Here is a 55390-nt window from a genome sequence, read left to right as displayed (position 1 = left end):
CCGGAGCCGGCTGTCGCCGAGGAGCCCAGCGCCACGATGGTCAGGCGGCCGGTTTCCTGCAGCGCCTTGCGTGCGGCCGGCAAGCTCGGCTGAAAAGCGGCTTTCGCGGCCTCCGCACGGCAGCGCACATCGAGCGGCGGCGGCAGCGGCGCGGCACTCGATCCGGAATTCAGCGCGAAGAGAAGGAAGGCCGCGGCGACGGCGCGCCACGGGCCTGGGTAGACTCGGCGCCTGCGCCGCGTTTCGTGATCGAACGGTACCACGACAGGAAAATCCCTAACCCTGTCAGAATTGTAGCGCCACCGGCGCATATCAGCAACTGAACGCCCAGATCGAAGGATGTTTCCGCCAGCACGATCTGCCCGATGATCGAGAGCACGACACCCGCGCAGAAGACATGCAGAGAGTTCTGCCCGGCATTGGCGAGCATGCGGCCGGGTGCGGCCTTCGCCAGCCCCATGCCCGACGGCAGCCAGCGGATCGCCAGCCAGGCCAGCGCGCCGATATGCAGGATGCGCGTCCAGGCGAGATTGGTCTTGTCCGAGCCGAGCTGCACGGAATCGAACCAGTCGTTCAGCGCCGCGATCCCGGTCGGATTGCCGCTCGACGTCTTCACCACCCAGGCGAAGACGATGAAGGCGACCGCCGCGACGTCGAGCCACGCCAGGCGCGGCGCATGGATGCCGAGCTGCGCCGCCCGGCCGATGATGATGCCGAGCGTGAACACGACCTGCCAGGCGAAGGGGTTGAAGAACCAGACACCGGCATTGCCATTGGGCAGATTGAGCTCGAAGGCGAGCGCCATCTGCCAGATCGCCAGCGAGCAGGCGAGCGTCAGCAGCGGGCTCAGCCGCGCCGCGTAATAGATTACCGGGAACAGCGCCAGCAGCACGATATAGAGGGGCAGGATATCGAGATAGGACGGCTGATAGGTCAGCGTCAGCGCGCCGATCAGCGCCTCGACCGTGTCGCGGAAGAAGGGCTGGATATTGATCGCCTCGATATAGAGCGGGTTCTGCGTCCGCGTCACCGCCGTGGCGACGACGCCGCAGACGATGATGAACACCGCGAGATGGGCGATATAGAGCGTCCAGAGCCGCGCGCCGAGCTTCAGCCCGGCGACCGCGAAGCCGCGCTGCTCGATCAGCCCGCCATAGGCCAGGGTAGCCGAGACGCCGGCCAGCAGAACGAAGATGTCGGCCGCGTCCGAGAAGCCGAAATTATGCGGCATATAGGCCGAGACCACGTTCCCCGGCATGTGGTTGATGAAGATGATCAGCAGGGCTAGCCCGCGGATCACGTCGATCCGCGCATCCCGCCCCGGCGTGGCCAGCACCGCGTCCACGGCCGGTCGGCCGAGAAGCAGGAAGCGCCTGAAGGAAGAATGGGAGGACACGGGACAGTAGTCCTTCAGCAGGCCGGAAAATCCAGGATCGAAACGCCGACGGCCGATGCATGTTCCCGGCTCGCCGCTCTCAAGATGAACGCTCGTTGTCGAACTCGTTCATCTGCCGTTCATATAACTCCTGAGGATTCGCGTCACGCGGCGTGTTGTCACAAGCGCGTGTGGCGGATCATCAGCGGCTTTGCGGCAGGGTTGAGACGGGGCGAGGATGACACGGCAATGTGATGCCGGGTGCCTCTCAGAGCCCACTGAGGTTCAGGGAAAATACGCGAGTCATCCCGGGCTTGACCCGGAATCCATGCCGGAGCGTTTCCGGTTGAGATTCAGGAATGGATCCCGGATCTCCGCTTCGCTCCGTCCGGGATGACTCGCGTTTTTAAGAGACCGCAGCGCCTTAATGCGAACGGCCAATGCGCCTCAATACGGCGGTTCGGCGTAGACCGGCTTGCCGTCGATCAGCAGGCGCTTGATCGCCGCCTCTCCCGAGGGCGATACGGCGGCCACGACCTCGATCCGGGCCTTGTCGGTAGTCTCGATCGCCTTGCCCTCGCCTTGCGGCACGAAATAGCTCTCGAGCCCATAGGCGATGCGCAGGCGGTTGCGCTGGCCGCTGCAATCGAAGGCACCATCCGCATTGGTGGCACAGGCCGAGGTCGCGGTGACGCGCCCAGCGATCACGACGATACCATCGCCGGCCTTGGACCAGTCCCGCGAAACGCCGGTCGCCTTGGCAAAACCCTGCTCGTCCCGGCCGAGGCTGACATAGACCTGCTCGCCGCGCTGGAAGCCCGGCTGGCCGGGAGCACCGGTCTCGACCGTGCTGATCGGATAGCTCAGCACGACATAATCGCCGCGGAAGAGGTCGCGCGGATCGACCGGCACGCTCCGCAGCCGGATCTCGGTGCCGCCGCGCAGGATGCGCGCCCGCTGCTCGACGAGCGCCAGCAGGACGAGCCCCAGCAGCAGCGCGGTTGCCAGCGCGCGCCAGACCAAAGGCACCTTGGCGATGAGGCTATCGGCCGAAAGCGCGCGCATCAGGCGGCTTCCTTCTCAGGCGGGTTGAGCCGGGCGAAGAGCCGCCGGGCTCCGGAGGCGATCGCCAGCAGGGCCGCGCCCGCGACGAGGAAGAACAGCGACTGGTCGAGCAGCGTGCCGATCGTCTGCCAGAGCAGGATCAGGATCGCGACGCCGAACAGCACCGAACCGGCCAGCACCAATCGCCGGATGCCGCCGACGGACCCGGCCACCACCAGCGCCGTCGCAGCCAGCAGGACAAGGCTCGCGACGATGATCTTGCCGGCCATCGCGGTGACGATGCCGGTCCAGAACACGACCGGCACCAGCAAGGCGAAAGCAAGCCCCGCCGCCAGGGGCCAGGCGAAACGCCGCTCACGGGCGAGCCCCGCCAGGGCGGCCACGACGGGAATGGCAACGGCATAGGCCATGAAAACGAAGCGGAAGGCGTGGCCTGCCCGTGCCTCGTCCCGGTCGAGGATGCGGATCAGCTCCGTGTTCAGCACCAGCACCAGCCCGAGCAGTCCCCAGGGCAGGCAGGCGGTCAGCACCGAAGGCAAGCCCCGGTCGAGTGCCAATGCGCCCAGCGCCACATAGAACACGGCGAGCGCCAGCCCATAGGCCAGGAGCCCGTAATCGAAACGGTCGAACAAGCCATAACCCGGCGCCATCGCGAGCCAGGCGGCAGCCGCCAGCACGACGAGGTGATGCACCAGCCGATTGTCGCGCGACAGCGAGAGCCACAGGGCCGGCAGATAGAGGATGAAGAAGCCGAGATGGGCACCGCTGCGCGCCTCCTCCCAGCGCCCGCCGCTCCAGGCGCAGATCGCGATCAGTGCGATCGCCAGCGCGCCGTTCGAGCGCATCAGGACGGCGGCGATCAGGCCACCGAGCGCCACCAGCAAGGCCCCGCCCGGCCAGTCGGCGGGCAGGTGGTACATCTGGCCGACCAGCGCGAGTCCGGCACCGAAGATCAGCACGCCGCAGGTCACGGCCGCATCGGCGCCGCGCGGCGAGCCCTGCCGCTCCAGCCGGAAGGCGTAGGCGATGCAGATCGCGATGGCCGCGAGGATCATACCAAGCTTGACGAGGCGCGGGATATCCTCCCAGCCCGCTGCGACGAAGGCGGCGACGCTCGCCGCGATCAAGAGGCCGCCGAGCAGGCCGAGCACGGCCGGCAGGCGGATGCCACCCTGCTCGCGCGCGACCGAGCGCCGGATCGCGCCGGCATTCTCGGCGCTGAGCCAGCCTTCAGCGACCCAGCGGGGAAGATCGGCCTCGAGCCGCTTGCGATAGGAGCCTGTCAGCATCGCCGGCAATCTGGCATGGCGAGGGCTGGATTCGCTAGGGGCGCCAGATTGTACCAGAAACGCTCCGTCATCCCGGGCTTGACCCGGGACCCATCGTAAGGCTCCGGAGCTCTAAGATGGATCCCGGATCGGCGCTGCTACGCAGCTTGTCCGGGATGACGGTGAGGTTCCGTCAGAAATCAGCAATCCCAGCCGCTCGCCGTCATTCTCGGGCGAAGCAAGGCTTCGACCCGAGAATCTCAGGCAGATCAGGCTGGTTTCCGAGATGGCCGGGTCGAGCCCGGCCATGACGGCAAGTCGTCAGCCCGCCTTCACGGCCTTCCGGCGCGCCAGATCAGGCGCCAGCGCCTCCTGGCCCAGCGCCGCGAGCGCCTCGTCGAGCGTCATCACGGTCTGCGCCTGGCTGCCGAGGCGGCGGACCGTCACGGTCTTCTCCTCGGCCTCGCGCTTGCCGACGGCGAGGATGACCGGGACCTTGGCCAGCGAGTGCTCGCGGACCTTGTACGAGATCTTCTCGTTGCGCAGATCGGCGCGGGCGCGCAGGCCAGCGCCCATCAGGACCATCGTCACCTCCTCGGCATAGGCATCGGCCTCCGAGGTGATCGGGCAGACGACGATCTGCTCGGGCGCCAGCCAGAGCGGGAAATGCCCGGCATGGTGCTCGATCAGGATGCCGGTGAAGCGCTCCAGCGAGCCGCAGATGGCACGGTGGACCATGACCGGCTGCTTCTTCTCGCCATCGGCGCCGATATAGAAGGCGCCGAACCGCTCCGGCAGGTTGAAGTCGACCTGCGTCGTGCCGCACTGCCAGTCGCGGCCGATGGCATCGCGCAGGACATACTCGAATTTCGGCCCGTAGAAGGCGCCCTCGCCCGGATTGATCTCGGTCTTGATCCGGTTGCCGGACTGCTTGGCGATCCGCTCCAGCACGCCGGTCATCACCTGCTCGGCATGGTCCCAGACCGCGTCGGAGCCGACGCGCTTCTCGGGCCGCGTCGAGAGCTTGATGACCAGCTCCTCTGTGAAGCCGAAATCCTCGTAGACCGACAGGATCAGGTCATTGATCTTCAGGCACTCGGCCGCGAGCTGCTCTTCCGTGCAGAAGATATGCGCGTCGTCCTGCGTGAAGCCGCGCACGCGCATCAGCCCATGCAGCGCGCCGGACGGCTCGTAGCGATGGACATTGCCGAATTCGGCAAGCCGGATCGGCAGATCGCGATAGCTCTTCAGGCCGTGCTTGAAGATCTGGACATGGCCCGGGCAGTTCATCGGCTTCAGCGCGAAGACGCGATGGTCGCGCTCGGCATCGGCCGGGTTCTCGAAGGCCGAGGCAGACTTCACCGCGAACATGTTGTCCTGGTACCAGCCCCAGTGGCCCGAGGTTTCCCAGAGCGACTTGTCGAGGATCTGCGGCGCGTTCACCTCCTCGTAGTCGGCGGCGAGGCGCCGGCGCATATAGGCGATGATCTCCTGGAACAGGCGCCAGCCCTTGGAGTGCCAGAACACGACGCCCGGCCCCTCCTCCTGGAAATGGAACAGGTCCATCTCCCGGCCGAGCTTGCGGTGGTCGCGCTTCTCCGCCTCCTCGAGCTGCTTGAGATAGGCGTCGAGCTCTTCCTGCTTCGCGAAGGCGGTGCCGTAGATGCGGGTCAGCATCGCGTTGTTCGAGTCACCGCGCCAATAGGCGCCGGCCGTCTTCATCAGCTTGAAGGCGTTGCCGACCTTGCCGACCGAGGTCATGTGCGGGCCGCGGCAGAGGTCGATCCAGTCGCCCTGCGCATACATCTTCAGCGTCTGGTCGGCGGGGATCGCATCGACCAGCTCGACCTTGTAGGCCTCGCCCTTCGCGGCAAAGAAATCCTTGGCCTTGTCGCGGCTCCAGACCTCCTTGGTGAAGGGTTTGTCGCGCGCGATGATCTCGCGCATCTTCTTCTCGATCGCCGGGAAGTCTTCGGGCGTGAAGGGCTCGTTGCGGGCGAAATCGTAGAAGAACCCGTTCTCGATCACGGGACCTATCGTCACCTGCGTGCCGGGGAACAGCTCCTGTACGGCCTCGGCGAGGACGTGGGCGGTGTCATGCCGGATCAGTTCCAGCGCCCGCGGGTCTTCCCGGTTCAGCAGCTCGATCTTGGCGTCAGTGGTGATCGGGTCGGAGAGATCGACGACGGTGCCGTCGAGCGCCATCGCGACGGTGCGCTTCAGCAGGGAGGGAGAGATGCCCTTGGCGATCTCGGCTCCGGTGATGCCGGAGGGGAATTCGCGCTTGGCGCCATCGGGAAATGTCAGGGAGATCGTCATGGATCGCTATCCTGCTCACTCGGGGATACAAGCCCCGTAAGACTAGGCCGGCTACGGATGTGAGGATTGCGCTCCGTCGCCCGTGGCCGGTTCGGCGTCGGAATCGAAAGCCGCCGGCACATTCGTCCCGCGCCAGCGGCCATAGGCCCACGGCCTATACCACCTCGCATCGGGCGGCAATGCCTCGCAGACGATGTCGACGCCGCTCGTGCCCCACGGATTGCAGCGGCAGATTCGGGCAAAGCCAGCCCAGCCGCCGCGCCACAGCCCGAAGCGCAGGATCGCCTCGTCGGTATAGGCAGAACAGCTCGGCCAGTGCCGGCAATGCCGCCCGACGAGCATGGAAAGGCTCAGCTGATAGCCGCGAATGGCGAAATGTGCGGCTTTTCGGGGGAAAAGCGCGACGCTTCGCAGCAGCGAAAATCTTTGCTTAACAAAGAGACGCTGGAATAGATCGTCTGCTTCGTTTCGTTCAGCCACAACCAGAACCGCTTCCCTTGCTCGATACCGGAAACATGATGCGCGCCGCTCGCTTTCGCCAAGCCCTCGTTCGCAAGGCTTCCGTCAGGACCGCCCTCCTCGGCGCCGGCCTCGCGCTTGGCCTCGGCCTCGCCATGCCGGCATCGGCCCAGCAGCGGCCATACCTGCTCTGGCTCGACGGTGCCAAGCTCGACATCGCGCATATCATCGGGCTGCCGCCGGCGCAGAACAGCCCCGAGGGCAAGGCCGAGTTCGAGCAGGTCCAGCAGATCAGCGCGAACCGCACGCCCGAGCGCGAGAAGGCCGCCATCGCCGACCAGCGTCTCGCGCTGGTCAATTTCCTGAACGGCATGGATACCGGCTATGTCGACAACACCCATCGCGAGGTCAGGCTGCTCTTCCGCGAGGCGCAGGTCGAGCTCGGCATCCTCCTGAAGAGCGTCCACCGCCTGACCAGCCGCCAGCGCCCGTTCCAGCTCTGGGCGAAGGTTCGCGTCAAGCCCTGCCCCGGCGCCCGCCCGGAAGGCACCTCCTTCCCGTCAGGTCACGCGGCAACGGCGGCGCTCTATGCCGAATTGCTGAAGGCCGCGGCGCCCGAACTTTCGGACAAGCTGGAAGCGCGGGTGAAGAGCTATGGCGAAAGCCGCCTGATCTGCGGCTTCCACTATCCGAGCGATCTCGTCGCCGGCGACAAGGTCGGCCGCGCCGTTGCCAAGGCCCTGCTCGCCGACCGCGCCTTCAAGGCGCGCTTCGACGAGACCGTGCCGGAAATCCGCGTTGCCTTCGGCGTGAAGTGATATCCCGCTAGGCCGCAGCCTCGCGCCGCTTCGCCTCGATCTGGTCGATCGCATCGACCACCGCATCGAAGGTCAGCATCGTCGAGGCGTGGCGCGCCTTGAAGTCGCGCACCGGCACGAGCACCGCGAGATCAGCCCATTTGCCCTCGGGCGGCGCGGCATTCTCCTTCAGGATAGCGCGGGCCTGCTCGCGCACCTCCCGCAATTCATCGGCCGTGGCGCCGACGACATGGCGCGCCATGATCGAGGACGAAGCCTGCCCGAGCGCGCAGGCCTTCACCTCGTGGCCGAAGCCGGTGACGACATCGCCCGCCATGGTGACATCGACTGTCACGGTCGAGCCGCATAGTTTCGAATGCGCGCGCGCCGTGGCATCGGGCGAAGGCAGGCGCTGCAGCAGGGGGATGTTGGCGGCAAGCGAGAGGATGCGCTTGTTGTAGACGTCGTCCAGCATGGTTCGATCTCTCGCCGGTCTGGAATGACCGGCACGCAGATCCAATATAGGGTCGATCGTCGTATGATGGGAGAGCCTGAATGCCTCTCCCGCCGCGAGGTATCAGACTTGTCGTTCCGGCCTTGGGAGTTGCAGCCTTTGAGGGGCATCTCGCGAGGCTTCATCGTCCCAACGGGAGGCACCACATGATCCCTGTGGTTAAGTCCTTGTCCGTCGAGGGGGCCATCGGCCCCTCCGCCGACAAGTTTCTGGTCCGCACGCCGACGCAGGAAGAGGCGGAGGCCGCTGTCCGCACGCTCTTGCTCTGGGCGGGCGACGACCCGTCGCGTGAAGGCCTGGCCGACACGCCGCGTCGCGTCGCGAAGGCCTACAAGGAATTCTACAAAGGCTATGCCGAGGATCCGCACCATATCCTCGACCGTGTCTTCGAGGAGGTCGAGGGCTATCGCGACATGGTCCTCGTCCGCGACATCCCGTTCTATTCGCATTGCGAGCACCACATGGTGCCCTTCGTCGGGAAGGCCCATATCGGCTATTACCCGGCGAAGGGCGTCGTCGGCCTCTCGAAGCTTGCCCGCATCGTCGATGTCTATGCTCGCCGCCTGCAGACGCAGGAGACGATGACGGCCCAGATCGCCGACGTGATCGAGGAGGTGCTGGAGCCGCGCGGCATCGCCATCCTCGTCGAGGCCGAGCACATGTGCATGTCGATGCGCGGCGTGCAGAAGCAGGGTTCCTCGACGATGACCACGCAGTATCGCGGCATCTTCCGGGACGACCCGGCCGAGCAGGTGCGCTTCTTCACGATGGTGAAGTCGCCGGGGCTGTAGCATCTCGGGTTGGCCGCCACCTTGGACAAGCCGTCATGCTCGGGCTTGACCCGAGCATCTCAGAACGAGAAAGCGCCTTTTCCTGCTGGAGATTCTCGGGTCTGCGCTTCGCTCCGCCCGAGAATGACGGCAGGACCACGCAGCAGATCGCCCTTCCCTGGAGCCTCCATGCCCCCCTTCCCCGCCGCGCCCGACAAGCACGCCCTCGAGGAGGGAGCCGTGCTGAGCCCGCGCTTCGATGCGAACGGCCTCGTCACGGTGGTCGCGACCGAGGCCGATAGCGGCGCAGTGCTGATGGTTGCCCATATGAATGCCGAGGCGCTCCAACGCTCGATCGAGACCGGCGAGGCCTGGTACTGGTCGCGCTCGCGCCAGGAGCTCTGGCACAAGGGCGCGACCTCCGGCCAGATCCAGACCATCGTCGAGATGCGGATCGACTGCGACCAGGATGCGCTCTGGATCAGGGTGAAGGTCGCCGGCGACGGCGGCTGCTGCCACACCGGGCGCTGCTCCTGCTTCTACCGGGCCCAGCCGCTGCGGAACGAAGCCGGCAAGCCGCTGATCGTTTGCGACTGACAGGCTCTGAAGCAGGCGCACATCGCTGATGCCGCCGGCACGCCTTCACCAATCCGTCAAATACAGGCGATAATCGCCGAAGGCTGAGCCGTTCATCTTTCGCTCATCGGCTTCTGAGACCCTCTCATTCTACGGAGGGACGAGCCCATGCGGTGGGATGGTGTCGCGCGGCGAGCCTTTGGTCTCGGCGGAGGTGGTGCCGCAATGAACGATATGCGTCCGGTCGAGGGACAGCCGGCCCTGATCAGGCCGAAGATCGGCCTCGCGCTCGGCGGCGGCGCGGCACGCGGCTGGGCCCATATCGGTGCGCTCGAAGTGCTGATCGAAGCCGGCTTCGCCCCCGATGTCATCGCCGGAACCTCGATCGGCGCGGTGGTCGGTGGCTGCCTCGCCGCCGGCAAGCTGCCCGAACTCTCCGAATTCGCCACCAGCATGACCAAGCGCCGCATCGTCGGCCTGATGGATTTTCATATCGGCGGCGCCGGCCTGATTTCCGGCGGACGCCTGAAGCGCCTGCTCGAACAGCATCTCGACGGCATCCGGATCGAGGACCTGAACCACCGCTTCGTCGCGGTCGCGACCGAGCTCGGCTTCGGTCACGAGATCTGGCTGACCCATGGCCCGCTGGTCGAGGCCCTCACCGCCTCCTACGCCCTGCCCGGCATCTTCGATCCCGTGAAGCTCGGTGGCCGCTGGCTGATGGACGGCGCGCTGGTCAATCCGGTTCCGGTCACGGCGGCGCGCGCGCTCGGCGCCGATGTCGTGATTTGCGTGAACCTCAACAGCGACCTCACCGGCCGCGGCACGACGATCCAGGACCAGAGCTCCGATCCCGATCCGCTCGTGCCGGAATTGCAGATCCAACCGGAGCCGCGCTGGTATGACGGCATCAGCGGCGCGGCCAAGCGCGTCCGCAACATCGTCGGGCGGCCGGCGGAGAACCGCCCCGGGCTGGCCGGCGTGATGATCGACGCCTTCAACATCACGCAGGACCGGATTTCGCGCTCGCGGCTGGCGGGCGATCCGCCCGACGTGATGATCGGCCCGAAGCTCGGCCGCATCGGCCTGTTCGATTTCCACCGCGCCGGCGAGACGATCGAACTCGGGCGTCAGGCCGCGCGCCGGTCCCTGGACGATATCGCCGCCTTGGTGGCCGCAAACCATATCGTGCCGGAGAGCTGACGCTCCCCGGCCGTTACGCGCTCCCTTCAGGCCATCGCGATGTAATCGCGCATCGCCTGGCTCTCGGCCTCGATCGCAGCCACGCGATGCTTCACCACGTCGCCGATCGAGACGAGACCGGTGACACGACCGTTCTCGACCACCGGAACATGGCGGAAGCGACCGGTCGTCATGATCTCCATAAGTTCGTCGACGCTGGTCTGCGGCCGGCAGGTCACGACCTTCGACGTCATCGAGCGCGAGACCGCGCTCTCCAGCGCGCCGGCTCCCAGTTCGCCAAGCGCCCGGATGATGTCGCGCTCGGACAGGATGCCCACCAGCGCCCCGTCCGCTCCCATGACGACGACGGCGCCGATGCGCTTCTCGCTCAGCGTGCGGATCGCCTCGGACAGTGTCCGATGCGGCTGCACCGAGATCACATCGTGCCCCTTGCCGCTCAGCAACTGCTCGACATTCATGGCCAGTCCCTCCTCGCAGGCGCGCCGTTGCCGGCGCGCGGTTTCGCTGGAACTTCGCGAGGGCCGGCAAAACTCCTCATGCCGGGCCGGCTCGGGAAGTGCTTCGCAATGAGGCGAGTGTGGGCGAAGACCTTGGCGCAGGCAAGGTTTCCGAAACGGTTCTAAAGAGCCTTGCGGGCAGGGCCGCCGGCCGCGTCAGCGCCGCTGCTGTCCCCGGTCGAGCAGCGGAAACAGCAGGAGCCCGACGACGAAGCCGCCGATATGGGCCTCCCAGGCGATGCTGGTGTCCTCGCCGAAGATCGGCACCAATCCGGCCCCGAACAGGATGTTCGTCACGAACCAGATCGCGATGAACAGCAGGGCGCGCGAGTTGCGCCAGAGCTGCCCGAGCGGCTCGGCCGGAATCGCCTGAACGACCGCGTCATTGCCGAGTTCGCCGAAGCGCAGGCCGGGCGCGAAGACGAAGCGGATCGCGGCCGCCGTCGCGCCCGAGATGCCGGCGGAGGCGCCGACCAGCGGCAGCACGTCGAGATCGCGCGACCACCAGTGCAGCAGCGCGCCGCCGATCGTCGCCAGGCCCATGAGGTTGAGGAAGCGCCCCGGCCCGAGCCGCCGCGCGACCGGGCTGCCGAAGGCCGCAAGCCAGACCGCGTTGGAGACCAGATGCAGCCAGGAGCCATGCAGCAGGCCATAGGTCAGGATGGTCCAGAGCCTGACCCCGCCATCGGCCAGCAACAGCCGGACGAGCTGGAGCCGCTCGACCACGTCCTGCCCGGCCGTGACCTGCGCCATCGCGCCGACGACATCGTCGATCCGCCCGGGCGAGAGCCAGAGCGTCAGGCGCGCCGGCACGAAGGCGAGCCAGGACATCAGCACGTAATCGTCATAGTCCGACAGCAGCGAGCGCCCGGCCTGGATCAGGACCAGTACCGCCAACAGCCAGACCACGGCGGAAGGCAGGTTGAAGACGGGCTCGCGCCCTGGCGGGGAAGGATTATGGGAAGCCATGCGGCGGTCACACTTGCCGAAGCGCCCGCAGGGCGCAAGCCGCGAGCCCTGCACGAGACACGAAAAAGGGGATCGGCTCGCGCCGTCCCCTTTTTCGCCGGCTGTGACGCCGCCCGGTCATGCCGGGCGGCCGGCTCACGCCCCCTCCACCTCGTCTTGCGGGCGCCATCGGCAACCGCGAATCTCGAGGCTGATTCATGCGCATTTTAACGATCATCCACAATCGTAAGACTTGATTAACCCTAACGCCCCTGCCGCCTCCCCCGACTCAGCGCGGGGTGGCAAGACGGCACGGCGAATGCGTCAGCGCTCTTCCGAGAGATTGATTCGTCCTCCTTTCGAACGGTTCCGCGTCATCATTGGACGCCGGCCCGCTCCAGGGAGAGACAGACGGCGAATATGGGCACAGGATGAAGAACGCGAGCACTAAGCTGGTTTTCGACTATTGGGACGCGCTGCGCGGCGACCGCGCTGCGCCGGAGCGCGGCGAGATCGAGCCCGGCGCCTTGCGGCATGCCCTTGCCGATACCTTCGTGCTCGAGAACGAGCCGATCGGCCCGGTCTTTCGCCTGGCGGGCACGCGGCTCTGCGCCCTGATCGGTAGGGAATTGCGCGGGCGCGCCTTCACCGCGCTCTGGCCTGATGTCGAGGCCCAGGGCGACATGCGCCGCCTCGTCCAGACCGTGATGGACGAGAGTGCCGGCGCGGTCGCCGGGCTCTCCGGCAAGTCGGTCACCGGCACGCCGATCTATCTTGAATTGCTGCTGCTGCCGCTGCGCTATCGCGGCCGCACCCATGCCCGCGTGCTGGGTTCGCTGTCCCCTGCCCTGTCGCCGGGCTGGCTCGGCCTCGACACCATCGAATCGATGCGAATGATCTCGCTTCGGATGCTCTGGCCCGCAGCTGCCGCGCGCCCCCCCGTCGCGTCGCGCCGTGCCGAACCGCCCCGTCTCGTGGTATTACCGGGCGGGCGGGCCTGATCGGAACGATACGTTAACCGAAACCCGCCTAGGATTATCGAGGAATCTAGGTCGGTTATTGATGTTGAGCGCGCTCAAAACGCCCCGTGCGGCTGCCTTCCCTGCCGAGCGCAGGCGGCATTTCCGTATGAAGGTCGTGCTGCTGGGCCGCTACATGCTGCCGAACCGCATGGAATACCCATGCCAGACGATCGACATCTCGCCCGGCGGCGTCCATTTGGCGGCGCCCGCCAAGGCGAGGCCCGGCGAGCGCGTCATCGTCTATCTCGAGCATCTCGGCCGGATCGAGGGCAACTGCGTCCGCACCACGGCCGAAGGCTTCGCGATGACCATCACCGCGACCAGCCGCAAGCGTGAGAAATTCACGGCTCAATTGACTTGGCTCGCCAATCGCGAGGAGCTCGGCCTGCCCGAGGATCGCCGCCACGAGCGTATCGTGCCGCGCAATCCGCGCTCGACGCTGGTGATGGAGGATGGCGCCGAACATATCGTGCGCGTCATCGACATCTCGCTCTCCGGCGCCGCTTTCTCCAGCGATCTCGACCTGCCGCTCAACACCCCGGTTCGGCTCGGCACCACGCCGGCCCGTGTCGTGCGTCGCTTCGACGGTGGCTATGCCGCCGAATTCCGCTTCCCGCTCTCGGCCGACCTGCTCGACGAGAACCTGGAGCTCTGAAGCCCGCCTCGCGGGCTTTCAGCTTCCTTCATAACGTCAGTTCGCGGAGCGCCGCTTGGCGTCAGCCGCCTCGAAGAGCGCGATCTGCTCGGCCTGCGCCTTCCTGAAGGCTGGGCGACCGGTGACGCGGGCGACATAAGCCTCGCTCGCCGGCCGGTCGCCGAACGCACGGACCTTCTCGACCCGCAGCACATCCGCCATCAGCAGATCCGCGACGGTGAAGCGGCCGGCCGCGAGCCATTCCCGTTCGCTCAGGACCTGTTCGAGCTGGCCGAGGCGCAGGCGCATCCAGTCCGTGAGCTTATTATCCGCAGCGCCCGTCACGGTCAGGAACCACCAGGGCACGGACACCATCTCGATCGAGTTGAGCGCAGCCAGCGTCCATTGCAGCGTTTCAGCCTCTCCCACCGGATCGATCGGCATCAGCTTCTCGCTCTTCCGCGCCAGATGCAGCAGCCCTGCTCCACTCTCGAACAGCTTCACCGCGCCATCGTCCAGGAACGGTATCTGGCCGAAGGGCTGGCGCGCGAGATGGTTGGTCTCGCGCCCGTCGAAGGGAACGGTGCGGACGTCATAGGCGAGGCCCGCCTCCTCGCAGGCCCATCGGAGCCTGAGGTCGCGCACGAAGCCGCGCGGCCCTTCCGGGACCCAGTCATAGCTCCAGATCGTCAGCTCGCTCATCGCAGCAGGCCTTTCCGACACGCACTGATCACGAACAATTCCTGATCGAGGCCGGGCGTTCCACCCACGAGCGGTCGTTCGAGCTGCAATGCCCCCGTCAAACGGCCGGAGAACAGGCTCCCGATGCCAGCTGACAGACACGGCTCCCGCGTTAACGGCTGCGTAGGTTAATCACTCCTTTCAGCATAACCAACAATTAATAGTTAACAATCGGTTTTACGATCGATGCAAAACGTTACTTCCGGCTTTGAACAAGGTTGATCCTGATTTTTACTTGGCTGCCACGCAGCTCGAATACATAAATTTGTACGTTTCCATTTCAGCTCGAATCCATCCGCCGCCGCGCATCGTCTCCCCGGGACAGAAAGGGGACGACATGCTCTCACTCCATCGCAATCTGATTGGCACCGCTCTCGCCGCCATGGTCATGATGACCGGCGCAGGCACGGCTCAGGCTCAGGGCTCCGCTGGCATTCCCGTCGCGAGCCTCCCGGCCGAGGCCTCCGGCGACGCCCGCGCACCCTATGCCTGGGTCGATTTCTGCAAGCGCACGCCAGCCGAATGCCGCGTCGATACCCGCGAGGCAGAACGGATCGAGCTGAACGCCAAGACCTGGAAGACGATCGTCGGCGTCAACAACAACACCAACCGCGAGATCGAGGCGATCACCGACCAGGACCACTGGGGCGTCGTCGACCGCTGGGACATCCCGACGGACGGCAAGGGTGACTGCGAGGACTATGTGCTGCTGAAGCGCAAGCGTCTGGCCGAAGCCGGCCTGCCGCGCCGCGCCATGCTCGTCACCGTCGTGATCGACGAGGAGAATGCCGGCCATGCCGTGCTGATGATCCGCACCGATCGCGGCGACTTCGTCCTCGATAACAAGCGCAACGCGATCCTGCCCTGGAGCCAGACCGGCTACGTCTACGTCAAGCGCGAGTCCCAGTATCGCACGGGCTGGACCTCGCTCGGCGGCGCGCAGACCCCGACCGTCGCTTCGGTGCAGCGTTGATGAAGACCGCCGCAGCCACAAGCCGGCTGCGGGCATAAGGACGGCGAGGCTCGGTCACGTCCCCACCCACCCGTCCCCAAGGATCGGGTTTCGCCAAGGGCCGGCTTTCCCCAGCGGGAAGCCGGCCCGCTTCTTTTGGAGCATTTTCGAGCGAAGTGGGCACCGGTTCGCGTGAAGAAAATGCTGTAGATGAAAGACTTGCAACAATTCCGCGTTTCGAAGAATTGCGGAATTGTTGCAGAGCGTCAGTCGAGCCGTTCGAGCCCGGCCGCGAACTGCCTCCAGCGCTGGACATAGGCCTTCGCCGAAGCGGTGATCCCCGCTGCCGCCTTGTCGTCGAGGGTCCGGATCGCACGGGCAGGCGAGCCGACGATCAGTGAGTTGTCGGGGAATTCCTTGCCTTCCGTCACCAGCGCATTGGCGCCGACGAGGCTGTTGCGGCCGATCTTCGCGCCGTTGAGCACCGTGGCGCCCATCCCGACGAGGCTGTTCTCGCCAATCGTGCAGCCATGAAGGATGGCGCGATGGCCGATCGTGCAATTGGCGCCGACCGTCAGCGGGTAGCCCATGTCGGTGTGCAGGACGCAGCCTTCCTGAAGATTGCTGCCCTCGCCGATGGTGATCCACTCGTTGTCGCCGCGCAGCACCGCGCCGAACCAGATTCCCACTCCGGCCGCCAGCCTAACCCGGCCGATGACATGCGCGTCGGGCGCCAGCCACCACTCTCCGGCCTTCGCGGTTTCGGGCCTTGTTCCATCGAGCGCATAGAGTGGCATCGGCTTGTCCTGACGGTTCGAGCCCTCAGGATTGCAGGCGGGCAGCGCCTGCCGTCAAGCGCCGAGGAGATGCAGCAGGTCGAGCACGACGCGGCCCGAGACCAGACTCCAGATGCCGGCCGTCAAACCGGCGAGCATGAGAAAGGAGAACGGCCGCCCGTCGCCCTGCCGGCCCTGCATCATGTTGCGCAGGATCAGGAAGGGCGCGCTGAACACCACCACCGGGACGCTGGCGATGGCGGCAAGTCCGCCGGCCTGGAGCAGCTTGAAATCGGCACGCCGCTCCGTGAACAGCTCGAACGCGCTCGCCAGAAGCCCGGCAAAGGCAAAGCCGAGGAACAGGGATTGCAGCGCCTCGACGGCAGAAGGCTGGAGGGTCACGGACGCAAACTCTCGACCAGAGCGACGCCCGAACCTGCCGCATCGTCCCCGGCCTGTGAAGGACAGAGTTTACCGATGGTTAACCGTACCGGCCCGGTTATGGTTTACGCGGCATTAAGCCGGCGATGATTCAGTGGTTGCCACTTGAGTACAAGGCACCGGAATGACCGCATCGCTGCCCTATCATCGGCCCGGCCACCAGGCCGCCCATCTGACCTCGATGGTGCGCATGCGCCTGCAGCAGAAGGCCGCCCCGCTGCCCCGGGCAGATTGGGCGCTGCTGAAGGCGATGCTGCTGATCCTGACGGCTGGCGCACTGGCGACGGCGCTCGCCGTCTACCTCACTCATCGCCGCGACGAGCCAGTGACGGCGCCTCAACCGGCGCGCGTCGGCGATGTCGCGCTGATGATCCCGAAGGATCTCACCGGCATCGAGGATGATGGCGAGACGAGCCGGCTGGTGGGCATGGTGCGCCTGCGCCTGGATTGGCCGAGCCTCGGCCCGGCCCAAACGGACAATCGCCGGCGGCTCTTGATCACGCTGAGCCCGCCTGACCGGGTCAACGAACCGGCCCGGCAGCTCGCGACCTATGCCCGCTTCCTGACCCCGACCGTCTGGTCGAATCCCGGCGGCCTCGTGGTGCGCGGCTTCCGCAAGGGCTCGCCCTTCGAGAACGACGAGTTCTACGTCTCCGTCCCCGACGGCAAGGGCTTCGCCGCGCGCTGCCCGATCGACACCGGCACGGGCCTTGAGGAGCCCTGCCGCATCACCTTCCAGCATCGCGGCATGGATGTGAACATCCGCTTCCCCCGCACCATCATCGCCGATTGGGCGCTGATGCTGGGAGGCGTCAGGCGGACGCTCGATGGGCTGATCCGGTAGGATCAAGCGTCATTCTCGGGCCTGACCCGAGAATCTCCGGCATAAGCAAGCGCAGGAGCCTCACCTTCACGAGATGCTCGGGTCGAGCCCGAGCATGACGGCTTTGGCGCCTCAGTCCTCGAGATCGACGTCGAGGATCGCCATGGTGAAGTTGAACGAGCGGTCACCGTCCTCGTCGTCGACATGGATGATGCCGATGAACTCCTCGCCCAGATAGACCTCGGCCGAGTCGGTCTTCTTCATCCGGGCGCGCACGCTGATCGCATGGTTGTTGAAGGTGCGGCGCAGATAGGTTTCGAGCTTGGCGAGTTCTGTCTTGTCCACGGTCCTGGGTCCTTTCGAATTGGCCGGGAGCGATGCCACGGCAGGCCACGAAGGGCAAGCGAAAGCAGCCGCTGCCGGCATGGCAGGCCCCATCCATCCGGTGGTTGTGGATGCCCTGCGGAATCGTGCCATGTTCGCGAACCTCCGGAACCTTGACGGACCTTGAGACCATGAAGCCGTGGCTTGCTCCCGCCCTCGATTATGTCGCGTCCTGGCTCGATTTCCAGCGCAGCCACCATGAGCAGCCGGGCTGCGCCATCGCGATCGCCGATGGCGAGGAGATCGTGCTGGAAGCGGCCTTCGGCAGCGCCAATCTCGCGACCGGCGAGGCGCTGACGCCGCGCCACGGCTTCCGCATCGCCTCGCATTCCAAGAGCTTCACCTCGGCCGGCATCCTGCGCCTCGTCGACGAAGGCCGCCTGCGGCTCGACGACGAGGTCGGCAGCCTGATCGACGGCCTGCACCCGGAGGTCGCCAGGGTCACCGTCGGCCAGGTCCTCTCCAACAGCGCCGGCCTGACCCGCGACGGCCCCGATGCCGGCCAGTTTCTCGACCGCAAGCCCTTCTGCAGCAAGGCGGAACTGCTCGCCGATCTCGCCAAGCCGCCGGTCCTGCCCAGCTCGCAGCGCTTCAAATACTCGAACCACGGCTTCGCCCTGCTCGGCCTCATCATCGAGGCCGTGACCGGCCAGAGCTACAATGAATGGATCACCGACGAGGTCGTCGCCAGGGCCGGCCTCGCCGAGACCAAGCCCGATATCGGGCTCTGGGGCCCTCGGCCGATGGCGAAAGGCCATACCGGCAGGCAATTGCTCGGCCGGCGCATGGTCATCCCGGCTGACAATCACTGCCATGCCATGGCGTCCGCCACCGGCTTCGTCGGCACCGCTGCGGATGTCGCGCGCTATTTCGCGCAGCTCTCGCCCCATGCCGAGCGCAGCATCCTCTCCGCGAAGAGCCGCCGCGAGATGGTCCGCCGGCTCTGGCCCGACGACGAATCCAGCCTCGGCCGCCATTACGGGCTCGGCACGATTTCCGGTGGCGAGGGCGACTGGCGCTGGGTCGGCCATTCCGGCGGCTTCCAGGGCTTCATCACCCGCACCGCGATCATCCCGAAGCAGGGCCTGACGGTCTCCGTCCTGACCAACGCCATCGACGGCCTCGCCCATCCCTGGCTCGACGGCGTCGCACATATCCTGAAGGTCTTCGCCGAGCGGGGCGGCCCGTCTGCGCAGACGCGGGATTGGACCGGACGCTGGTGGACGCTCTGGAGCGCGACCGATCTCGTGCCCGTCGCCGACCGCGTGCTCTGCGCCGCCCCGGCCCTGCTGACGCCGTTCCTCGACGCCGCCGAGATCGCGATCGAAGCGCCCGACAGCGGCCGCATCGTTCGCGCGTCGGGCTTCCACAGTCCGGGCGAGACCGTCGCGCTGGAGCGCGAGGGCGGCAAGGTCCGCTCGGTCAGGTTGGCCGGCTCGCGCCTGCTCGACGCCGACGCGATGCGCGCCGAGATGGAAGAACGCTACGGCGAGGCAACGAGCTGAAGGCGGGTCGGCTTTTCCAGGAAACACGGGTCATCCCGGACGGAGCGAAACGGAGACCAGAGAATCTCGTGACGGAAGAGGCTCGGGAGCCTCCCTGGGCAAGAGATGCTCGGGTCGAGCCCGAGCATGACGGAGCGGATACTCCGCCACGCATTCGCCGCCTTCCGGTCGCAGCCTTCGTCTCGAGGGCTGGCCGATGCGTGTTCTTGCCTCGATGATCGCCGCTGTCCTGATCGCGGGAGCGACGGTCGCGCGCGCCCATCAGGCGCCGAGCGGCTGGGACTATCCGTTCTATTGCTGCCTCGATTCCGACTGCGCCCAGATCGAAGCGGAAGCCGTCCGGGAAGTCACCGGCGGCTTCGTCGTCACGATCGCCCCCGGCAAGCACCCGATGTGGTCGAGCGAACGCAAGAAGCCGCTGACGCTCGAGATTCCACAGGACAAGGCCAAGCAATCACCGGATGGTCGCTGGCATCTCTGCATAGACGATTCCGGCGAATTGCTCTGCTTCTTCGCGCCGGGGAACGATTCCTAACGCATGAAATGCAGGTCTCGGAACCGCCCGCGGAAGGCCGTCACGTCCTTCGCAACCGCCTCGGCCGGACGGGAACCGCTGAGCCCCTCTGCGATATGGCCGGCTAGTTCCGGCATATCCGCCACCGTCATGCCGAAGCGGACGATCTCCGGCGTGCCCAACCTAAGGCCGTTCACATCGCCCTCGACAGCCGGCAGCGGCAGCCCGATGCCGCAGGACAGGATGTTGACCGCGCGCAGCGTCTTCGCCGCCGCCTGCCCGCCGCCATAGGCCGCGGCCTCGATCGCGAACTGATGCGAGGTCGTCATGCCCCGGTCGCGGGCGAAGACCGGCACCTGCCGCTCGCTGAGGGCTTCGGCCAGCGCCTTCGCGGTCTTCGCCATCTCCTGCGCATAGGCGCGACCATGCGCCTTCCAGTCGAGCAGCGAGACGGCGAGCGAGGCCGATTTCGCCGCGTCGAAATTGGCGGTGAGACCGGGATAGGCGATGGCGTCGAGCTTCCTGGCGATCTCGGCGTCGTTGGTCACGATCAGTCCCGATGGCGGCCCGCCCAGGCTCTTGTAGGTGCTCATCGTCATCAGATGAGCACCCTCTTCCAAAGGTTGCTGCCAGCCATGGCCGGCGATCATGCCGGACATATGCGCCGCATCGAACAGCACGAGCGCGCCGATCTCGTCGGCGATGGCCCGGATCTCGCGGATCGGATGCGGAAAGAGATTGAGGCTGCCGCCGATCGAGATCAGCTTCGGCTTCAGGCGCAGCGCGTCCGCCCGCAATTTCTCGACATCGACGGTATAGCGCACCGGATCGATCGGCGCGGGATGGGTGACGATGCCGTAGAGTCCGGCCGCGCCCGCACCGTGATGGGTGACGTGGCCGCCGATTTCGCCGGGCGGCGCGATGATGCAGTCGCCGGCCTTGGCCGCGATCATGAAGGCGTAGAGATTGGCGATAGCGCCCGAGGGCACCCGGATTTCGGCATATGTCGCGCCGAACACCTCGGCCGCGAGCTCGGCAGCGATGATCTCGATCTGCTCGATCGCCTCCAACCCCATCTCGTATTTGTCGCCGGGATAGCCGAGCGAGGGTCGCGCCCCGATCCCCGCCGAGAGCAGCGCCTCGGCCTTCGGGTTCATGACATTGGTGGCCGGGTTGAGATTGACGCAGTCGCGCTCATGGATCGCCCGGTTCTCGGTCGCGAGCGCATCGATCCGCGCTGCGATCGCATCGAGCGGCTGGCTCGCCGTCTCGCCCGCGACCTTGAGCACATAATCCTCGCTCGCTTGGGGAACCCAGTCGCGCCTGCCCAGTGCCGTCATCTCGCTCGTCTCCCGAACCGCCAAATCCCTCGTTGGCGTCATAACAGCGGTTTGCCGGCCCGCGCGCAAACGAGTATTCATCGCTCGCAGACTGAGGAATTCTCAGCCTCGATCTGGAGTCTCGCCTTGCCGGTCAAGCCGCCGCGTCCGCGCCTGCCTTCGCTCAACGCCTTGCGCGCCTTCGAGGCCGCGGCGCGATTGGAGAGCTTCAGCAAGGCAGCCGACGAGATCGGCGTCACGGCCGGCGCCGTCACCCAGCAGATCCGGCAGCTCGAAGCGACCTTGGGTTTCGCGGTCTTCCGTCGCCTGCCGCAAGGCGTCGCCCTGACCGATGCGGCGCGCGAAGCCCTGCCGCGCCTGACGCGCGGCTTCGACATGCTCGGACAGGCAGTGCAGGCCCTGCGCGAGGCGCAGCCAAACCGACCGCTCGCCATCGCCGCCCTGCCCTGCATCGCCCAGCTCTGGCTCTCGCCGCGTCTGCCGGCGTTGCAGGCGGCGTTTCCGGACTTGCAGGTCTCGATCTCGGCGATGGAAGAGCCGCCGGATCCGCAGCGCGATCCCTATGATCTCTCGCTGTTCTATCGCGAAAGCCCGCCGGCCAGCAGCGGACCGCAACTCGAAGCCGACGCGATCCTGCCGGTCTGCGCGCCCGCTCTCGCCGCAAGGCTCGCGACAGCGGCCGATCTGTCCGCGCAAACGCTACTACACGATGCGGTCTGGCGCAGCGACTGGGCGCGCTGGCTTGCCTTCGCCGCGCCCGGCACCAAGGTCGATCCAGGCCGGGGCCCGGCCTTCTCGCTTTACAGCCTGGCGCTGGATGCCTGCCTGTCGGGTTCCGGCGTGCTGATGGGGCGCATGAGCCTCGTCGGCCCTCATCTCGCGACGGGCAGGCTCATCGCGCCCTTCCCGCAGGCGATGCCGACGCCGGACCGCCTGACGCTCGCGACAGCGACGGCAACCGGCGCGCATCCGCGCCGGGCCGAGATCATGGACTGGCTCGCCGGCTCGGCCGGCTGAGCGCGTCAGATATAGGCGCCACAATCGCCGGCGAGCGTCTGGTCCATCGAGCGCGAGGGCTCGGCACAGCCCGCCTCCCCGACCACCTTCGCCGGCACGCCCGCCACGGTCTTGTTGCGCGGCACGGGCTGGAGCACGACCGAGCCGGCCGCGATGCGGCTGCACTGGCCGACCTCGATATTGCCGAGGATCTTGGCGCCGGCGCCGATCAGCACGCCCTTGCGGATCTTCGGATGGCGGTCGCCACCCTGCTTGCCGGTGCCGCCCAGCGTGACGCTGTGCAGCATCGAGACGTCGTCCTCGATGACGGCGGTTTCGCCGACGACGAGCCCCGTCGCATGGTCGAGGAAGATGCCCTTGCCGATCCGCGCCGCCGGGTTGATGTCGGTCTGGAAGACCTCCGACGAGCGCGCCTGCAGGTAGAGCGCGAAATCGCGCCGATCCTGCTTCCACAGCCAATGCGCCAGGCGGTGGCATTGCAGGGCGTGGAAGCCCTTGAAAAACAGCACCGGCTCCAGCACCCGGTAGCAGGCGGGGTCGCGGTCCAGCACGGCCATCACGTCGGCGCGCATGCCGGCGCCGATCGTCTCGTCGCTGGCCATCGCCTCGGCAAAGCCCTGCTCGATCAGGTCGGCGGTCACGGCGGGGTGCCCGAGCCGTGCCGCGACGCGATGAGCGACGGCAGCCTCGAAGCTCGGCTGGTTGAGGACGGAAGCGACGATGAGCGTACCGAGCGCCGGCTCGGCGGCGACAGCCGTTTCCGCTTCAGTGCGCAAGCGGGTCCAGACGGGATCGACCCGGTCGAGCCCGGTTGCGAAGTCGCGTGCTTCCACGACGGAGCGCCCTGACGGCATGGTCATTCTCCGGAAAGGGTGGTTCGGCGGAAGGACAGCCTAGCGCAAGGCAGGTGTCCGCATCAAAAGCTCAGGCCGAACCGAAGTTGAATCGAAAAGCGAGGCAGCGGAATCAGATTTTCAGGGAAGATCGACAACACATTGGCGTCGCCCGCTTTTCCGGATTGCCTCCAGTCATCGCCGAGGTTCTCACAAACGCGCGAGGAAGTCGAGGACGGCCTGCTTGTGGCTCTTGTCGCCGACCGCGAGGTTGTGGTCGCGCCCGACGATGTCGAAGGCTTCGGCACCGGGAATGAGCTTCGCCAGCTCCGGGCCGGAGCCGGAGACATCATCCTTGGTGCCGACGCTGATCAGGGTTGGCACGGCGATCTGCCCGACCTGCTCGGCCGTCAGCGTCTGGCGCGAACCGCGGATGCAGGCGGCGAGCGCCTTGAGATCGCTCTTGGTCTGCTCGGCGAAGGCGCGAAACATGCGCTGCATCGGATCGGTGAGGACGTCGAGCGAGGGCGCTTCCATCGCGTCCGCAATGCCGAGCGGCAGTCCGACGCCCTCGACCAAATGGATGCCGAGCCCGCCGAGCAGCAAGGCCTCCAGCCGACGCGGATGCGCCAGCGCCAGATGGGCCGAGATGCGCGCGCCCATCGAATAGCCCATCACCGCCGCCCGCGGGATGTCGAGATGGTCCATCAATCGGCGCACATCCTCGGCCATGACCTGCGAGGAATAGGCGGCGGGATCGTAGAGCTTCTCGCTCTGGCCATGGCCGCGATCGTCGAGCGCGACGACGCGGTAGCCGGCATGGGTCAGGGTCTTCGTCCACTGGGTGTTGACCCAGTTGATCATGTGCGAGGAGGCGAAGCCGTGGACCAGCACGACGGTGCGGTGCTTCGGCTCGTCAGCGGTCGGCGCCATGTCGATGAAGGCGATCTTCACGCCGTCGGAAGAAAAGCTCTGCATGCGGGTCTCGGATCGCAAGATCGGAACGGTCGCCCTTCCCTGCCATGACCGGGCGGCTTTGGGTACCCGCCATGGCGCCGCTTGCTTATGAGCGCCCGCCATGATGAACGATGGCCGCATGACCCAGCCCGCCCCTCGCGAATCGTCACGCCTCGCCATCGTCGACATCGCCCGCGGCGTCGCGCTCATGGCGATGTTCGTCTACCATTTCGCCTACGACCTCTCAATGTTCCGGCTGATCGAGACCGATATCGTCACCGAGCCGGGCTGGCGCCTGTTCGCGCGCGGGATCGCCGGCACCTTCCTGACGATCGTCGGCTTCAGCCTCGTGCTCGCGACGCGCAAGGGCCTCGACCTCAAGGCCTATCTCAAGCGCCTCGCCATGGTCGCGGGCGCGGCCGCCCTGGTCACGCTCGGCACCTGGCGGTTCATGCCGGGCGACTTCATCTTCTTCGGCATCCTGCACCATGTCGCGGTCGCGAGCGTGCTCGCCCTGCCCTTCCTGCGCCTGCCGGTCATCGCCATCGCCTTGGCCACCGTGCTCGCCTTCGCTTTGCCCTCCTTCGTCACCCATCCATTGCTCGACCAGCCCTGGGCGGCCTGGCTCGGCTTCTCGCAGGCGCCGATCCACACGGCCGATTTCGTACCCCTCTTCCCATGGTTCGGCTGCGTGCTGAGCGGCATCGTGCTGGCCCGCCTCATCCTGCCGCGCCTCGCCGGTACAACGCTCGCCGGCTGGCGGCCCGGCAACAAGGCGACCCGAATCGTCGCTTGGGGCGGGCGCCACAGCCTGCTGGTCTACCTCGTCCACCAGCCGCTCTTCATCGGCACGCTGATGCTGGCGACCCAGATTATCGCTCCGACCTCGCCGGAGGAACGCGCCTTCCGGAACGAATGCCAGCGCAGCTGCTCCGGCCCCAACGTGCCCCAGGATATGTGCCGGATGGTCTGCGCCTGCACCGTCGATGGTCTCAAGCGCGAGCAGCTCTGGCAGAAGGCACTCGACAACCTGCTCTCGCCGCAGGAAAGCGCCCGGATGACCGAGCTTGCGCGCGGCTGCCTGCGCGACGGGCGCTGATGCAAAAGAGCGCACTGGCGCCCGACGGGCGCACGCGATAGGTTGCGGCCGCATTCCAGACCTTCGAAGAGCGACGACCATGGCCGCGACCGGCATCCCGCATTTCCACAATGACCTCGGCGTCCCCGTCATCAAGGTCGGCGCGCATGAGTTCATGTGCATCGGCGCCAAGCCGCCCTTCGACCATCCGCATGTCTTCCTCGACATGGGCGCGGACCATGAGATCATCTGCCCCTATTGCTCGACGCTGTTCACATACGAGCCGTCGCTGAAGGACGCCGCCTGCATCCCGCCGGAATGCGCCTATACCGATCCGGCCAAGGCGGCCTGAGGCTCGCCCACTGCATCCGGCGCGCGGGTTCTGAGGGGCACCCGCGCCTCGTCTTCCAGCACCATCATCGAAGGCGTCCGATCACGTGTCCGCTCCTCATTTCGTCATCGCCGGCGCCGGTATCGGCGGCCTGACCATGGCCCTGTCGCTGGCGCGGCGCGGCATCGCCGCGACCGTCGTCGAGAAGCGCACCGGATTCGGCGAGACCGGGGCCGGCCTGCAGGTCACCTCCAATTCCGGCCGGGTGCTCGATGCGCTCGACCTCGCCTTGCCGCTGAAGCGCATCAGCGTGACCTCGCACGGGCTGATGATCCGGCGCTGGGCCGATGGCTCGCAGGTGCTGGAGATGCCCTCCAGCCCCGAGCGCATGCCGACGCCGTTCCGCATGATGAAGCGCAACGACCTGCATACCGTGCTGCTCGACGCCGCCCGCGCCATGCCGAATATCCGCCTGATGGTCGGACGCAGCGTGGACGAAGTCAGCCAGAATGCCGATGGCGTAACGGTTGGCCTCACCGCGCGCGACGGTGTCGGCGGGACGCTCTCCGCCCTCGGCCTGATCGGTGCCGACGGCCTGTGGTCGCGCGTGCGCGATCTCACCGGCGACGCCTCCCCGCCCGTCTTCACCGGCTACGAGGCCTGGCGCGCGATCGTGCCGGCCCGCGCCGGCGACAAGCCGCGCGTGACGCTGCATATGGGCTCCGGCCGCCATGCCGTGCATTACCCCGTCGCAGGCGGTCGCGAGATCAACATCGTCGTCGTTCGTCAGGCCAAGGAAGCCCGCGAGGGCTGGTCGCGCGACGGCGACCTCAATGTCGTCACCGAGCATCTCGCCGGCGCCTCCCCGGCCCTGCGCGAGCTCACCGGCGCGGCCGAAAGCTGGCAGGTCTGGTCGCTGTTCGACCGCAAGCCCGCCGCCATGGCCAAGAGCCGGGTCGCTCTGCTCGGCGATGCCGCTCACCCGATCCTGCCCTTCCTCGCGCAGGGCGCCTCGCTCGCCATCGAGGATGCCGCGGTGCTCGCCCGCCTGCTGGCCGAGACGCTCGGCCGCGAGGGCGCTGCCGGCGTGCCCATGGCCTTCGCCGCTTATGCCGCCGCCCGCGCCCAGCGCGTCGCCCGCGTGCAGGAGGAAAGCCGGGGCAACGGCCGCAACTACCATATGGGCTGGCCGCTCAGCATCGCCCGCGATTTCGCGCTGAAGCGGCTGGGACCGGATGGCCTGCGCAGCCGCTATGGCTGGCTCTACGACTGGCAGGATGCGGCCTGATCTCGTCAAAGCCGCAATCGCTCCCTATCTTTGTGCCGGAGGAAGGGACCGACACCAGATGATCCGCGTCAATCTCTACGAGCAGCTCAACGGCCGCACCCGCGCCATGCCGCGCTGGCAGGCTTGGCTCGCCATGGCGGCGAGCCTCACTGTCGGCGTCGCACTTTTCGTGCTGGCCGCGAGCCTCGCGCTCATCCTGATCCCGGTCGTGCTGGTCGTCGGCGCGATCGCGGTCTGGCGCATCAAGGCCAAGCTGAAGGCGGCGGGCATCGACCCGGCCAATCCCTTCGCCAACCAGCCGCGCCAGCCGGACCGCGTCGAGGTCATCGACGCCGAGTACCGCATCATCGAGCCGGACGAGCCACGCCGCTAAGGCTCAGAATCCGCCTTTGAGCAGGACGCCGGCGACCGCGCAGGCGGCCAGAACCGGCACCATGCCGAGCTTGAAGCGCAGCAGCGCGATGGCCGCACCAGCCGCCAGCAGAGCCGCGCGCCAGTCGAGCGAAGTCAGGACCGGCACCTCCGGATTCATCCCGAGGACAGACAGGCTGGAAACCTCGCGGAAGAGGACATGCAGCCCGAACCAGAGCGCGAGGTTGGCGATGACGCCGACCACGGCGGCGGTGATCGCACCGAGCGCGGCCGAAAGCCCTTTGTTTCCCTTAAGCGCCTCGACATAGGGCGCCCCGAGGAAGATCCAGAGGAAGCACGGCGCGAAGGTCACCCAGACCGTCAGAAGCGCCCCGAGCCCGCCCGCCACGAGCGGTGGCAGGTTGCCCGGCGCCCGGAAGGCGGCGAGGAAGCCGACGAATTCGAGCACGAGGATGAGCGGCCCCGGCGTCGTCTCGGCCAGCCCCAGCCCATCCAGCATCTCGCCGGCCGTCAGCCAGCCGAAGCCGTCGACCGCCGCCTGCGCGACATAAGCCAGGACTGCATAGGCCCCGCCGAAGGTCACCATCGCCATCAGGCTGAAGAAGCTGCCTATCTGCGTCCAGACGCTCGCCGGACCGGTGACAAGCCAGAGCATAGCGACCGGCGCAAGCCAGAGCGGCAGCCAGAATGCGAGCACGCGCGCGGCCTTCCCGGCCGAGGGCCGGACATGCGCAAGCGCCCCTTCCAACAGCAAACGATCGACCAGGCCGACGACCGGTGGCCCGGCCGCGCCATGCCGGCCGGCCGCGCCGAACCAGTCCGGCCGGATACGATTGCCGAGCCAGCCGACGAGCCCCGCAGCCAGGACGATGGCCGGAAACGGCGCCTTGAACAGGAAGATCGCGATAAAGGCAGCAACAGCGACGCCGACCATCGCCCCGTTCTTGAGCGCCCGCCGGCTGATCCTGAGCCCCGCCTCGATCACGATGGCGAGCACCGCCGCCTTCACGCCGAAGAAGATGCCGTCGACCAATGGCACATGGCGCCAGGTGACATAGAGGATGCTGAGGCCCAGCATCACCAGCGCGCCGGGCAGGATGAACAGCAGCCCGGCGATCAGGCCGCCGATCGTCCGGTGCATCAGCCAGCCGATATAGACGGCGAGCTGCTGCGCCTCCGGCCCGGGCAGGAGCATGCAGTAGTTGAGCGCGTGCAGAAACCGCTCCTCGCCGATCCAGCGACGCTCTTCGACCAGCTCCTTATGCATCAAGGCGATCTGCCCGGCCGGCCCGCCGAAGGACAGGAAGCCGATACGCGCCCAGACGCGCGTCGCCTCGCCGAGCGTCGGCATGCGCGCTGCTGCGGCCGCGCTCGTTTCCACGACGTTCATCGCCGCGCCTCCCCGGCCGGCTTCGGCACCGGCCAGTTATGGCTCTCCTCGCCCGCATCGCGGCACCAGCGATAGAAGGCGTCGTAAAGCAGCATGCCGGCTTCGAGCTGTTCGAGATCGTGCTTGAACATGCGCGACAGCCCAAGCGACGCCGCGAGCAAACCGGCGGCTTGCGGCTCCGCCTCCAGCGTCGCGGTATCCGCCGCCCGCACGATCCGCGCCAGCCGGTCAAGCGCCGGCGAAACCAGCCCGAACTCCACGATCATCGCGTCGAAGGTGCAAAGCGGCCCGCGATGGCTCCAGAACACGCCTTCGATATCGAAGGGCGTAGCGTTGAAGCGCTCGGCCACGGCCTCGACCTCGGAAGCCGCGACGAACAGGAACACGGCCTGCCGGTCGATGAAGCGGCGGATCAGCCAAGGGCAAGCGATGCGATCGATCTTCGGCCGCGCCCGCGTCACCCAGACACTACTGCCGAGCGCTCCCGAAAACGGCACATGCTCCGATGAGAACACCATCCCCCCGGCCTGACGCCAGCCCTGGTGCCCGCCTTCCAGTGCTTCCGCGGGTATGCCGAGATGGCGCAGCCAGGCGGCGACGCCGTCGCTGAGCTTGAGACCGCGATGGCAGACGACCACCACGCGTCGCTGTCCGGCGAACTCGGCGCCCCAGTCGGCGACGGTGCGATAATCGCGCCGAACCGAGCCGGGCAGGAAGAAGGGATCGGCGGCGACGTCCTCATCGATGCGGACATCGATGATCGCCGGCGCATCGGGCAGGCCGACCAGCCGAGAGAGCTGGGCGACCGTGATCTGTTCGTTGGAGGGCATGATTTGCGTCCATCCTGAAGCGAGGAAGTTGGACGCGAACATTGGGCCGAAGCCTCACGGGGTCGTCGCGATGAACCCCTTGATGGCGACTACATCATGCAGGCCCGGCCGGCGTCAACGCCGGCCATGGCTTCACTCGATCCGGGAGACCAGGATCTTGTCGATGCGGCGGCCGTCGAGATCGACGACCTCGAAGCGCCAATGCCCCTTGTCGAAGCTCTCGCCGACATTCGGCAGATGGTTCAACTCGGCCAGGATGAAGCCGGCGACCGTCTGGAAATCGGCGTCGCGCGGGATCGGGATGCCGAGCTCATGCGAGAACTCGTCGACCTGCATCCAGCCGGCGACGAGATAGGAGCCGTCGGCGCGGGTGACGATCGCTGGCTCGTCCTCCTCCTCTTCCTGGAAGGCGCCGATGATCGCCTCCAGCACGTCGCCGGGCGTGATGATGCCCTCGAAATGGCCGTATTCGTCGAAGACCAGCGCCATATGCACGCGGCTGGCGCGGATCTCGCGCAGCACATGCAGCGAGTCGGCCGTGTCCATCACGATCGGAGCCTCCTGCACCAGCGCCCGCAGATCCTGCGCGTCGCCGGCCTGAAGGAACTCGATCAGGTCCTTGACCAGGACCACGCCCACGATCGCATCGGCCTCGCCGTCCTGCACGGGCAGGCGCGAGCGGCGCGTCGCGCGCAATTGCTCGCGGATTTCCTCGGTGCTGTCCTCGAGATCGATGACCTCGACCTCGCGGCGCGGCGTCATCAGCGCCCGGGCCGAGCGGTCGGCAAGGCGCATCACGCCTGCGATCATCTCGCGCTCGTCGCGCTCCAGCACGCCGGCGGTCTCGGCCTCCGCGATGATGGTGCGAACCTCTTCCTCAGTGACCCTCTCCTCAGATTCGCCCTTCTGGCCGAGCAGGCGCAGCACCGCCTTGCCGGAGACATCGAGCAGGAACACGATCGGCGCGCCGACTTTCGAGAGCAGCCACATCGCCGGCGCGACCCGCGCCGCCACCCGCTCGGGGTCTCGCAGAGCGATCTGCTTCGGGACGAGCTCGCCAAGGATCAGCGAAAGATAGGTGATGGCGACGACGACGAGGCCGACGCCGAGCGTATCCGACACCGACGGCGAGAAACCATGCGTGCCCAGCCATTCGGAGAGGCGCGCGCCGAGCGTGGCGCCGGAGAAGGCGCCCGAGAGCACGCCGACGAGCGTGATACCGATCTGGACGGTGGAGAGGAAGCGACCGGGATCTTCGGCCAGGCGCATCGCGGTTGCGGCGCCCTTGCTGCCCTGATCGCTGAGAACCTTGAGGCGCGCCGTGCGTGACGAAACCACGGCGAGTTCCGACATGGCGAGGAGTCCATTGACGATCGTCAGCGCCACGACGACCAGGATTTCGGTTAACAAAACCAGCCTGCTTGCTGCAAAGCCACGACATCTGGCGGCTCGCTTCCAGCCCCCTTATAGCGGATCGCGGCCTCAACGCGATGGGCCGGACCAAAGATTCGTGAGCGGATAATGAGCAAGCCCAGCTTCTGGCAGCCGACCGCCGATCCCCAGGCCGCCGCCGACCCTCGCCTGCGCGCGCCTTCGGCCCAGCGCAATCGCGATGCGATCCTCGCCGTGCTGGCCGATATCCTGCCTTCCTCGGGGCTCGTTCTGGAGATCGCCTCCGGCTCCGGCGAGCATGCCGTGCATTTCGCCGGGGCCCTGCCCGGCCTCACCTTCCAGCCGAGCGATCCCTCACCCGACGCGGTCGCCAGCATCGCGGCCTGGGCCGCCGAATCCGGCCTCGGCAACATCCGCGCGCCGCTCGTTGTTGACGCCACCGCCCCGGACTGGCCGCTCGAAGCCGCCGACGCGATCCTCTGCATCAACATGATCCATATCGCGCCCTGGGCCGCTGCCGAAGGGCTGTTCCGGCAGGCGGGGCGCCTGCTGAAGCCGGGCCAGCCGCTCTACCTCTATGGCCCCTATCGCCGTTCGGACCGGCCGCTCGAACCCGGCAATGCCGCCTTCGACGAAAGCCTGCGCAGCCGCGATCCGGCCTGGGGCCTGCGCGAACTCGATGCAGTCGCGGCGCTCGGCGCAGCCAATGGATTCGGCGCTTCGGAGATCATCGAGATGCCCGCGAACAATCTGAGCGTGATCTTCCGGGCAGGTTGAGAGCTTTTTCGCCCGAGTATCTCGCTATCTCTACCAAAACTGGTGCCCCGCCTCCCCCCTCGTCCATTCGTTGAACTGGCGAATCGGGTGGCAGCCGAACTACCCCTCGGGCCTGTCTCCGGGGGTAACATGATCAAGCACATTCTCTGTTTCGGCCTTCTGGCCTTCGCTTTGGCCGGCTGCGTCACGGCGCAGAACCCGCTGTCCCGACAGGATACCGAGACCATGCGCCTCACCAGCGTCCATGTCGGCACCGACGCTGCCGCGACACTATGGTGGGGCGACGGCGATCGCGCCTATGCAAGGTCCAAAGGCCGGCCGGAGACGGAATCCGAAGACCTCTCCAAGACGCCCGAAGCGCGCGCCTTCATCGCCAAGCTTGCTGCAGCCAAGATCGGCGCTGCGCTCGAACAGCAGCTGAAGCCGGCTCTGACCGGCGATCGCCCCGTCAAAGTCGAGGTCAATCTGCGGCGCCTTTACGTCGCCTCAGCTATCCAGCGCGTGATCGTGGGCGGAAGTCACGAACTGGTTGCCGATATCACCGTCACCGATGCCAAAACCGGCACGGTGCTCGTGAGCTACCCGGAGTTCCGCGCCATCGCGCTGGCCGGCCAGGGAATTGGCGGAACCATGATCGACGCGGCCTTCATGGCCGATCCGATCGAGCGCCTGGCCCTGAACTTCGCAAGCCGATACCGGGAATGGCTGGCGCCGCAACCCGCACCCTAGAACGGGCCGCAGGGGAATCACCGTGTCGCCGAATTGGTGCGGACGGCGGGACTCGAACCCGCAAGCCTTTGAAGGCGCAAGATTTTAAGTCTCGTGCGTCTACCAGTTTCGCCACGTCCGCAGGTGGCACAGCGATAGCGGGCAGGCGCAGCCGGCGCAAGCCTCCGGGACGCTCTCAATGCCGCCGGGCGGGCTTGTACCACTCGACCCCATCGGGATCGACATAGAGGCCGGGCTTCACGTCCGAGCCGATGGTCTTCTCCTCCATCGGCACGCGCACCGTGTCGTCGCGGTCGCCGCGCTTGATATAGGGGGCGGAGCCTTGCCCGGCCTGCCCATTCCCGCCGCGGCCGGCGCTGCTGGCCTGCCCGATGATGCCGCGCCGCCCCGCGATCTTGTCCTGCAATTCCGTCACCGAACGCCCTGCGAAGGCGACCTTGGCGGTGCCTTCAACCACCGGCAAGGCGCGGCGCGCGGCGCCCTCTCCGGTCACGCGCACGCCGATGAAGCGCGGCACATAGCTCGCCCCGCCCCTGCCGAAGGATTCCCAGCCGCCGGCCGAGACCATCTGCGCGCCGCAACGCTTGTGGCTGCGCTCGCAGGCTGCGCGCGAGCCGTAACGCGGCGCCGCCTGCTCGAACTCGGCGCGCGCGTTGCGATAGGCGAACTCGCATTGCTCCGCCGTCAGCTTGCCCGCCTCGATGCATTCGTCGCGGCGCACATAGAGCGCGCCGGGCGCCTGCGCGGCGAGATCGGACGGTCCCGTCAGCGACAGGGCAGGTGCAAGGGTGGCGACGCGCAACAGCGCCAGGGCGGAACCCGGAATCATCATCCGGCGTAATAGAATTACAAATGTGGCTTTACCGCAGCGAGCCGGGCTCACAGCAGCGACCTCCGCGACGCCGCAAGCTCCCGCGTCGAGCCATAGTCGATCTTGCCGTTGCCGAGCACGGGGATGGCCTGCGTCACCAGGATCGCGCGCGGCACCCACAATTCCGGGAAGCCCTGCTCCTTCGCCGCTTCCTGCAGCGCAGCACGGTCGGCATGCGGCGTCTCGGTGACGAGGACGAGCTGCTCGCCCTTGCGTGGGTCGGGCAGCGCGACGACGACATGGTTCTGGTCCGGCCAGACCTTGGCGACCATGGTCTCGACCGCCGCAAGCGAGACCATCTCGCCGCCGAGCTTGGCGAAGCGCTTGGCCCGGCCGCGGATCGCGACGAAGCCGTCCTCGATCACGACGATATCGCCGGTATCGTGCCAGCCGCCATCGGGCGGGATGATGCGGCCGGGCTGATCGGGGTCAAGATAACCGGCCATGACGTTCGGCCCGCGCACGGTGAGCCGCCCGCCCTCATGGATACCCTCGACCGGTTCCAGCTTGGCCTCGATGCCGGGCAGCAGCTTGCCGACCGTGCCCTCTCGGATCGCGGCCGGCGTGTTGACCGCGAGCACCGGTGAGCACTCGGTGCAGCCATAGCCTTCGAGGATTGTGGTGCCATAGGGCTCCCACATCCGTTTGGTCTCGGCCTTAACGCGCTCGGCGCCGGCCACGACATAGCGCACGCTGCCGAGGTCGTCCTTTTCCGCAGCGCGAGCGTAGCCTTGCAGGAACGTATCGGTCGCAAGCAGGAAGGTCGCCTTCATGTCGCCGATCAGCTTCGGCACCTGCTTGTAATGCAGCGGACTTGGATAGAGCACGACCTTCATGCCGTGCAGCAGCGGCACCATCAGCCCGGCCGTCAGCCCGAAGGAATGGAAGGCCGGCAGCGGGTTCATGAAGACGTCGTGCTCGGAGATCGCCCCGGCCGCGTGGGCGAAGACCTGCCTTGCGTTCGAGACAATATTGGCATGGCTCAGCGCCACGCCCTTCGGCTTGCCCTCGGTGCCCGAGGTGAAGAGGATCACCGCCACGTCGTCGGGCTGCGCCTCGAATGCGCGATGAACCAGCCCCGGCGCCACGCTCTGCAAGGCGCCGAGCGCCTTGTCGAAGCTGGTGATCTGCTTGCGGACATCCTCGAGATAGACGACGCGCCGCCCCTCGCCCAAGGCGGCGATCTCGTCGTCGAGCTTGCCCTGGTCGACGAAGCGGCGAGAGGTGACGATGGTCTTGAGCTCAGCCAGCTCCGCCGCCGCGCGCAGGTTGCGGACGCCGGCCGTGAAGTTCAATAGCGCCGGCACGCGGCCATAGGCGAAGAGCGAGAACAGCGTCACCGCCATGCCCTGCATGTTCGGCAGCAGCACGCCGACCTGCTCCTTCGGCGCCGTCAGCGCCGCGAGCTTGCGCCCCAGCACCAACGCGCCAAGTACGAGCCGGCCATAGGTGATCGGCTGGCGCTCCGGATCTTCCAGCGCGATGCGGCCCTTGCCATGGCGGGCGATGGTCTGAAGCAGGGCGCGAAAGATCGTGATCCGCGCGCCCGCGGCGTCAAAGCTGGTGGCGGCCATGTCTGGCGCGTCTCCCGGTCGGCACTTCCCCTGCCGGTCAAACTAGTGAGATCGGCGCGGGTTTCAACGTTCCGAACTTGCGTCATGCTCGGGCTTGATCCGAGCATCTCGGAAACCAGCGCCTTCTGGACACAAGATTCTCGGGTCTACGCTTCGCTCCGCCCGAGAATGACGCGAGAACAATATTATCCGAATGCGCCGATCTCGTGCTGGATCGCCCCGGAAATCTCGCGGATCAACGCGAACAGCCCCAGCATCGGCGCGAAGACGTCGCGGTGCAGCGCCTCATAGGTGCCGCCCTCGCGCGGCCCCGGCGGCTCGCCGAAATCGAGGCCGATGGTGGGATCGGGATCGCGCGGGAAGATTTCAGCCAGCAGCGCGAGCGAAGCCGGCACGTCGAGGCGCAGCAAGCGCTCGATCAGCGCATCGCGTGTCAGGCCCGCATGCGGCCGGAAATCGGGGATATGGGCGAAGGACAGCCAGATGCGATGCATCGCCGCTAGCCTCAGCGCATGCAGCGCCACAAGCCGCGCCGACATCTGCGGGACATCGTCGGCCGCGACCTTGATCTTCAGAGCATCGGCCGAGAGCCGCCAGAACAGGCGCCGCAGCGCCGGCGCCAGCTCCAGCCGCGACAGCGCCTCCGCCACGACCAGCAATTCCTCGCGCCGCCCTTCCTTCACGGTCCGCCGCGCCCGGTCGAACCAGCTGCCGGGGTCGAGCGTGTCGAGATAGGCGCGCAGCACATCGAGGTCGCTATGCGCCATCGCATGGGCAGCGAGCCGATAGGCACGGTCGAAGCGCTGCGACCGCTCGCGCATGGTGCGGAACAGGTCCGGCGCGCGCGAGGCGGCATGGCCGACGCCATGCATGCTGTTCGCCATCCAGCCGAGCTGCTGGAGGATGGCGTTATTGGGGATGGCGCGCAGTTCGCGGGGATGGCGGATGCGCGTCGGCCCCGCCCCTTCCGACTGGCGCGCGGCGGGACGCGAGCCCGTCTTGTCGAGCAGCGAGGGCCCGAAGGTGCCGATCAGCGCGGCATAGCCGGGATCGTCGACGAGCTCGTTCATCTCCTCGCGCACCGTCTGGAAGAACTCGCTGGCGAAATCCGGCTCGTCATAGATCGGGTCCTCGGCCACTTCCGGTGATGCGAACACCGCCTCGGCGATGCGCCCGATCGTGGCGCCGGCCAGCTGCGGCGTGCCGAACAGCAGATAGCCGTCGCTGCCCTGGAAGCTGGTCTCGCGCACCGTCCTGATGCCGGCACGCGCAAAGGCCTGCCGCGCATAGGCCGGGTCGAGATAGGCCAGCCGGTCCGACAGGCTGTCGGGATGGGCGCCGCGCCCGACCGACTCGCCATGGGTGTCGAAGATGACGAGCTCGACATCCGAAAGCTCGTAACGCCCCAGCAATTCGGCGATCCGGATGCGCAGGCGCTCGACCCAGAAGGTCGAGGCGACCTGCCCGATATAGCGCCCGGAATCCGAATAGCCGAACTGGATGCACAGCCGCCCGTGGCGCTTGAGATAGTCGCGGAAATGCGAGCTGCGCAGCGCCTCGTCGATGATGCGCGGCCCTTGCTCCAGCGCGTCGGAGGTCTCGAACAGCGGCGAGATCTCGACGCGGTCGGCGATGCCGAAGCGGCTCGCCAGCCAGAGCGCGCAGAGCAGCGTATAGCCGGTCTCGGTCTCCGCGATCAGGAAGCGCACGGGCTTCGAGCCGTCGACATGCTTCACGATCTGCGCGATCGTCATCATCATCCGCGCCGCCGAGGCCCGCTCGGCCGCCAGCGCCCCGAAATCGACCGTGATCGCCTTGACCTTGTCCAACGCCGTATTGACGGCGGCGAGAAAGGCACGTCGCTGCGCCGGCTGGCCCGGCTCCTCCTCCAGCGGGATCGTCGCGCGCAATGCGTTGTGGAGCTGCGAGGCGTTGAGCCGGAAATGCGGCAGCGCGATCGAGACGCCATGCGCGAGGCAGCCCGCCCGGATCAGGGCGAGCGCAACGCGCGTTTCTTCGTCGGAGACGTCTGCCAAGGCTTGGTCCAGGGTCTCGATCAGGCGGGAAGCTTCCGGCAGTGCCGTCTCGCGCTCCTGCACCAGCGACAGCGCAAAAGCTTGCAGGGCCTGCAACGAGGGCTGCGTGCCGATGGGCGGCGCCAGAGCGAGCTGCCTCTCGACGGCGGCGAGTGCTTCGCTCACCAGCCGACCCACGGCTTCCGTGGCCGGGTCCTGCGGCAGCTTTTCGAGGATGCGCGCGAATTGCCCGCTCTTCGATTCCAGCCGGTAGCGCAGCGTGTCCCACCAGCCGATATCGGTGCGTCCATCCGTGTCGCAGCCGACCCAGGAGGCGAGCGTGACCGGCTTCGGCGCGAGCTGCGTCCACCGCTCCGGCCAGCGCGCGCGCGCGACCGCGAAGAACGCGGCATTCAAACGGTCGATGGCATCACGGGCATGGCGCACGGCATAGCGCGCCTGCTCGAACTCGTCCTGCAAGGTGATCCGCCCGTCCGGGCGAAAGCTGAGTGCGCCATCGGCGATGACGGCCTCTCCGGCCGCGCCGCCGGAAGCGAGATCGGCAAGTGCATGGCAAAGCTGCCGCGCCATGCCGAAGGTCGGATGGGCTGTGAACACAGCAGCGAAGCGCGCTTGCTCCACCGCCTGCCGAAACGCCTCGAAGGACGTGGCCTCCTTGGCCGCCTCTTCCGCCAGCGCGGCGAAAACAGCGGATTCGTCATTCTGGAGCCCGACATAGCACGCGACCCTGCCGGCGCGCTGATGCAGGGCCTCCCGCCCGAGCCGGCGCACCAGTTCGGCGGCGGCGTCCATGCTCAGCTCGCCGCGATCCATCAACCGCGTCAGCCAGAGCGTGACGCTCAGCACCGGATTGCCGAACGGGTCGTCGCGGGAATCGCTGCGCGCCGCCTCGACGCGGGCGAGCAGCTCCTCGACGAGACCAGCGATATCCGGGGGCGAATGACCTTCCGCAGCGATCGTTCCGGCCATGGCCGCTCTCCCTTTTCCGATCGGCCGTAGGCGGGCGCAATCGACATCGCGCTGCATTGCAGCATCGGATTCTCGCAGCTGCAAGCAGGAAGCTTTAGGGAGTCGCGGATAAATTTTACCCGGATCATATTGCCGTAGCCAAATCACCCGGATAATAAGCGTCATCGAGGAGCAATCATGTCCGATATCGCATTCAGGCCCAGCACCGCCTTTCACGACACCAGCCGCATCGCCAGCGGCCCGCTTGCGACCGTCGCGCTTGCGGTGAGGACGGTGCTGTCAACCGATCCTGCGGCCGCGATCCTCGTCTTCGACGACGAGACAGGAAAGGTCGTCGATCTCGACCTGCGTGGCAGCAACGCCGAGATCACCGCACGCTACGCGCCTCCGACAAACGAGGCCGCAGCAACCTCTGACGACGCTCCACGCGGACGCGGCCGGCCCAAGCTCGGCGTCGTCGCCCGCGAAGTGACCTTGCTGCCGCGCCACTGGGACTGGCTCGCCTTGCAGCCGGGCGGCGCTTCGCAGGCCCTGCGGCGCCTCGTCGACGAAGCCCGCAAGGCCGATGGCGGTCGAAGCCGGGCGCGCGCGGCGCAGGAGCGCACTTACGCCTTCGTCGCGACGATGGCAGGCGATCGCGAGGACTTCGAGGAAGCCTCGCGCGCCCTTTTCGCCGGGGACGACGCGCGCTTTGCCGAACACAGCCGCACCTGGCCGGCAGACATTCGCGCTCATGCCGCGAAGCTGCTGGCCGACGACCAGATCGCTGGCAGCTGAAGGGAGCAGACGCTCTCAACCTGCCTTGGAAGCATCCCGGCAGCGCAACCACAGCGGGTTGCCGCTCCGGCGCGGCAGAGGCATAGCAGCGCCACGCGTCCCGCCGCCTGCATCGCCCTGCCGAAAGCCGCCTGTTCATGACCTCCCGCGCTCAATGGCTCGGCATTCTCTGCGGCTTGCTGACCGCGATGATCTGGGGCGTCCAGTCGGTGGTGTCGCGACATGCGATGCTGATCGACCTGACGCCGGCCGATGTCACGATCCTGCGCTTCGTCTCGGCTGCCGCCGTGCTGCTGCCCTGGGCGCTCAGGCACATGCGCCCCTTCCCGGTCGGCTCACTCGGCTGGCGGCGCGCCTGGGGCATGGCGCTGCTGATCGGCCCGCTCTACAGCCTGATCCTCGTCGCCGGCGCCTCCTTCGCGCCCGCGCTGCATTCGTCGATCATCTCGCCCGGCCTGATCCCGGTCTTCACCGCATTGCTGATCTTCCTCGTCACCGGCGAGCGCGCCGGGCGGATGCGATTGATCGGGCTCGGTGTCATCGTGCTCGGCATCGGCATCTTCTCGCGCGATGCCCTCGCCATGACACCGTCGCGGCCCGATGCCTGGATCGGCGACCTGCTCTTCGTGCTGATAGCCTTCCTCTGGGCGATCTTCGGCCTGCTCGCCCGGCGCTGGAACGTCAGTTCGCTCGAGGTCACCGCCGCCTCATGCATCCTCTCGGTGCCGCTGCTGGTGATCGTGGCGCTGGTGCTGCCGATCCATATGGCGCGGGCGCCCTTCGCGGAACTCCTGCTCCAGGCGCTCTACCAGGGTGTGCTGGTCGGCGTCGTCGCGCTCTATCTTTATGCGCGTTCGGTCGAGACGCTGGGCGCGGCCAGGGCGACGCTCTTCCTGCCGCTGGTGCCCATCGCTACGGCCGCCGCCAGCGCCCTGCTGCTGGCGGAAGTCCCCTCTCCGACTGAGATCGTCGGCATGGCGATCGTCGTCGCCGGGATGCTGATCGCCTTCCGCTCGCCCTCGGTGGGCTGAGCGCGCGGCCTCTCAGCCCTGATGCCCCTTGGCGATCGGCTCGACATAGGAGAGCCCCATGTCCCAGGGGAAATAGATCCAGGTGTCCTGGCTGACCTCGGTCACGAAGGTATCGACCGTCGGCACGCCGGCCGGCTTGGCATAGACCGTGGCGAAATGCGCGTTCGGCAGCATCTCGCGCACGACGCGCGCTGTCTTGCCGGTATCGGTCAGGTCGTCGACGACCAGCACGCCCTTGCCCGTCCCGTCGCCGATGGCCTTGATGTTCGGCGCGATGTCCTTGAGCACCTTGAGCTCGGTCTGGTTCTTGTAATCGTGATAGCTCGCGACGCAGACCGTCTCGATCATGCGCAGGCCGAGCTCGCGGCAGATGATCGCCGCCGGCACCAGCCCGCCGCGGGTGATGCAGACCATCGCCTCGAACGGCCCCTTCTCGGCGAGGCGCCACGCCAGCGCGCGGGCATCGCGATGGAACTGATCCCAGGAAACCGGGAAAGCCTTGTTCGAGGACGGTTCGGCCATGGACAGCGCTCCGGACTTAGCCCGACGCGAAGCGCGCCGTTTCCGACCGAAAAGCCTATCGGCGCGCGCCTGACAAGAGGCACGCGCCGAACATCCCCAGTTCAGCGTCGATAAACCGCCTCAGAACTCGGCCCAGCCATCCGCCGTGCCGCCGCCGGCGACACGCCGGCCGCGCATCGCTGGCGCCGCGGCACGCGGCGCGGGAGGCGCGGAATGGACGAGCTGCGGCGCAACCCTGTGCCGTTCATCGCCGAGCTGGAAGGCCGAGACCATCGCGCTCAGCGATTCCGTTTCCTGCTGCAGGTCGCGGGCGACCTTGGCGCTCTGCTCGGCCAGCAGCGAGTTCTGCTGCGTGATCTCGTCCATATGCGCGACGGTCCGCGCCATCTCGTCGATTCCGTTGGCCTGCTCCGTCGTCGCCTGCGAGATCTCGCTGACGGTCGAAGCGACTTTGGAAGCGGCGCCGACGATCTCGCCCAGCGTCGTTCCGGCATCCTTGACCAGCCCGACGCCAGCTTGAATCTGTTGCGCAGAGTTCGCGATCAAGGCTTTGACGCCATTGGCGGATTCGCTGCAGCGAGCCGCCAGCGCGCGCACTTCCGTCGCCACCACCGCGAAGCCACGCCCGGCATCGCCGGCCCGCGCCGCCTCCACTGCCGCGTTCAGCGCCAGCAGGTTGGTCTGGAAGGCGATCTCGTCGATCATCGAGATGATCTCGGAGATGCCGGACGAGGCCTGCTCGATCCGCCCCATCGCCGCCACCGCCTCGGTCACGATGGCGCCGCCGCGCGCCGCGACCTCGCTCGCCTCATTGCCGAGCTGCACCGCCATCCGCGAATTGCCGGCGCTGTGCTTCACCGATGCGGCAAGCTCCTCGGTCGTTGCCGCAGTCTGCTGCAGGCTCGATGCGTTCGCCTCCGTCCGCTCGGCCAATTGCTGGCTGTCCGAGGTGATCTTGACCGAGGCATTGTCGATGCGCGCCGAGATGTCGCGCACCGAGCCGACCACCTCGGCCAACGTGTCGAGCAGGTCGTTGACACCGGCGCAGAGCGTCGCGACTTCCCCGCTTTTGCCGTCGAGCGTCACCCGGCCGGTCAGGTCCTTGCCCTTCGCCCGGCCGATCACGGCGCTCGTCTCCTGTACCGCCGCCTCGAGCTGCTTGCCCTTGAAAGTCGCGGTAATGTCGGAGGCGAACTTGACGACCTTGTAGGGGCGTCCCTGCGCATTGAGGATCGGGTTGTAGCTGGCCTGTATCCAGATCTCCTTGCCGCCCTTGCCGATACGACGGTACTGGCCGGCATCGTACTCGCCACGACCCAGGCGCTCCCAGAAGGCGCGATAGGCCGGCGTCTCACGCTCGGCCGTGTCGACGAACATGCGGTGATGCTGCCCGACGATCTCCGGCAGCGAGTAACCGAGCACGCTCAGGAAGTTCTGGTTCGCGGTCAGGATCTTGCCGGTCAGGTCGAACTCGATCACGGCCTGCGCCTTGTCGATCGCCGCGCGCTGTCCTTCGAGATCGGCGAGGCGGTTCTTCTGCTCGGTGACGTCGAAGGCGTATTTTATCACGCCGACCGGCTTGCCGCCCGCTCCCAGGATCGGGTTGTAGCTCGCCTGGATCCAGATCTCCTTGCCGCCCTTGCCGAGCCGCAGATACTGCCCCCGCGAGAACTCGCCCCGGCCGAGATCGGCCCAGAACTGCTTGTAGGCGGGGCTTGCCTTCTCTTCGGCCGTCACGAACAGACTGTGATGCTGGCCCTTCACCTCGGCCAGCGTGTAGCCCATCGCCGACAGGAAATTCTCGTTGGCATCGAGGATCTTGCCGTCGAGGTCGAACTCGATCCGCGCTTGCGATCGGTTGATCGCGTCCAGCTGTCCCGCGGCATGCCGGTTCGAGAAAAGGCCGGAAAAGAGCGGCATCTGATATCCCCCCTCGGCGTGACCGCATGACGCATCATCGGGCCGGCGCCGTCGTGAAAGCCGTTATCGGATACCTACGCGCAAGGACGCGGCAGGGGAGACCGAATGCTTCCGGCCACGAGACGAATATCGCATCAAACAGTTTATGAATGGTTGATACCTAGATTTCGATGCAACTTTTAGTAGAAAAAACGCACAAAAATGACATATCATCACTGCAATATTAGTTATAAAATTACACGAAGATCAAAACATGAAAACCGAAAAGAGATATCCGACAATTAATTGTATAAAAATCGCAAAAGTTGCAGATTTTCCTTTCGTCAGGTCGCATTTTGCTTCTCAAGAGCAACCATGGCTTTTACGTCAGCCACAGCAGCAAGCAGTTTCTCTGCATCACGCGACCTGACGACGATATTCGTGTCCGGACCGGTCTCGGACCAGAACGGATAGGAGCCGATCGAAACCGCCGGATGAGCGCTTGCGATCGCGGCGAGCGGCCCGCCGATATCGCCCTCGCGCAGCCCCGCCCGGACCGTGTCGGACAACATCTTCGCGCCGGTCCGCAGCGTCGGTCCGACGACATCGAGCATCGCCTGCATGATCGAGGGCACACCGGCCATCACATAGACATTGCCGATATTGAAGCCCGGCGCCTTGGAGATCGCATTGGCGATCAGGTCGGCGCCGGCCGGGATGCGCGCCATCCGCATGCGGGCCTCGTTGAGCTCAGCCGGCGAGAAGCGCTCCGACAGCATCGCGACCGCGCGGGGATCATGGTCGATCGTGACGCCGAAGGCAGCTGCGACCGCATCCGCCGTGATGTCGTCATGGGTCGGCCCGATGCCGCCGGTCGTGAAGACATAGGTGTAGCGCCCACGCAGCGCGTTGAGCGCCGCGACGATCTCCTCGGAGATATCGGGCACGACCCGGACCTCGCGCAGGTCGACGCCGATATTGGTGAGGTATTCGGCGATATAGCCGATATTCTTGTCCTTGGTCCGCCCGGACAGGATCTCGTCGCCAATCACCAGGATCGCGGCCGTGACGATGGTGGCGGAGGAACTGGCTTCGTTCGCGGACATGGGCGGCGCTCCTGGCTGTCGCACAAGAGCTAGGCGTTCCGTGCGGCGCGCTCAAGCACCGGCGCGGACGCCCCGGCCATGCCGTGGGCGCGCGCTCAGGCCGGCTTGCGCTCGAACACCAGGTTGAGCCGTGTCTGGGCGACGAGCTTGTAGCCGCTGCGCTCCAGGAGGCCGGCGAGGTCCGTCTGCCAGCGCTGGCGCGAATCCTCGATGATGATGAAGCCCGGCCAGAGCGCCTGCGGCGCATCGCGCAGGAACGGCTCGAGAATCAGGTCCTCGGCGCCCTCGACATCGAGCTTGATCGCGTCGATGCGCTCGTAACCCTCGCCCTCGACCAGCGAGAGCAGGGTCATGGCCGGCACCTTCACCGAGGTCCCGGCGCTCGAATTGAGGATGCGGACGCTCGATTCCCCGCGATTGGTCGGGTCGATGAACAGGGTCAATTCGCCCGGCTTGTCGGCCAGCGCGCAGGCCACGGCCTTGACCGTGCCGAACGGGTTCTGCGCGATGTTGAAGGAGAGCCGTGCGAAGACCTCCGGCTGCGGCTCGACCGCGAGGATGCGCGCCCGCCGCCCGGCGCGGGCCGCGACAAAGAGCGAGTAGGCGCCGATATTCGCGCCGACATCGATGAAGGTGAAGCCCTCGTGCAGCCGCGAGGCCAGAAGCTCGCGCTCGACCGCGTCGAAATATTGCGGCGTGAACAGCACGCGCTTCTCGCAGACATTGCCGTCCGGATAGAGGCGCATCTTCGCGCCCAGCGACTCGATATCGACCGGCGCGCCGTCGAGCGAGCGCAGGCCGAGGCGCCGCAGCGCATAGGCGACCTTGCGCCCGAGGAAGCTGTCCGATGCGGCGCGCGTCCGGGCGATGATGCGGGCGAGATAGGCTTTCGGCGCGAAGGTGCCGAAGGGCCGCTCTTCCGCCGGGTTCTGTTCGATGATGGCCATTGCGCCAGCCTGATACACCTCGACGGGCCTGCGCGCCAGTCGCCGGATATGCGCTTACTGCCCGTCGGCGAAGCGGGCGTGGATTTCGCCGAACCGGGGCGCGATCTCCTGGAAGACATCGACGAGCCGGGGGTCGAACTGCCGGCCGCGTTCTCCCATCACCACCGCGACGGCCTCGCCATGCGTCATCGCCCCCTTGTAGACCCGCTTCGTGACGAGCGCGTCGTAGACATCGGCGATCGCCATCAGCCGCCCTGAGAGCGGGATGCTCTCGCCCGCGAGCCCCTGCGGGTAGCCTGCCCCGTCCCAGCGCTCGTGATGCGTATGGGCGATCTCCTTGGCCAGCCTCAGGAACGAGCTGGAGCCCCCGAGATGGCGCTCGGCATCGGCGATGGCGATGCGCCCGAGCTCGGCATGGGTCTGCATCGTCGCCCGCTCGTCATCGTCGAGCCGGCCGGGTTTCAGCAGGATGCTGTCGGGAATGCCGACCTTGCCGATATCGTGCAGCGGCGCCGACTTGAACAGCAGGTCGAGCGTGGCGTCGTCGAGCTCTTCGGCGAAGAGTCCGCGCTCGCGGGCGCCCTCGGCCAGCACCCGCAGATAGTGCTGGGTACGCCGGACATGGTTGGCCGTCTCGTTGTCGCGTGTCTCCGCCAGCGAGGCCATGGCCAGGATGATGGCCTGCTTTGCCCGCTCCGCCTCCTCCAGCGCCGTCGACAGCGAGTTCACCAGCGCGATATTGGTCATGGCGACCGCCGCGCTGTTGGCGATCCGCCTCAACGCGCGGACCACCTCGGGCGCCGGCCGATGCCGATGCGCCCAATAGGCACCGATCGCGGCAACGGGATCGTCCTGCCTGACCGGCACCATGACAAGGCTGCGCACGAAAGTCGGCCGATAGGCTTCGTGGGGAATCCGCTCGTCCTCGTCGATATCCTCGATGACGACGACCTCGCCATGCTGCATCGCCCAGCCGGAGATGCAGGCATCCATCGGAAAGCGCTGGCCCCTCCAGAGCGGCGCGATGGCGTCCTCGTCGGCATAGTAGCAGCGGCCGTTGTCGCGCAGGATGAAACTGATGCCGTCCGCGCCGATGAGCCCGCGCGCATTGCGTCGCACGACCTCCATGACCTCGTCGATGCCGCGCGCCATCGCGAGATCGAGCGATAGCTGGTCGAGCGCGCTGAGCGTCGGGTCGGATGGGTCGGTGGGCGGCGGAGAGACAGGCGCTTTCATGTGTCCAGGGCGAAGCAATCGGGCAGACGAAAGGTGCGGGCGGCAAGCTGCCTCAAAAAAGTTACAATCCCCCCAACGTCAGCACAACGATCACCCGCGCAGCCCTGCCCCTGCGGCAGCGCAGACATCCCACCCGCCGGAGGCGTGGCAACCGGCTTGCGTGCGCCAGCAAACGCAATAGATAAGAGGGCGAGGAGTTTTCCGCGCGCAATGACCTTCGAAGACACCATCGGCCGCTCGCGTTCACGCGAGCCCGCCATCAAGATTCACGGCCCCGAGGCCTTCGCGGCCATGCACAAGGCCGGCCGTCTGACGGCTGCGGGGCTCGATATGCTCGGCTCCTACGTCAAGCCCGGCGTCACCACGCAGCGGCTCGACGATCTCGCCTTCCAGTTCGCCATGGACAACGGCGCCTATCCGGCGACGCTGTTCTATCGCGGCTACACCAAGTCGATCTGCACCTCGATCAATCATGTCGTCTGTCACGGCATTCCCGACGACAAGCCGCTGCGCGAGGGCGACGTCGTCAATATCGACTACACGCTGATCGTCGATGGCTGGCACGGCGATTCCAGCCGCATGTACGGCGTCGGCGAAGTATCGCGGAAGGCCGAACGCCTGATCGAGATCACCTATGAAAGCCTGCAGCGCGGCATCAAGGCGGTGCGCGCCGGCGCCACCACCGGCGATATCGGCTTCGCCATCCAGCGCTATGCCGAAGCCGAGCGCTGCTCGGTGGTGCGCGATTTCTGCGGCCACGGCATCGGCCAGCTCTTTCATGACGCGCCGAACATCCTGCACTATGGCAGCCCGGGCGAAGGCGTTCTGCTGAAGCCCGGCATGGTCTTCACCATCGAGCCGATGATCAATCTCGGCAAGGCGGGCGTGAAGGTGCTCTCGGATGGCTGGACCGCCGTGACCCGCGACCGCTCGCTCTCGGCCCAGTTCGAACATCAGATCGGCGTCACCGAGCAGGGCTGCGAGATCTTCACGCTCTCGCCCGCCGGCCTCGGCAATCCGCTCGCGAAATGAGCGTGGGCATCGGCAAGGGATCGCGAAAGGCGCCCTCGCCGGCCATCCCTGCCGACTCCGACACGCCGCATTATCATGGCCATCGCGACCGCCTGCGCGCCCGTTTCCAGGAAGCCGGCGCGGAGACGCTGCCGGATTACGAGTTGCTGGAGCTGCTGCTCTTCCGCTCGATCCCGCAGCGCGACGTCAAGCCGCTCGCGAAGGAACTGATCCAGCGCTTCGGCTCCTTCGCTGAAGTGCTGGGCGCGCCGGCCGCGCGCCTGACCGAGGTGAAGGGTGTCGGCGACGGCGTCGCGCTCGACCTCAAGATCGTCGAAGCCGCCCTGAAGCGCATGGCCAAGGGCGCGGTCGGCAAGCGACCTGTGCTCTCCTCCTGGTCCTCGGTCCTCGATTATTGCCGGATGGCGATGGCCTTCGCCGAGCGCGAGCAATTCCGCATCCTCTTCCTCGACAAGAAGAACATCCTGATCGCCGACGAGGTCCAGCAGACCGGCACGGTCGATCACACGCCGGTCTATCCGCGCGAGGTGATGCGCCGCGCACTCGAACTCTCGGCCTCGGCGATCATCCTCGTGCACAACCACCCGTCCGGCGATCCGACGCCCTCCGGCGCCGACATGCGGATGACGCGCGAGCTGGTCGATATCGCCAAGCCCCTGGGCGTTGCGATTCATGACCACATCATCGTCGGGCGCGACGGCCATGCCAGCTTCCGCAGCCTCGGGCTGATCTGATGACGCAACTCACGGTGAAGCGCGTCTACGATTCCCCCGCGCCCGGCGACGGCACGCGCATCCTCGTCGACCGGCTCTGGCCGCGCGGCGTATCGAAGGACAAGATCGACCTCTGGCTCAAGGACCTCGCACCGAGCGATGCGCTCCGCCACGAGTTCCACGGCCATCCCGACCGCTGGGACAAGTTCTGCGCCGCTTATGCGACAGAGCTTGGCAGCCCGTCGGCACAGGCGGCTCTCGCCCTCCTCGACGCCGAACGCAGGAAGGGCCCGGTCGCCCTGCTCTATGCCGCCAAGGACGAGAATCGCAACAATGCGCTGGCCCTTCGCCTATGGCTGGACGGCCGCCCGAATTCGGTCCAAGAATAGCGCAGGCATGGCCGCCCTACGCGGCGCCACGAAGGAACAGCCGCTCTCCGCGGGCTGGTTCAGCTTTGCCAAGATCAACTAAAGTAAACTCTACCTGATCAATACTGCCCAGGAAAAAGGCAGACCTGATCAATTGCGCAGCTATTCTCCCTCTTCCCGAACGGCCGCGAATGCGCATAGGCTGGTTTCAACGGGGAAGAGGGCTGCATGGTCGCATTTGATGAAATGACCGGTTCGGGAGCCGAGCTGAGGCCTGCCTACGCGGCTCTGGACCGCTGGCTGAAGGAAGCGCCGCCCGAGATGCTGGCGTTGAGGCGCAGCCAGGCGGAGCTGTTCTTCCGCCGCATCGGCATCACCTTCGCGGTCTATGGCGACGAGGAATCGACCGAGCGCCTGATCCCCTTCGACATCATTCCGCGCGTGCTGACCAAGCCGGAATGGACCAAGCTGGAAGCGGGCCTGCGCCAGCGCGTGACCGCCCTCAACATGTTCCTGGCCGATGTCTACGGCCCCAAGGAATGCCTGAAGGCCGGCATCATTCCGCCCGATCTGGTCTATCGCAACGCCTGCTACCAGCTCGAAATGGTCGACTTCAAGGTTCCGCACGACATCTATTGCCATATCGCCGGCATCGATGTGGTGCGCGTCGATGCCGACACCTTCTACGTCCTCGAGGACAATGCCCGCACGCCCTCCGGCGTCTCCTACATGATGGAGAACCGCGAGGTGATGCTACGGCTCTTCCCCGAGCTGTTCTCGACGCATCGCGTCGCACCGGTCGACAACTATCCCGATCAGCTGCTGGCGACCCTGCGCTCGGTCGCGCCGCGCAGTGCATCGTCGGACCCGACGATCTGCCTGCTGACGCCCGGCCAGTACAACTCGGCCTTCTACGAACACTCCTTCCTGGCCGACAAGCTCGGCGTCGAGCTGGTCGAGGGCTCGGACCTGCTGGTCAAGGACGACGTCGTCTACATGCGCACGACCCAGGGGCCGAAGCGTGTCGACGTGATCTACCGGCGCATCGATGACGACTTCATCGACCCGCTCGCCTTCCGCAGCGATTCCGTGCTCGGCGTCCCCGGCATCATCGGCGCCTACAAGGCCGGCAACGTCACGCTGGCGAACGCGGTCGGCACCGGCGTCGCCGACGACAAGGCGGTCTACAGCTACATGCCGGAGATCGTGAAGTTCTTCACCGGCGAGGAGCCGATCCTGAAGAACGTGCCGACCTATCGCTGCCGCGAGCCCGAGGCCAATGCCTATGTGCTCGACAATCTCGAGAAGCTCGTCGTCAAGGAGGTGAACGGCTCGGGCGGCTACGGCATGCTCGTCGGCCCGCACGCCAACAAGGCCCAGATCGAAACCTTCCGGCGCAAGCTCAAGGCCCAGCCCGAGGGTTTCATCGCGCAGCCGACGCTGGCCCTCTCGACCTGCCCGACCTTCGTCGCCTCGGGCGTGGCGCCACGCCATGTCGACCTGCGCCCCTATGTGCTCTCCGGTGCCAACGGCATCTCCTGCGTGCCGGGCGGCCTGACACGCGTCGCGCTCAAGGAAGGCTCGCTCGTCGTCAATTCCAGCCAGGGCGGCGGCACCAAGGACACCTGGGTGCTCGACGCATGACAGCCTCGGCCGCCCCTTCGCCTGCCCTCCCGAAACAGCCTGCCATCCCGCGGAAAGGCACACGCTGACCATGCTTTCGCGTACCGCAGATAGCCTCTACTGGGTTTCCCGCTATGTCGAGCGGGCCGAATATCTCGCCCGCATCCTCGACGCGACGACGCGCCTGACCAACCTGCCGACGACCTATGGCGGCGCCGGCACGGAATGGCAGAGCGCGGTCCTCACCGCCGGCTGCGAGGAGGCCTTCGCCAAGGCCTATGGCGAGGCCAACGAACGCAATGTCTGCGACTTCCTGACCTTCAACCCGGACAATCCATCCTCGATCCGCAATTGCCTCGCCCAGGCGCGCTCGAACGCCCGCGCGGTGCGGACGGCACTGACCTCGGAGATGTGGGACGCGCTGAACGGCGCCTGGCTGGAGCTGCAACGCTTCGAGAAGAAGCGCATGGATCGCGAGGAATTCGCCCGCTTCCTCGACTGGGTGAAGAACGTCTCGCTGGTCTTCGACGGCTCGGCCTACCGGACCATGCTGCGCGACGACAGCTACTGGTTCTCGCGGCTCGGCGTCTATCTGGAGCGTGCCGACAACACCGCCCGCATTCTCGACGTGAAGTATCATGTGCTGCTGCCGGCGGACGAGCAGGTCGGCGGCTCGCTCGACTATTTCCAGTGGACCACGGTGCTGCGCGAGGTCTCGGCGCTGACCGCCTATCACTGGGTCTATCGCGAGGCGGTGAAGCCGATCCTCGTCGCCGACCTTCTGGTGCTCAACCGGCGCATGCCGCGCTCGCTCGCCGCCTGCTACGAGAGCATCTCGCGCTTCCTCGACTCGCTCGGCGACGCCTATGGCCGCCAGGGGCCGGCGCAGCGCCAGGCGCGCAAGACGCTGGCCAATCTCAGCAATACCCGCATCGACGATGTCTTCGAGCACGGGCTGCACCAATTCATCGAAGAGTTTATCACCGAGAACAACCGCCTCGGCAACACCATCTTCGAGCAGTACCTGCAATGAACCGCTCGCCTGCGTTCGCCGTGCGACTGCCGTAACCTGCCCGGACTGGATTATGCGGATCAGGATTTCCCATACGATCGGCTACGACTATGCCGAGCCGGCACGCCATATCACGCAGATCCTGCGGCTGACCCCGCGCGACCATGACGGCCAGCACGTCATGTCCTGGCGCATCGAGCCGAATGTCGACGGGCGCCTGCGCGCCTCGCAGGATGCCCATGGCAACATCGTGCACTCATTCTATGCCGACGGTCCGATCTCCTCGCTCGCCATCCGCATCGACGGCCTGATCGAGACCATCGATCTCGCCGGCGCCGTGCGGGGTGGCCTGGAACGCGTGCCCTGCGAAGTCTACTGCCGCGACACGCTTCTCACCGAGCAGGACGAGGCCCTGCGCAGCTTCGCAGACGAGGTCACCGCCGGCGCCGGCACGCCGCTCTCGCGGATGCATGCGTTGATGAACGCCGTCAGCGATCGCATCGATTGCGTCGAGGCCAGCGGACGCACCGGCGTCGGCGCTGCAGCAGCATTTGCGGCACGCGAGGCGATCGCGCAGGACGTCGCCCATGTCTTCATGGCCTGCGCCCGCCATCTCGGGCTGCCGGCCCGCTATGTCTCCGGCTATGTCGCGCAGTCCGACAGCCTGCCGCATGGCAACGGCGCTCATGCCTGGGCCGAGGTCCATCTCGACGACTATGGCTGGATCGGCTTCGACTGCGCCAATGCGCTCTGCCCGATCGACACGCATGTACGGGTTGCCATAGGGCTCGATTTCGCAGATGCAGCACCGGTCCGTGGCTCGCGCCAGGGTGGCGAGGGCGAGAACCTCAACGTGCTCGTCAGCGCCCGCGAGGCCGAAGGCCGCGGCGCCAATCAGTAGCTGCTCCCGCCCGGCGGGCGTGGCCAGGAAGACAGGGATCAAAGCCCGTGACCTATTGCGCCGGAATCCTCGTGCAGGACGGGCTCGTCATGATCGCCGACACCCGCACCAATGCCGGGCTCGACGACATCTCGACCTTCCGCAAACTCCATGTCTTCAACTGGCCGGGCGACCGCAATTTCGGCCTGATGACGGCCGGCAATCTCTCGATCACCCAGTCGGTGGTCAGCTTTCTCCACGAGGGATTGCCCAATCCCGACACCGGCGAAATGGACACGCTGCAGAACGCCAGCTCGATGTTCAGGGCTGCCCAGCTCGTTGGCCGCTGCATCCGCCATGTCCGCGACATCGACGGTCCGGCGCTGGAGGATGCCGGCGTCAAGTTCGAGATCGGCATGCTGTTCGGCGGCCAGATCAAGGGGCAGCCGATGCGCCTCTTCATGGTCTACAGCGCCGGCAACTTCATCGAATGCGGCATCGATTCGCCGTTCCTGCAGATCGGCGAGCACAAATACGGCAAGCCGATCCTTGATCGCGCCGTCACCTACAAGACCCATCTCTACGATGCGCTCAAGGTCGGGCTGATCTCGATGGATTCGACCATGCGCTCGAATCTCGGTGTCGGCCTGCCGATCGACCTTGTCGTCATCCGGCGTGATGCCGACGATTTCGAGCTCAACCGGCGGATCGAAGCCGGCGAGCCCTATTTCCACGACCTGCGCGAGCGCTGGTCCGCGGCACTGCGGGCGGCCCATATGGCGATCCCGCGCCCGCCCTACGGGCCTTCGGGGACTTGACCTAGCGGCAACCTGAGTGCAGGCAACGGGATGTCAACACTTCAGGCCTTAAGTCACAGCACGAAGACACTTTTCCGGACGAAGAATGCCCTTGACCACCGCCGCGAAGATGACGAATGCGGGCTCCTCCGCTCGCATGTTCGCGAGCACGGTGGTCACGCTGGGCTGCGCCTTCCTGTTGCTCATGGCCGCCGGGATCGGCGTCGTTGTCGCGATCACCCGCGAGGCCAATCGGCTTGAGGCTCAGCGCCAGGCCGAGCGGATCGAAGCCGCCATCAACGGGCAGATCAAGCTGAGCGAATTGAGGCTGGAGCGCCTCGTCGCCGCCGGCGACCTGCCCGAAGCCTTGCAGCAGGCCGGCCCGGCCGCCACCGTCCTGCAGGCCGCTCTCAAACGCCTGAGCGGCCAGCTGATGGATTTCGACGGCGCCTATATCGGGGGCACCGGCAGCACCATCCTGGCCTGGGTCGAGAACCCGGCCGCGGCGGACCACGGCAGCACCGGGGCGCCTCGCCATATCGAGGCCTTGCAGCGCGGCGCCAGGAGTTCCTTCGTTGCGGCCGTGATCGGCGACGAGGTCACGCCCCAGTTCGGCGCGGCCCGCTCCACCGTCATCACGGATGGCGGCGAGACGTTGATCCTGACCGTGATCGACCTCTCGCGCATCGCCTCGTTCAGCTCCGATAGCGGCCCGACGCCGCTCTCCTTCGTCGCCTACCGTCATCTGTCCAGCGCCCTGATGTCGGACCTGGCCGAACGCAACCGCATCGCCGATATCCAGCTCGTCACCACGCCGCCGGCCGACCCGCTGTCGAAGCTCGGCCTGCGCACCGCTGACGGCAAGATCGGCGCCTGGCTGACCTGGTCCCCGGCCCGCCCCGGCGACGTCATGCTGCGCCGCTTCCTCTGGGCTCTCATCGCCGTCGCGCTGCTGTTCTCCGCGATCTTCGTCTTCGTCGTCCAGCGCCTGCGTTCCTCGGCCGAGCAGATCGAGCTGCGCGAGCGCCAAATCCAGCGCCTCGCCGGACAGGACGAGCTCTCCCTGCTGCCGAACCGTCGCAGCTTCGACCTGACGCTCGACCAGACCCTTGCCCATATCCACGATGACGGCCCGAGCCTTGCCGTGCTGCTGATCGACCTCGATCGCTTCAAGGCCGTCAACGACACCTATGGCCACACCGCCGGCGACGAGCTCATCCGCCAGGTCGCGGTCCGCCTGTCCGGCGCGGTCCAGGTCGGTGACACCGTAGCGCGTCTCGGCGGCGACGAGTTCGGCATCATCCAGACCCATTCCGCAACGCCGGCCGGCTGTGCCGCGCTCGGCGAGCGCATCCTCGCCAGTCTCTCCGAGCCGTTCAGCATCACCGGTGCCGAGGTCACGATCGGTTCCTCGATCGGCATCGCCATGGCGCCGCGTGACGGCACCAGCCGCGAAGCCCTGCTCAAGCTCGCCGATACCGCGCTCTACGAAGCCAAGAACAGCGGCCGTAACCGCTATGCCTTCTTCGAGTCGCAGATGAACCGCTCGATGCAGCTGAAGCGGATGGTCGAGGACGACCTGCGCCACGCCATCGATAACGACCAGCTGATGCTGCACTACCAGCCCCAGGTCTCCGTCGATGGCTCGACCATCGTCGGCGTCGAGGCGCTGGTGCGCTGGCAGCACCCGGCCCATGGCATGATCCCGCCCTCGGATTTCATCGCCATCGCCGAGGAGCGCGGCCTGATCGTGCCGCTCAGCGAATGGGTGCTGCGGCGCGCCTGCACCGAGGCCAAGCGCTGGAAGGGCATCCGCCTCGCGGTCAACGTCTCGCCGATCCAGTTCCGCCACAAGGACTTCGTCGCCAACGTCATCCGCACCATCGAGGAGACGGATTTCGACCCGGCCCAGCTCGAGCTCGAACTGACCGAAGGCGTGCTGATCGAGGATGCCGACGCCGCCGAGGCCGCGATGATGGACATCCGGGCCCATGGCGTCGGCCTCGCGCTCGACGATTTCGGCACCGGTTATTCGAGCCTGATCTATCTGCGGCGCTTCGCCTTCGACAAGATCAAGATCGACCGCTCCTTCCTCGAATACATGGAGGCGACGGGCGAATCCGCGATCCTCGTCCATTCGATGGCCCATCTCGGGCGCGCGCTCGGCCTGCGGGTCTGCGCCGAGGGCGTCGAGACAGCCGAGCAGCACCGCTTCCTGCAGGCGATCGGCTGTCACGAATTGCAGGGCTTCCTGTTCTCGAAGGCTGTGCCCGCGAGCGAGATCGACCGCCTGCTCGGCCTGGATAATCCCTTCGCCGAAATCCTCGCCGCCGCCTGACACCACGAGCCGGGCGCGCGGCGGACCTTCAGAAGAACAGCTCGTGGATGCCGCTGAAGATCGCGTAGGCAAAGCCCGCGCTGAGCAGCAGGCCGGCAGCACCGACCACCGCACCGATGATGATCAGTAACCCGTCCCGCTCGACAAGGCCGAGCCCGACGAGGCAGACCGCAAGCCCGAGCGGGATCTGTCCGATGAACGGCGCCGCGACGATCAGGCCGAGCGCCAGGACGAGGATCACCAGCCCCAGCACTGGGATGGCCCAGGTCCCACCCAGCATCGTCAGGCGTGGCCGCGAGAAACGCTCAAGCCAGGTCAGCGCCGGCAGTGCCCGCGCCACGGCTCGGGTGAGCTCCGGCTTGCCGATGCTGCGCTTGAGCAGTGCCTGCGGCAGCCACGGCATCCGCCGCCCGGTCAGCATCTGCACGGCGACGAAGGCGAGCACCAGGCCGCAGACCAGCGGGATCGGCGGCGGCATCGGCAGGCAGTTCGGCAGGCCGAGCAGGACGACGAGCAGGGCATAGGCCCGATCCTGCAGCGCCGCGACGATCGTGCCGACGGCAATGCGCTCCCCGGGCAGGCCAGCCAGCGCCGTCAGAAGTCCGGATGTACGCAAAGGAGATGACAAGGGAGCAGGCCGTGCCGAAGCGGAAGCGCCCGCCTAGCATGGCGGCGCACCTGCCAACAAGCGAGCCGGACGCAGGCTTTCAATGCCCCAGGCTCACGCCGGCAGGTCGGCGCAACGTTCAGTGCAGGGTGAACACGCCATTCACGTTGCGGATTTCCGCTGGCCTGATCAGGCGCGAATGCGCGACCGTAACCGAGTGAAGCGGCCCCTCCAGCTCGCGCTTCCAGAACGTCAGGAAGTCCTGAAGCACGGGAAAGCGCGGCGCCAGGTCGTATTGCTGCCAGATATAGGTTTGCAGGACGCTGAGGTGATCCGGCATCCGGTAGAGGATCGTCGCCGTGGTCAGCCCATAGCCTTCGAGTTGCCGCATGAAATCGGTCGAAACCATCGCCACCTCCCCTCCGCAACGGACTGAAAGCTTTGCCGGATAGGTCGAGCCTGCTCCCGCCTGGTTAACAAAGGCTTGCCAGCCTACTGACAAACTGCTGCAATCCTGAGGCAGGCTGCCGGACATGGCAGCCTGCGCGACGACGGTCGTGGGGGCTTGCGTGGCGTATCGGGTGGGCAAGGCCGGGCTGGCCGGGCTGGCGATGAGCTTCGCCACCGCCCCGATCTGTACTGCCAGCGCCGAGGAGGAAGAACCCGAGCGCAGCCCCCTCTCGATGGTGATCTTCGGCTCCATGGAGGCCGGGCCGACCAAGACCTTCCTCTCGGTCGGAATGAAACGCGCCCTCGGCGGCAGCCTGACCAACAGCGGCTTCCGCCTCTTCGTCAAGGCCGGCGGCGCGCAGGAAGAAACCCGCCGCAGCAAGCCGCATGGCGTGAGCTACAAGGCCGAGTCGCAGGCGCTTCTCGGTTATGAATGGCGCATCGGCGACAGCTTTCTCGCACTCTATGCCGGCTCGGATGTCGAAACCGAGCAGCGAATGGAGGCTTTCGGCCCGTCCCTCATCAGAACCCGCTACGGCGCCAGGGTGCAGGCCGACCTCTGGATCGTCCCGACACCGGGGATGATCGTCCAGGCCAACGGCTATCTTTCGACGGTCAACGGGCGTCTCTGGGCGCGCGTCGCACCGGGCTGGCAGGTGCCGGCCGGGTTCTATGTCGGGCCGGA

Annotated in this window: 57 protein-coding genes and 1 tRNA gene (2 of these 58 running past the window's edge); 28 read left to right on the top strand and 30 right to left on the bottom strand. The window is 66.7% G+C overall.

What is annotated here, in order from left to right:
• The 6 genes from AC3WMA_RS21705 to yidD form a co-directional block, all read right to left on the bottom strand.
• Window positions 1-128 carry the 5' portion of an SGNH/GDSL hydrolase family protein gene (locus AC3WMA_RS21705; RefSeq protein WP_492287403.1) on the bottom strand. Its footprint begins 577 nt before the window's first position, so the window shows 128 of its 705 coding nt (coding positions 1-128); its start codon is at window positions 126-128; its stop codon lies beyond the left edge, outside the window.
• Between the two features lie 41 nt (window positions 129-169).
• Window positions 170-1396: an OpgC family protein gene (locus AC3WMA_RS21700; protein WP_492287402.1), complete on the bottom strand. Its 1227-nt coding sequence runs from the start codon at window positions 1394-1396 to the stop codon at window positions 170-172.
• Between the two features lie 426 nt (window positions 1397-1822).
• Window positions 1823-2440 (bottom strand): GDYXXLXY domain-containing protein, encoded by a 618-nt coding sequence (locus AC3WMA_RS21695; protein WP_492287401.1) that lies wholly within the window; start codon window positions 2438-2440, stop codon window positions 1823-1825.
• Window positions 2440-3729: a DUF2157 domain-containing protein gene (locus AC3WMA_RS21690; RefSeq protein ID WP_492287400.1), complete on the bottom strand. Its 1290-nt coding sequence runs from the start codon at window positions 3727-3729 to the stop codon at window positions 2440-2442. The genes AC3WMA_RS21695 and AC3WMA_RS21690 overlap by 1 nt, the downstream gene beginning before the upstream one ends.
• Window positions 3730-4029: 300 nt before the next feature.
• On the bottom strand, window positions 4030-6027 hold the full coding sequence (thrS, locus tag AC3WMA_RS21685) for a threonine--tRNA ligase (RefSeq protein WP_492287399.1): 1998 nt from the start codon (window positions 6025-6027) through the stop codon (window positions 4030-4032).
• A gap of 51 nt (window positions 6028-6078) precedes the next feature.
• Window positions 6079-6441: a membrane protein insertion efficiency factor YidD gene (gene yidD, locus AC3WMA_RS21680; protein ID WP_492287449.1), complete on the bottom strand. Its 363-nt coding sequence runs from the start codon at window positions 6439-6441 to the stop codon at window positions 6079-6081.
• A gap of 101 nt (window positions 6442-6542) precedes the next feature.
• On the opposite strand from yidD, the gene AC3WMA_RS21675 reads away from it, so the two are divergent.
• The gene (locus tag AC3WMA_RS21675; protein WP_492287398.1) at window positions 6543-7304 is read left to right on the top strand and encodes a phosphatase PAP2 family protein; all 762 of its coding nucleotides are present in this window, start codon (window positions 6543-6545) and stop codon (window positions 7302-7304) included.
• Window positions 7305-7311: 7 nt separating this feature from the next.
• Here the strand turns inward: AC3WMA_RS21675 and AC3WMA_RS21670 are convergent, their stop codons facing one another.
• Window positions 7312-7758 (bottom strand): iron-sulfur cluster assembly scaffold protein, encoded by a 447-nt coding sequence (locus AC3WMA_RS21670; RefSeq protein WP_492287397.1) that lies wholly within the window; start codon window positions 7756-7758, stop codon window positions 7312-7314.
• 185 nt (window positions 7759-7943) lie between these two features.
• On the opposite strand from AC3WMA_RS21670, the gene folE reads away from it, so the two are divergent.
• The 3 genes from folE (at window position 7944) to AC3WMA_RS21655 (ending at window position 10346) form a co-directional block, all read left to right on the top strand.
• A complete protein-coding gene (gene folE, locus AC3WMA_RS21665) occupies window positions 7944-8588 on the top strand; it encodes a GTP cyclohydrolase I FolE (protein WP_492287396.1) in 645 nt (214 codons plus the stop codon).
• A 168-nt stretch (window positions 8589-8756) separates the two neighbouring features.
• Window positions 8757-9164 (top strand): phosphoribosyl-AMP cyclohydrolase, encoded by a 408-nt coding sequence (gene hisI / locus AC3WMA_RS21660; RefSeq protein ID WP_492287395.1) that lies wholly within the window; start codon window positions 8757-8759, stop codon window positions 9162-9164.
• Between the two features lie 204 nt (window positions 9165-9368).
• Complete coding sequence (locus AC3WMA_RS21655) at window positions 9369-10346, top strand: patatin-like phospholipase family protein (protein WP_492287394.1); 978 nt, start codon at window positions 9369-9371, stop codon at window positions 10344-10346.
• Window positions 10347-10372: 26 nt separating this feature from the next.
• Here the strand turns inward: AC3WMA_RS21655 and AC3WMA_RS21650 are convergent, their stop codons facing one another.
• On the bottom strand, window positions 10373-10804 hold the full coding sequence (locus AC3WMA_RS21650) for a CBS domain-containing protein (RefSeq protein WP_257732156.1): 432 nt from the start codon (window positions 10802-10804) through the stop codon (window positions 10373-10375).
• A 195-nt stretch (window positions 10805-10999) separates the two neighbouring features.
• A complete protein-coding gene (locus AC3WMA_RS21645) occupies window positions 11000-11812 on the bottom strand; it encodes a rhomboid family intramembrane serine protease (protein ID WP_492287393.1) in 813 nt (270 codons plus the stop codon).
• A 410-nt stretch (window positions 11813-12222) separates the two neighbouring features.
• Here AC3WMA_RS21645 and AC3WMA_RS21640 point away from each other — a divergent pair, with 410 nt between their 5' ends.
• Window positions 12223-12792: a PAS domain-containing protein gene (locus AC3WMA_RS21640; protein WP_492287392.1), complete on the top strand. Its 570-nt coding sequence runs from the start codon at window positions 12223-12225 to the stop codon at window positions 12790-12792.
• 61 nt (window positions 12793-12853) lie between these two features.
• Window positions 12854-13468 (top strand): PilZ domain-containing protein, encoded by a 615-nt coding sequence (locus AC3WMA_RS21635; RefSeq protein ID WP_257732159.1) that lies wholly within the window; start codon window positions 12854-12856, stop codon window positions 13466-13468.
• A gap of 36 nt (window positions 13469-13504) precedes the next feature.
• On the opposite strand, the gene AC3WMA_RS21630 is transcribed toward AC3WMA_RS21635, so the two are convergent.
• Window positions 13505-14149 (bottom strand): glutathione S-transferase family protein, encoded by a 645-nt coding sequence (locus AC3WMA_RS21630; RefSeq protein ID WP_492287391.1) that lies wholly within the window; start codon window positions 14147-14149, stop codon window positions 13505-13507.
• Between the two features lie 376 nt (window positions 14150-14525).
• On the opposite strand from AC3WMA_RS21630, the gene AC3WMA_RS21625 reads away from it, so the two are divergent.
• The gene (locus AC3WMA_RS21625; protein ID WP_492287390.1) at window positions 14526-15161 is read left to right on the top strand and encodes a transglutaminase-like cysteine peptidase; all 636 of its coding nucleotides are present in this window, start codon (window positions 14526-14528) and stop codon (window positions 15159-15161) included.
• Between the two features lie 245 nt (window positions 15162-15406).
• On the opposite strand, the gene AC3WMA_RS21620 is transcribed toward AC3WMA_RS21625, so the two are convergent.
• A complete protein-coding gene (locus AC3WMA_RS21620) occupies window positions 15407-15937 on the bottom strand; it encodes a gamma carbonic anhydrase family protein (RefSeq protein ID WP_257732162.1) in 531 nt (176 codons plus the stop codon).
• 54 nt (window positions 15938-15991) lie between these two features.
• Window positions 15992-16318: a DUF6949 family protein gene (locus AC3WMA_RS21615; RefSeq protein ID WP_492287389.1), complete on the bottom strand. Its 327-nt coding sequence runs from the start codon at window positions 16316-16318 to the stop codon at window positions 15992-15994.
• 163 nt (window positions 16319-16481) lie between these two features.
• Here AC3WMA_RS21615 and AC3WMA_RS21610 point away from each other — a divergent pair, with 163 nt between their 5' ends.
• Window positions 16482-17201 (top strand): hypothetical protein, encoded by a 720-nt coding sequence (locus AC3WMA_RS21610; RefSeq protein ID WP_492287388.1) that lies wholly within the window; start codon window positions 16482-16484, stop codon window positions 17199-17201.
• A gap of 111 nt (window positions 17202-17312) precedes the next feature.
• Here the strand turns inward: AC3WMA_RS21610 and AC3WMA_RS21605 are convergent, their stop codons facing one another.
• Complete coding sequence (locus AC3WMA_RS21605) at window positions 17313-17525, bottom strand: DUF3126 family protein (RefSeq protein WP_199092659.1); 213 nt, start codon at window positions 17523-17525, stop codon at window positions 17313-17315.
• 170 nt (window positions 17526-17695) lie between these two features.
• Between AC3WMA_RS21605 and AC3WMA_RS21600 the strand changes: the two genes are divergently transcribed.
• On the top strand, window positions 17696-19069 hold the full coding sequence (locus tag AC3WMA_RS21600; protein ID WP_492287387.1) for a serine hydrolase domain-containing protein: 1374 nt from the start codon (window positions 17696-17698) through the stop codon (window positions 19067-19069).
• A 196-nt stretch (window positions 19070-19265) separates the two neighbouring features.
• Window positions 19266-19604 (top strand): hypothetical protein, encoded by a 339-nt coding sequence (locus AC3WMA_RS21595; RefSeq protein WP_492287386.1) that lies wholly within the window; start codon window positions 19266-19268, stop codon window positions 19602-19604.
• Here AC3WMA_RS21595 and glyA read toward each other — a convergent pair.
• A complete protein-coding gene (glyA, locus tag AC3WMA_RS21590; RefSeq protein ID WP_492287385.1) occupies window positions 19601-20923 on the bottom strand; it encodes a serine hydroxymethyltransferase in 1323 nt (440 codons plus the stop codon). The genes AC3WMA_RS21595 and glyA overlap by 4 nt on opposite strands.
• Window positions 20924-21049: 126 nt before the next feature.
• On the opposite strand from glyA, the gene AC3WMA_RS21585 reads away from it, so the two are divergent.
• Complete coding sequence (locus AC3WMA_RS21585; protein WP_492287384.1) at window positions 21050-21940, top strand: LysR family transcriptional regulator; 891 nt, start codon at window positions 21050-21052, stop codon at window positions 21938-21940.
• Between the two features lie 5 nt (window positions 21941-21945).
• Here the strand turns inward: AC3WMA_RS21585 and cysE are convergent, their stop codons facing one another.
• Window positions 21946-22794, bottom strand: coding sequence for a serine O-acetyltransferase (cysE, locus tag AC3WMA_RS21580; RefSeq protein ID WP_492287383.1), 849 nt, complete (start codon window positions 22792-22794; stop codon window positions 21946-21948).
• Window positions 22795-22983: 189 nt separating this feature from the next.
• Window positions 22984-23751 carry an alpha/beta fold hydrolase gene (locus tag AC3WMA_RS21575; RefSeq protein WP_492287382.1) on the bottom strand — a complete coding sequence of 256 codons (768 nt, stop codon included), beginning with the start codon at window positions 23749-23751 and terminating at the stop codon, window positions 22984-22986.
• 118 nt (window positions 23752-23869) lie between these two features.
• Here AC3WMA_RS21575 and AC3WMA_RS21570 point away from each other — a divergent pair, with 118 nt between their 5' ends.
• From AC3WMA_RS21570 to AC3WMA_RS21555, 4 genes are all read left to right on the top strand, one after another.
• Complete coding sequence (locus AC3WMA_RS21570; protein ID WP_492287381.1) at window positions 23870-24829, top strand: acetyltransferase domain-containing protein; 960 nt, start codon at window positions 23870-23872, stop codon at window positions 24827-24829.
• A 79-nt stretch (window positions 24830-24908) separates the two neighbouring features.
• On the top strand, window positions 24909-25160 hold the full coding sequence (locus AC3WMA_RS21565; protein ID WP_492287380.1) for a zinc-finger domain-containing protein: 252 nt from the start codon (window positions 24909-24911) through the stop codon (window positions 25158-25160).
• Between the two features lie 85 nt (window positions 25161-25245).
• A complete protein-coding gene (locus tag AC3WMA_RS21560) occupies window positions 25246-26427 on the top strand; it encodes an FAD-dependent monooxygenase (RefSeq protein WP_492287379.1) in 1182 nt (393 codons plus the stop codon).
• Window positions 26428-26485: 58 nt separating this feature from the next.
• The gene (locus tag AC3WMA_RS21555; RefSeq protein WP_492287378.1) at window positions 26486-26800 is read left to right on the top strand and encodes a hypothetical protein; all 315 of its coding nucleotides are present in this window, start codon (window positions 26486-26488) and stop codon (window positions 26798-26800) included.
• Between the two features lie 3 nt (window positions 26801-26803).
• On the opposite strand, the gene chrA is transcribed toward AC3WMA_RS21555, so the two are convergent.
• The 3 genes from chrA to AC3WMA_RS21540 form a co-directional block, all read right to left on the bottom strand.
• Window positions 26804-28189 (bottom strand): chromate efflux transporter, encoded by a 1386-nt coding sequence (chrA, locus tag AC3WMA_RS21550; RefSeq protein WP_492287377.1) that lies wholly within the window; start codon window positions 28187-28189, stop codon window positions 26804-26806.
• Entirely contained in the window at window positions 28186-29019 is an 834-nt protein-coding gene (locus AC3WMA_RS21545; protein WP_492287376.1) for a chromate resistance protein ChrB domain-containing protein, read from the bottom strand. The genes chrA and AC3WMA_RS21545 overlap by 4 nt, the downstream gene beginning before the upstream one ends.
• A gap of 132 nt (window positions 29020-29151) precedes the next feature.
• Window positions 29152-30414, bottom strand: coding sequence for a hemolysin family protein (locus tag AC3WMA_RS21540; RefSeq protein ID WP_492287448.1), 1263 nt, complete (start codon window positions 30412-30414; stop codon window positions 29152-29154).
• Window positions 30415-30540: 126 nt separating this feature from the next.
• Here AC3WMA_RS21540 and AC3WMA_RS21535 point away from each other — a divergent pair, with 126 nt between their 5' ends.
• Window positions 30541-31188: a DUF938 domain-containing protein gene (locus AC3WMA_RS21535; protein WP_492287375.1), complete on the top strand. Its 648-nt coding sequence runs from the start codon at window positions 30541-30543 to the stop codon at window positions 31186-31188.
• 129 nt (window positions 31189-31317) lie between these two features.
• The gene (locus AC3WMA_RS21530) at window positions 31318-31917 is read left to right on the top strand and encodes a DUF6778 family protein (RefSeq protein ID WP_492287374.1); all 600 of its coding nucleotides are present in this window, start codon (window positions 31318-31320) and stop codon (window positions 31915-31917) included.
• A 34-nt stretch (window positions 31918-31951) separates the two neighbouring features.
• Here the strand turns inward: AC3WMA_RS21530 and AC3WMA_RS21525 are convergent.
• The 4 genes from AC3WMA_RS21525 to AC3WMA_RS21510 form a co-directional block, all read right to left on the bottom strand.
• Window positions 31952-32038, bottom strand: a tRNA-Leu gene (locus tag AC3WMA_RS21525).
• A gap of 54 nt (window positions 32039-32092) precedes the next feature.
• The gene (locus AC3WMA_RS21520) at window positions 32093-32746 is read right to left on the bottom strand and encodes a DUF1190 domain-containing protein (RefSeq protein ID WP_492287373.1); all 654 of its coding nucleotides are present in this window, start codon (window positions 32744-32746) and stop codon (window positions 32093-32095) included.
• Between the two features lie 50 nt (window positions 32747-32796).
• Window positions 32797-34362, bottom strand: coding sequence for an AMP-binding protein (locus tag AC3WMA_RS21515; RefSeq protein WP_492287372.1), 1566 nt, complete (start codon window positions 34360-34362; stop codon window positions 32797-32799).
• Between the two features lie 185 nt (window positions 34363-34547).
• Window positions 34548-37367: a phosphoenolpyruvate carboxylase gene (locus AC3WMA_RS21510; protein WP_492287371.1), complete on the bottom strand. Its 2820-nt coding sequence runs from the start codon at window positions 37365-37367 to the stop codon at window positions 34548-34550.
• A 177-nt stretch (window positions 37368-37544) separates the two neighbouring features.
• Between AC3WMA_RS21510 and AC3WMA_RS21505 the strand changes: the two genes are divergently transcribed.
• Window positions 37545-38144: a DUF2239 family protein gene (locus AC3WMA_RS21505; protein WP_492287370.1), complete on the top strand. Its 600-nt coding sequence runs from the start codon at window positions 37545-37547 to the stop codon at window positions 38142-38144.
• A 137-nt stretch (window positions 38145-38281) separates the two neighbouring features.
• Window positions 38282-39175: a DMT family transporter gene (locus AC3WMA_RS21500; protein WP_492287369.1), complete on the top strand. Its 894-nt coding sequence runs from the start codon at window positions 38282-38284 to the stop codon at window positions 39173-39175.
• A 12-nt stretch (window positions 39176-39187) separates the two neighbouring features.
• Here AC3WMA_RS21500 and gpt read toward each other — a convergent pair whose 3' ends face one another.
• The 5 genes from gpt to AC3WMA_RS21475 form a co-directional block, all read right to left on the bottom strand.
• Window positions 39188-39697 carry a xanthine phosphoribosyltransferase gene (gpt, locus tag AC3WMA_RS21495; RefSeq protein ID WP_492287368.1) on the bottom strand — a complete coding sequence of 170 codons (510 nt, stop codon included), beginning with the start codon at window positions 39695-39697 and terminating at the stop codon, window positions 39188-39190.
• A 120-nt stretch (window positions 39698-39817) separates the two neighbouring features.
• Window positions 39818-41617, bottom strand: a complete 1800-nt coding sequence (locus AC3WMA_RS21490) for a methyl-accepting chemotaxis protein (RefSeq protein ID WP_492287367.1) — start codon at window positions 41615-41617, stop codon at window positions 39818-39820.
• 323 nt (window positions 41618-41940) lie between these two features.
• A complete protein-coding gene (locus tag AC3WMA_RS21485; RefSeq protein ID WP_492287366.1) occupies window positions 41941-42702 on the bottom strand; it encodes a competence/damage-inducible protein A in 762 nt (253 codons plus the stop codon).
• Window positions 42703-42797: 95 nt separating this feature from the next.
• Window positions 42798-43649 (bottom strand): FkbM family methyltransferase, encoded by an 852-nt coding sequence (locus tag AC3WMA_RS21480; protein WP_492287365.1) that lies wholly within the window; start codon window positions 43647-43649, stop codon window positions 42798-42800.
• A 54-nt stretch (window positions 43650-43703) separates the two neighbouring features.
• Window positions 43704-44885, bottom strand: coding sequence for an HD-GYP domain-containing protein (locus tag AC3WMA_RS21475; RefSeq protein WP_492287364.1), 1182 nt, complete (start codon window positions 44883-44885; stop codon window positions 43704-43706).
• A 210-nt stretch (window positions 44886-45095) separates the two neighbouring features.
• Here AC3WMA_RS21475 and map point away from each other — a divergent pair, with 210 nt between their 5' ends.
• The 8 genes from map (at window position 45096) to AC3WMA_RS21435 (ending at window position 53648) form a co-directional block, all read left to right on the top strand.
• A complete protein-coding gene (gene map / locus AC3WMA_RS21470; protein WP_492287363.1) occupies window positions 45096-45917 on the top strand; it encodes a type I methionyl aminopeptidase in 822 nt (273 codons plus the stop codon).
• Window positions 45914-46651 carry a RadC family protein gene (radC, locus tag AC3WMA_RS21465; protein WP_492287362.1) on the top strand — a complete coding sequence of 246 codons (738 nt, stop codon included), beginning with the start codon at window positions 45914-45916 and terminating at the stop codon, window positions 46649-46651. The genes map and radC overlap by 4 nt, the downstream gene beginning before the upstream one ends.
• Window positions 46651-47019, top strand: coding sequence for a DUF488 domain-containing protein (locus AC3WMA_RS21460; RefSeq protein WP_492287361.1), 369 nt, complete (start codon window positions 46651-46653; stop codon window positions 47017-47019). The genes radC and AC3WMA_RS21460 overlap by 1 nt, the downstream gene beginning before the upstream one ends.
• 207 nt (window positions 47020-47226) lie before the next feature.
• Window positions 47227-48642 (top strand): circularly permuted type 2 ATP-grasp protein, encoded by a 1416-nt coding sequence (locus tag AC3WMA_RS21455; RefSeq protein ID WP_492287360.1) that lies wholly within the window; start codon window positions 47227-47229, stop codon window positions 48640-48642.
• A gap of 70 nt (window positions 48643-48712) precedes the next feature.
• Complete coding sequence (locus AC3WMA_RS21450) at window positions 48713-49654, top strand: alpha-E domain-containing protein (RefSeq protein ID WP_492287359.1); 942 nt, start codon at window positions 48713-48715, stop codon at window positions 49652-49654.
• Between the two features lie 52 nt (window positions 49655-49706).
• The gene (locus AC3WMA_RS21445; RefSeq protein ID WP_492287358.1) at window positions 49707-50534 is read left to right on the top strand and encodes a transglutaminase family protein; all 828 of its coding nucleotides are present in this window, start codon (window positions 49707-49709) and stop codon (window positions 50532-50534) included.
• 47 nt (window positions 50535-50581) lie between these two features.
• Complete coding sequence (locus tag AC3WMA_RS21440; RefSeq protein WP_492287357.1) at window positions 50582-51331, top strand: proteasome-type protease; 750 nt, start codon at window positions 50582-50584, stop codon at window positions 51329-51331.
• A gap of 85 nt (window positions 51332-51416) precedes the next feature.
• The gene (locus AC3WMA_RS21435) at window positions 51417-53648 is read left to right on the top strand and encodes a putative bifunctional diguanylate cyclase/phosphodiesterase (protein ID WP_492287356.1); all 2232 of its coding nucleotides are present in this window, start codon (window positions 51417-51419) and stop codon (window positions 53646-53648) included.
• A 28-nt stretch (window positions 53649-53676) separates the two neighbouring features.
• Here the strand turns inward: AC3WMA_RS21435 and AC3WMA_RS21430 are convergent, their stop codons facing one another.
• Window positions 53677-54276: an exopolysaccharide biosynthesis protein gene (locus AC3WMA_RS21430; protein ID WP_492287355.1), complete on the bottom strand. Its 600-nt coding sequence runs from the start codon at window positions 54274-54276 to the stop codon at window positions 53677-53679.
• A 118-nt stretch (window positions 54277-54394) separates the two neighbouring features.
• Complete coding sequence (locus AC3WMA_RS21425; RefSeq protein WP_492287447.1) at window positions 54395-54664, bottom strand: usg protein; 270 nt, start codon at window positions 54662-54664, stop codon at window positions 54395-54397.
• Between the two features lie 160 nt (window positions 54665-54824).
• Between AC3WMA_RS21425 and bcsS the strand changes: the two genes are divergently transcribed.
• On the top strand, window positions 54825-55390 hold the 5' portion of the coding sequence (gene bcsS / locus AC3WMA_RS21420; RefSeq protein WP_492287354.1) for a cellulose biosynthesis protein BcsS. Its footprint extends 166 nt past the window's final position; the window shows 566 of its 732 coding nt (coding positions 1-566); its start codon is at window positions 54825-54827; its stop codon lies beyond the right edge, outside the window.

Source organism: Allobosea sp. FW305-C-101, assembly GCF_058783685.1.
This window is presented reverse-complemented; position numbering and strand designations above follow the sequence as displayed.

Excerpts from the sequence above, each read along its gene's own strand:
- AC3WMA_RS21695 (WP_492287401.1), bottom strand. The coding sequence starts at position 2,440 with ATGCGCGCGCTTTCGGCCGATAGCCTCATCGCCAAGGTGCCTTTGGTC.
- AC3WMA_RS21690 (WP_492287400.1), bottom strand. The coding sequence starts at position 3,729 with ATGCTGACAGGCTCCTATCGCAAGCGGCTCGAGGCCGATCTTCCCCGC.
- thrS (WP_492287399.1), bottom strand. The coding sequence starts at position 6,027 with ATGACGATCTCCCTGACATTTCCCGATGGCGCCAAGCGCGAATTCCCC.
- AC3WMA_RS21675 (WP_492287398.1), top strand. The coding sequence starts at position 6,543 with ATGATGCGCGCCGCTCGCTTTCGCCAAGCCCTCGTTCGCAAGGCTTCC.
- AC3WMA_RS21670 (WP_492287397.1), bottom strand. The coding sequence starts at position 7,758 with ATGCTGGACGACGTCTACAACAAGCGCATCCTCTCGCTTGCCGCCAAC.
- folE (WP_492287396.1), top strand. The coding sequence starts at position 7,944 with ATGATCCCTGTGGTTAAGTCCTTGTCCGTCGAGGGGGCCATCGGCCCC.
- hisI (WP_492287395.1), top strand. The coding sequence starts at position 8,757 with ATGCCCCCCTTCCCCGCCGCGCCCGACAAGCACGCCCTCGAGGAGGGA.
- AC3WMA_RS21655 (WP_492287394.1), top strand. The coding sequence starts at position 9,369 with ATGAACGATATGCGTCCGGTCGAGGGACAGCCGGCCCTGATCAGGCCG.
- AC3WMA_RS21650 (WP_257732156.1), bottom strand. The coding sequence starts at position 10,804 with ATGAATGTCGAGCAGTTGCTGAGCGGCAAGGGGCACGATGTGATCTCG.
- AC3WMA_RS21645 (WP_492287393.1), bottom strand. The coding sequence starts at position 11,812 with ATGGCTTCCCATAATCCTTCCCCGCCAGGGCGCGAGCCCGTCTTCAAC.
- AC3WMA_RS21640 (WP_492287392.1), top strand. The coding sequence starts at position 12,223 with ATGAAGAACGCGAGCACTAAGCTGGTTTTCGACTATTGGGACGCGCTG.
- AC3WMA_RS21635 (WP_257732159.1), top strand. The coding sequence starts at position 12,854 with ATGTTGAGCGCGCTCAAAACGCCCCGTGCGGCTGCCTTCCCTGCCGAG.
- AC3WMA_RS21630 (WP_492287391.1), bottom strand. The coding sequence starts at position 14,149 with ATGAGCGAGCTGACGATCTGGAGCTATGACTGGGTCCCGGAAGGGCCG.
- AC3WMA_RS21625 (WP_492287390.1), top strand. The coding sequence starts at position 14,526 with ATGCTCTCACTCCATCGCAATCTGATTGGCACCGCTCTCGCCGCCATG.
- AC3WMA_RS21620 (WP_257732162.1), bottom strand. The coding sequence starts at position 15,937 with ATGCCACTCTATGCGCTCGATGGAACAAGGCCCGAAACCGCGAAGGCC.
- AC3WMA_RS21610 (WP_492287388.1), top strand. The coding sequence starts at position 16,482 with ATGACCGCATCGCTGCCCTATCATCGGCCCGGCCACCAGGCCGCCCAT.
- AC3WMA_RS21600 (WP_492287387.1), top strand. The coding sequence starts at position 17,696 with ATGAAGCCGTGGCTTGCTCCCGCCCTCGATTATGTCGCGTCCTGGCTC.
- AC3WMA_RS21595 (WP_492287386.1), top strand. The coding sequence starts at position 19,266 with ATGCGTGTTCTTGCCTCGATGATCGCCGCTGTCCTGATCGCGGGAGCG.
- glyA (WP_492287385.1), bottom strand. The coding sequence starts at position 20,923 with ATGACGGCACTGGGCAGGCGCGACTGGGTTCCCCAAGCGAGCGAGGAT.
- cysE (WP_492287383.1), bottom strand. The coding sequence starts at position 22,794 with ATGCCGTCAGGGCGCTCCGTCGTGGAAGCACGCGACTTCGCAACCGGG.
- AC3WMA_RS21575 (WP_492287382.1), bottom strand. The coding sequence starts at position 23,751 with ATGCAGAGCTTTTCTTCCGACGGCGTGAAGATCGCCTTCATCGACATG.
- AC3WMA_RS21570 (WP_492287381.1), top strand. The coding sequence starts at position 23,870 with ATGACCCAGCCCGCCCCTCGCGAATCGTCACGCCTCGCCATCGTCGAC.
- AC3WMA_RS21565 (WP_492287380.1), top strand. The coding sequence starts at position 24,909 with ATGGCCGCGACCGGCATCCCGCATTTCCACAATGACCTCGGCGTCCCC.
- AC3WMA_RS21555 (WP_492287378.1), top strand. The coding sequence starts at position 26,486 with ATGATCCGCGTCAATCTCTACGAGCAGCTCAACGGCCGCACCCGCGCC.
- chrA (WP_492287377.1), bottom strand. The coding sequence starts at position 28,189 with ATGAACGTCGTGGAAACGAGCGCGGCCGCAGCAGCGCGCATGCCGACG.
- AC3WMA_RS21545 (WP_492287376.1), bottom strand. The coding sequence starts at position 29,019 with ATGCCCTCCAACGAACAGATCACGGTCGCCCAGCTCTCTCGGCTGGTC.
- AC3WMA_RS21535 (WP_492287375.1), top strand. The coding sequence starts at position 30,541 with ATGAGCAAGCCCAGCTTCTGGCAGCCGACCGCCGATCCCCAGGCCGCC.
- AC3WMA_RS21530 (WP_492287374.1), top strand. The coding sequence starts at position 31,318 with ATGATCAAGCACATTCTCTGTTTCGGCCTTCTGGCCTTCGCTTTGGCC.
- AC3WMA_RS21520 (WP_492287373.1), bottom strand. The coding sequence starts at position 32,746 with ATGATTCCGGGTTCCGCCCTGGCGCTGTTGCGCGTCGCCACCCTTGCA.
- AC3WMA_RS21515 (WP_492287372.1), bottom strand. The coding sequence starts at position 34,362 with ATGGCCGCCACCAGCTTTGACGCCGCGGGCGCGCGGATCACGATCTTT.
- AC3WMA_RS21510 (WP_492287371.1), bottom strand. The coding sequence starts at position 37,367 with ATGGCCGGAACGATCGCTGCGGAAGGTCATTCGCCCCCGGATATCGCT.
- AC3WMA_RS21505 (WP_492287370.1), top strand. The coding sequence starts at position 37,545 with ATGTCCGATATCGCATTCAGGCCCAGCACCGCCTTTCACGACACCAGC.
- AC3WMA_RS21500 (WP_492287369.1), top strand. The coding sequence starts at position 38,282 with ATGACCTCCCGCGCTCAATGGCTCGGCATTCTCTGCGGCTTGCTGACC.
- gpt (WP_492287368.1), bottom strand. The coding sequence starts at position 39,697 with ATGGCCGAACCGTCCTCGAACAAGGCTTTCCCGGTTTCCTGGGATCAG.
- AC3WMA_RS21490 (WP_492287367.1), bottom strand. The coding sequence starts at position 41,617 with ATGCCGCTCTTTTCCGGCCTTTTCTCGAACCGGCATGCCGCGGGACAG.
- AC3WMA_RS21485 (WP_492287366.1), bottom strand. The coding sequence starts at position 42,702 with ATGTCCGCGAACGAAGCCAGTTCCTCCGCCACCATCGTCACGGCCGCG.
- AC3WMA_RS21480 (WP_492287365.1), bottom strand. The coding sequence starts at position 43,649 with ATGGCCATCATCGAACAGAACCCGGCGGAAGAGCGGCCCTTCGGCACC.
- AC3WMA_RS21475 (WP_492287364.1), bottom strand. The coding sequence starts at position 44,885 with ATGAAAGCGCCTGTCTCTCCGCCGCCCACCGACCCATCCGACCCGACG.
- map (WP_492287363.1), top strand. The coding sequence starts at position 45,096 with ATGACCTTCGAAGACACCATCGGCCGCTCGCGTTCACGCGAGCCCGCC.
- radC (WP_492287362.1), top strand. The coding sequence starts at position 45,914 with ATGAGCGTGGGCATCGGCAAGGGATCGCGAAAGGCGCCCTCGCCGGCC.
- AC3WMA_RS21460 (WP_492287361.1), top strand. The coding sequence starts at position 46,651 with ATGACGCAACTCACGGTGAAGCGCGTCTACGATTCCCCCGCGCCCGGC.
- AC3WMA_RS21455 (WP_492287360.1), top strand. The coding sequence starts at position 47,227 with ATGGTCGCATTTGATGAAATGACCGGTTCGGGAGCCGAGCTGAGGCCT.
- AC3WMA_RS21450 (WP_492287359.1), top strand. The coding sequence starts at position 48,713 with ATGCTTTCGCGTACCGCAGATAGCCTCTACTGGGTTTCCCGCTATGTC.
- AC3WMA_RS21445 (WP_492287358.1), top strand. The coding sequence starts at position 49,707 with ATGCGGATCAGGATTTCCCATACGATCGGCTACGACTATGCCGAGCCG.
- AC3WMA_RS21435 (WP_492287356.1), top strand. The coding sequence starts at position 51,417 with ATGCCCTTGACCACCGCCGCGAAGATGACGAATGCGGGCTCCTCCGCT.
- AC3WMA_RS21425 (WP_492287447.1), bottom strand. The coding sequence starts at position 54,664 with ATGGTTTCGACCGATTTCATGCGGCAACTCGAAGGCTATGGGCTGACC.